The following is a 56,651-nucleotide window of genomic DNA, read 5'->3' on the forward strand; positions in this document are numbered from 1 at the left end:
CGGCACGACGGGCCTCGACCTCGACGACGTCACGTACTACATCAACCCCGCGGGCCCCTTCGTCACCGGCGGCCCCAAGGGCGACGCCGGGCTCACCGGCCGCAAGATCATCATCGACACGTACGGCGGTGCCGCACGGCACGGGGGCGGCGCCTTCAGCGGCAAGGACCCGTCGAAGGTCGACCGCTCCGGGGCGTACGCGACCCGCTGGGTCGCCAAGAACGCGGTCGCCGCGGGCCTCGCCGACCGCCTCGAGGTGCAGGTCGCCTACGCGATCGGCGTCGCGCGACCCGTCGGCCTGTACGTGGAGACGTTCGGCACCGGACGGGTGTCCGACGAGGTCATCACCCGGGCCATCGACGAGGTGTTCGACCTCCGACCGCAGGCCATCATCGAGCAGCTCGACCTCCTGCGTCCGATCTACGCGCAGACGGCGGCGTACGGGCATTTCGGCCGGGAGCTGCCGGACTTCACGTGGGAGCGGACGGACCGGGCCGAGGAGCTGCGGCGCGCTGCCGGGCTCTGACGGGTCCGCAGTGCTGATCTCTCCGGAGAGCCGGCGCATCGCCCGCGTACTCCTCGAGTCGCCGCTGCCGCAGCTCGACCGCCTGTTCGACTACGCGCTCCCGCCGGAGCTCGGTGACGTCGAGCCCGGGGTCCGGGTGCGTGTCCCCCTGCGGACCGCCGGCCGCGTGGTCGACGGGTTCGTGGTGGAACTGGACGTGGAGGACGACGCCGATCGGCCGCTCTCCGAGGTCGAGAGCATCGTGTCGAGCGTCCCTGTGCTGCCGGATCGTCTGTACCGGCTGGCGCGGCGCGTCGCGGATCGCGCGGCAGGGTCGGCGTCCGACGTGCTGCGGCTGGTGATCCCGAAGCGGCAGGTGCGGGTGGAGAAGGCCTGGACCGCCGACGCTCCGACGCCGCTCCTCGGACCCGAGGCGCGCGACGCGGCCGCGTCCGTGGTCGGTCTCTACGACGGATTGCAGGCGGTGCTCGATGAGAGCGGTCGTGCGGCCGTCGAGGCCATCCCGCAGCTCACCGACGACACGCCGGGCTGGGCACGGATGCTCGCCGCCGCCGCGGCGACGACGCTCGCGGCCGGGAAGTCGAGCATCCTCGTCGTGCCCGACCATCGCGACCTCGATCGGCTCCTGGCGGCTCTCGACGGGGTCGTCCCCGCGGAGGCGATCGCACGGCACGACTCGCGACAGACCAACCCGGATCGCTACCGCTCCTTCCTGCGCACGCTCGAGGACGCGCCGTGCATCGTCGTCGGGAACAGGTCCGCGGTGTACGCCCCCGTCGTCGCCGGTCTCGTGGCGGTGTGGGACGACGGCGACAGCCTGCTGGGCGAGCCGCTCGCGCCCTACGTCCACGCCCGGGATGCGGCGCTGCTGCGGCAGGAGGCGGAGGGGTCGGCGCTGCTCTTCGCCGGTCATACGCGGACGACCGAGGTGGAGCGGCTCGTGGCGCGCGGCTGGCTGCAGGACGTCCGTGCGACCCGGCGGGTGCTGCCGCGTGTGGTGCTCAGCACCCCCCAGGAGATGGAGCAGCCGACGCCGCAGCGCATGCCGTCGTCGGCCTTCCTCGCCGCCAGGAACGCGGCCGCGGAGGGGCCGGTGCTCATCCAGGTCTCGCGGCCCGGCTTCGCGCCGTCCCTCGTCTGCGCCGACTGCCGAGCCCCCGCCCGATGCCCGCACTGCGGCGGCCCCCTCGGCGCCCGCCATCGCGGCGCGGTCCCGGTCTGCGGGTGGTGCGGGCGGGGTGCCAGGGCATGGACGTGCCCGGCGTGTTCCTCGACCCGTCTCCGGCTCGCCTCGTCGGGAAGCGAACGGACGGCCGATGAGCTGGGCCGGGCCTTCCCCGGCGTCCGCGTCATCGTCGCGGACGGCAGCCATCCGGTGGAACGCGTCGATGCGCGTCCGGCCCTCGTGGTCGCCACCCGTGGCGCCGAGCCGCTCGCGGAGGGCGGCTACCGGGCGGTCGTCCTGCTCGACGGCCCGCGGATGCTGCAGGCGCCGGATCTGCGTATCGGCGAATCGTGTCTGCGGTGGTGGTCGAATGCCGCCGCCCTGGCCGCCCCGGGCGCTCCCGTCCACCTCGTCGGCGTCGACGCCGGCGTCGCCAGAGCGCTGGCCACCTGGAACCAGGCCGCCTACGCGCGCACGGAGCTGGAGCACCGCGCACCGCTGCACATGCCCCCGACCGCACGGGTCGCGCTCGTGGAGGGGTCAGCGGCCGCCGTCGCCCGGGCGCTGGAGGCGCTGTCCGCGCTCTCCCTGCCCGCCGACGCGGTGCTCGGCCCCGTCCCCGTCGAATCGGACGACGTCCCGCCGCGGGTCCGTGCGCTCGTGCGCTTCGACTACGGCGCGGGGAGCCGCGTCGCGACCACCCTCCGTGCTGCCGTCGTGGCCGAGGCGGTGAGCGGCCGCCGAGGCCGGACCAAGGCCGCCCGCAGCACGCTCTCGGTCCGCCTCGATATCCTCGATCCAGAACTCTGACCCTTCCGGAGAACCTTCATGCGCCTCGTCTTCGCCGGCACTCCCGCCGCCGCGGTCCCCACTCTGCGACGCCTCGCCGTCGAGCACGACATCGCCGCCGTCGTGACGCGGCCCGACGCCCCCCTCGGGCGCAAGCGCGTGCTGACGCCGTCGCCGGTGGCCCAGGCTGCGGAGGATCTCGGCCTGCCCGTCATCCACGCTGCCCGGCTGGACGAGGCGGTGACGACCGAGGTCGCTGCCCTGCGCCCGGAGCTCGGCGTGATCGTCGCGTACGGCGGGCTCGTCCGCGAGCCTCTGCTGTCCACGCCGGAGGCCGGGTGGATCAACCTGCACTTCTCGCTGCTGCCGGCGTGGCGCGGTGCCGCTCCGGTGCAGCGCGCCCTGATCGCCGGAGATCCGGTCCTCGGTGCGAGCGTCTTCCAGCTCGTCCCGGAGCTCGATGCCGGCGACGTGTTCGCGACGCGAGCCGTCGAACTCCCGGGCACCGCGACGGCGGGGGAGGCGCTGGAGGCCCTGGCCCTCGACGGCGCGGCTCTCACCGCGGACGTGGTCGCGGCGATCGCGGACGGGACTGCCCGCGCGGTGCCGCAGGAGGGCGAGCCGACGTTCGCCGCCAAGCTGACGCTCGAGGACGGTCTCCTCGACTTCCGCGAGCCGTTCGACGTGGTGTACGCCGGGTTCCGCGGGGTCACTCCGGAGCCGGGGGCGCACACGACGATCGACGGTCAGCGGCTCAAGATCCTCGAGGCACGACCCGCGGGCGCTGAGAGGGAGGATCTGCCACCGGGTGCCATGGCGGGCACGCGAGCGGAGGTCTTGATCGGGACGGCCACGTCTCCGCTGGCCGTCACACGTCTGCAGCCGGCGGGCAAGGGCCCCATGAATGCCGCCGACTGGTGGCGGGGCCTGCAGGGCGCGACCCCGGTGGCCGGCTCGTGAACGCGAACGACGGACGGCGCCCCGGCTCGGGTCGGCAGCACGAAGGCCGGGCGCGGAACAGCGGCGGCCGCGGCCCGAACCGGTCGGTCCAGCCGGCGCGCCGCGTGGCCTACGACGTGCTCAGGGCGGTGTCGGACTCCGACGCCTACGCCAACCTGCTCCTCCCGACGGCGATCGCCGAGGCGAGCCTGAATCCGCAGGACGCGGCTCTCGCGACCGAGCTGACCTACGGCACGCTCCGCCGCCGGGGCACGTACGACGCGATCATCGCCGCCGCCGCCGACCGCCCCGCCGACGCGATCGACCCCGCGGTGCTCGACGCCCTCCGGCTCGCGGTGCATCAGCTTCTCGCGACACGGGTGGCCTCGCATGCCGCCGTGAACGAGTCCGTGAACCTCGTGGCCCTCACGGCGGGGCGCGGCGCGTCGAGCTTCGCCAACGCGGTGCTCCGGCGGGTCGCCCGCGAGTCGCCGGGCGACTGGCTCGCGCGCATCGAGGCGGCGGCGCGATCGGACGACGAGCGCCTGGCCCTCCGTGCCGCGCACCCGGTGTGGATCATCCGGGCGCTGCGGCGCGCCCTCGCCGCCGAGGGGCGTGTCGAGGAGCTGGACGCCCTGCTGGAGGCCGACAACGTCTCGCCCGAGGTCACCCTGGTCGCCCTCCCCGGTCTCGCGGAGCCCCAGGAGCCGCGCCGGCCGTACGCCGTCACGGCTTTCGCGTCTCCGGGAGGCGATCCGCGCCTCGCGCTGTCCGCCTCCGACGGTGCGGTCCGGGTGCAGGACGAGGGGTCTCAGCTCGTCGCGCTCGCGCTGACCGCGGCGACACCGCTGCGCGCAGGGGAGCGGTGGCTCGATCTCTGCGCGGGCCCCGGCGGGAAGACCGCCCTGCTCGCTGCCGTCGCCCGGCAGAACGACGCCTTCCTGGAGGCCAACGAGGTGGTGCCCACCCGCGCCCGGCTCGTGCGCAACGCCCTGCGCGCCGTTCCGGGCGAGGTCACCGTGCACGAGCGCGACGGCAGGGAGCTGGCGGCCGAGCGGCCGGAGGCGTTCGACCGGATCCTCGTGGACGCGCCCTGCACCGGCCTCGGCGCCCTCCGTCGACGCCCGGAGGCCCGGTGGCGCAAGTCCCCGGCGGACGTCTCCGAGCTCGTACCGCTGCAGGTGGGCCTGCTCACCGCGGCCGTCGACGCTCTGGCTCCCGGAGGCGTCGTCGCGTACGTCACCTGTTCGCCCCACCTCGCGGAGACGACGGCGGTGGTCGAGGAGGTGCGACGGGTCCGTCCCGAGCTCGTCGAGCTCGACGCGCGTGCGGTGCTGCACGGCGTGGCGCAGTCGCCGATCGACCTCGCCGACGACGGGCGGGCGCAGACGGGCAGCGCGCAGCTCTGGCCGCATCGCCACGGCACCGATGCGATGTTCCTCGCACTCCTGCAGCGCCCGCTGGACACGACCGACGCCCCGAAGGAAGGTTGAGACCATGGATCTGCCCCGCGCCCCGCGCATCAACCCCAGCATCCTCGCCGCCGACTTCGTCAACATGCAGGCGGAGCTCGCCCGCATCGCGACGGCCGACTTCGCCCACGTCGACGTCATGGACAACCACTTCGTCCCGAACCTCACGTTCGGCCCGCAGATGGTCCAGCGCATCCAGGAGACCAGCCCGGTGCCGCTGGACGTGCATCTCATGATCACGGATCCGGATCGCTGGGCCCCGGGCTACGCCGAACTCGGCGCCGCAAGCGTGACCTTCCACCTGGAGGCGGCGGGGGAGCCGGTGGCTCTCGCGCGTCGGCTGCGCGACATCGGCGCCCGTGCCGGGGTCGCGGTCAAGCCGGCGACGCCCGTCGAGGGACTCTTCGAGCTCCTGGACGAGTTCGATCAGATCCTCGTGATGACCGTGGAGCCCGGGTTCGGGGGGCAGGGCTTCCTGCCCGAGACCATGCCGAAGCTGCGGGCGCTCTCCGCCGAGGCGCGGCGACGCGGCTCGTCCGTCTGGCTCCAGGTCGACGGGGGCATCTCCGACGCGACGATCGCCCAGGCGGCCGAAGCGGGAGCCGACACCTTCGTCGCCGGATCCGCGGTCTACGGGGCCGACGACGTGGAGGCGGCCGTCACCCGGCTCAGGGACCTCGCGCGAGCCGGTAGCCTGGAGGGGTGAAGACTTTCGACGAGCTGTTCGCCGAGCTCAGCGTCAAGGCCGAGACCCGACCCGAGGGATCGGGCACCGTGGCGGAGCTCGACGGCGGCGTGCATGCGATCGGCAAGAAGATCGTCGAAGAGGCCGCCGAGGTCTGGATGGCGGCGGAGTACGAGTCGGACGCCGCTGCCGCCGAGGAGATCTCCCAGCTCCTCTACCACCTGCAGGTGATGATGCTCGCGAAGGGCCTCACCCTGCAGGACGTCTACCGACATCTGTGATGCGCTCCGGTCCCACTCCTTCGAACTGAAAGCCGTTCATGCTGCGCATCGCCGTTCCCAACAAGGGCTCGCTCTCCGAGACCGCCGCCGAGATGCTCGCGGAGGCGGGCTACGCCGGCCGCCGCGACCCCAAGACCCTGCATGTCATCGACGCCGAGAACGACGTCGAGTTCTTCTTCCTCCGCCCGCGCGACATCGCCACCTACGTGGCCTCCGGCGCCCTCGACGTCGGCATCACCGGTCGTGATCTCCTCCTCGACGTGCAGCAGCCGGCGCGCGAGATCGAGCAGCTCGGTTTCGGGGCGTCCACGTTCCGCTTCGCCGGTCCTCCCGGACGCTTCAGCTCCGTCCAGGACCTCGACGGCGTCCGCGTCGCCTCCGCCTATCCGGGTCTGGTGGGGTCCTTCCTCCGCGACCAGGGCGTGAACGCCGAGCTCGTGCAGCTCGACGGTGCCGTGGAGTCCGCGGTGCGCCTCGGCGTCGCAGACGCGGTCGCCGATGTCGTGTCCACCGGGACCACGCTCCGGCAGGCCGGGCTGGAGATCTTCGGCCCCGTGATCCTGGAGTCCGAGGCCGTCCTGATCAGCCGTCCCGGCGAGGCCGACGGCGTGGACACGCTGCTGCGCCGGCTCCGCGGCGTGATGGTGGCGCGTCGCTATGTGCTCCTCGACTACGACCTCCCCACCGAGCTGGTCGATCAGGCCGTGGCCATCGCCCCCGGCCGCGAGTCCGCGACCATCTCGCCGCTCCGCGATCCGTCGTGGGTGGCGGTCCGCGTGATGATCCCGCGGCGGCGCGTCAACCAGGTGATGGACGACCTCTACGCCCTCGGCGCCCGGGCCATCCTTGTCACCGCGATCCACGCGGCGAGGCTCTGATGACCCTCGCGAGTCGCGTCATCCCGTGCCTGGACGTCGCGGACGGCCGCGTGGTCAAGGGCGTCAACTTCGAGAACCTCCGCGACATGGGCGATCCGGTCGAGCTCGCCCGCCACTACGCTGCCCAGGGCGCCGACGAGATCACGTTCCTGGACGTCACCGCGACGGTGGATGCGCGGGCCACGACCTACGACGTCGTGCAGCGCACCGCGGAGCAGGTCTTCGTGCCGCTGACGGTGGGCGGCGGGGTGCGCAGCGTCGACGACGTCGCGCGGCTCCTCGCGGTCGGCGCGGACAAGGTCGGCGTGAACTCCGCGGCGATCGCCCGTCCCGAGCTCATCGGCGAGATCGCGGATCGCTTCGGAGCCCAGGTGCTCGTGCTCTCGCTCGACGTCAAGCGCGCCGACACCACGCGGTCGGGCTTCGTCGTCACCACGCACGGCGGCCGTACGCAGACCACGCTGGATGCGCTCGACTGGGCGCGCGAGGCGTCCGAGCGCGGCGCGGGGGAGCTGCTCGTGAACTCGATCGACGCCGACGGCACCCGCGACGGCTTCGATCTCGAGCTCGTCCGCCTCATGCGCGAGGTGGCGCCGATCCCGGTGATCGCCTCCGGCGGTGCGGGGCGGGCGACCGACTTCGCACCGGCCATCAAGGCGGGAGCCGACGCGGTGCTCGCCGCGAGCGTGTTCCACACCGGGGCTCTGACCGTCGGCGACGTGAAGGACGCGCTGCGCGCGGAAGGAGTGCTCGTCCGATGACCGACACGCCGAAGCAGGACGAGGTCTCCGTCGACGACCGCATCGCGCAGGTCGCCTTCAACGCCGACGGGCTCGCCCCGATCATCGTGCAGCAGTGGGATTCGCGCGAGGTGCTCATGCTCGCGTGGGTGGACGCCGAGGCGCTGCGCCGCACGCTCACGTCGGGACGTGCGACGTACTGGTCCCGCTCCCGCCAGGAGTACTGGCGCAAGGGCGACACGTCCGGCCACATCCAGGTCGTGCGGGAGGCCCGGCTCGACTGCGACGGGGATGCGCTCCTGCTCCTCGTCGACCAGACCGGCCCCGCGTGCCACACCGGCACGCGGACATGCTTCGACACCACCGACCTGGACGCCGTCGACGGGGTGAGCGCCTCGTGAGCATCGCGCAGCGCGGCCGCTCCCTCTCCGTGACCGGGTTCCTGCTGGCCGGCGCAATCGGCATCATCTCCTCCACGCAGACCTGGTTCACGGTGCAGCGCGCCGATGCGGGGGAGGACATCCTCGTCCCCGGTGCCTCCGCCCTCGTGCTGCTCGCTCCGCTGAGCCTGGCCGTCCTCGCGCTGGGCGCGGCCCTCGCGATCGCCGGCCGGGCCGTGCGCCTCGTCTTCGGGGTGCTGGCCGCCGCGGCGGCGCTGTTCCTGGGGTGGTCCACGTTGCAGCTCCTCCTCGGCGACGCCTACGGTGCCGTCGCCGCGACGGTCACCGAGACGACGGGGCTCGCCGGGAGCGGAGCGGTCCACGAGGTCGCGGCGAGCATCGTGCCGTCGGCCTGGCCGTACCTCGCGCTCGGTGGCTGGGTGATCCTGCTCGCCGCCGCCGTCGTCGTGCTGACCACGTGGCGGCGCTGGAAGGTCGGCGGCCGCCGCTACCGCACCGACACGCCCGCCGACGCGCCGCACGACGGCCCCGTCGACGCGGTGGATTCCTGGGACGAGCTGTCCCGCGGGTCCGACCCCACGCGCTGACCCCGATAGACTGAATCCAGATCCCCACGTCGTCCCCGGAGGAGAACATGACCAACCCGATCGCTGACCCCGGCCACGGACACTCGCCTGCGGCCTGGACCGCCGTCGTGATCATGCTCGTCGGCTTCGCCGCCGCGACCGTCGCGTTCTGCTTCGAGCAGCCGACCCTGGTGTGGATCTCCGCCGCGCTGATCCCGATCGGGGCGATCGTCGGCTGGGTGCTCGCGAAGGCGGGATACGGCGTGAAGGGTCCCAAGTACGCTCCGAAGGCGCACTAGTGGTCCTCGCCGACCTGACGGCCGGCGCTGTCGCAGACGCCGAGCGTCGTTCCGAGTCCCGCCCGCTCGCCGTCGTCGAGCGTGACGCCCTCGCGCGCCCCGCGGCGAAGGACGCGCTGTCGTTCCTCGCTCCCGCGGACCGGGTGAAGATCATCGCCGAGGTGAAGCGGGCGAGTCCGTCCCGCGGTGCCCTCGCCGAGATCCCGGATCCCGCGCACCAGGCCGCGCTCTACGAGACCGGCGGTGCCTCCGCGATCAGCGTCCTCACGGAGGAGCGCCGCTTCGGCGGCAGTCTCGCCGACCTGGAGGCGGTCACCGCCCGGGTCTCGCTGCCGGTTCTCCGGAAGGACTTCATCGCCACCCGGTACCAGGTGCTGGAGGCTCGCGCCGCGGGTGCCGATCTCGTACTCCTGATCGTGGCGGGCCTGGAGCCCGACGTCCTCCGCGACCTGTACGGGTTCATCCTCGAACTCGGCATGACCCCGCTCGTGGAGACCCACTCCGCCGAGGAGCTGGACGCCGCGATCGATCTCGGCGCCGCCCTGATCGGCGTGAACGCCCGCAACCTCAAGACACTCGAGCTCGACCGCGATCTGTTCGGCCGGCTCGTGGACCGCATCCCGGACTCGGCGATCAAGATCGCGGAGTCCGCGGTGCTCACCCCTGCCGACGTCGCGCACTACCGTTCGGCCGGTGCCGATGTCGTGCTGATCGGCGAGGCCCTGGTGACCGGAGACCCGGTCGCTACTCTCGAGAGCTTCCTGGAGGCGAAGTGAGTCTGCGCGACCAGCATGGTCCGTTCTTCGGCGATTTCGGCGGGCGGTACATGCCGGAGTCCCTGGTCGCCGCGATCGACGAGCTCACCGTCGCGTACGAGGAGGCCGTCGCCGACCCGGAGTTCCGTGCCGAACTCGCCCATCTGCTGTCCTCCTATGCCGGGCGACCGTCCGCGCTCACCGAGGTGCCCCGGTTCGCCGAGCACGCAGGGGGCGCGCGGGTCTTCCTCAAGCGCGAGGACCTCAACCACACCGGTTCGCACAAGATCAACAACGTGCTGGGCCAGGCCCTGCTCACCAAGCGCCTCGGCAAGACACGCGTCATCGCCGAGACCGGCGCCGGCCAGCACGGCGTCGCCACGGCGACCGCCGCCGCGCTGTTCGGGCTGGACTGCACCATCTACATGGGCGAGGTCGACACCGAGCGTCAGGCGCTGAACGTCGCCCGGATGCGCCTGCTGGGCGCTGAGGTCGTCGCGGTGACCTCCGGATCGCGCACGTTGAAGGACGCGATCAACGACGCCTACCGCGACTGGGTGGCCTCGGTCGAGACCACCAACTACATCTTCGGCACCGCCGCGGGCCCGCACCCGTTCCCGGCGATGGTCCGCGACTTCCAGAAGATCATCGGGGAGGAGGCCCGCGCCCAGATCCTCGACGAGGTCGGTCGGCTCCCGGATGCGGTCGTCGCCTGTGTCGGTGGCGGGTCCAACGCGATCGGCATGTTCGACGCGTTCCTGGACGACGAGGGCGTGCGGCTGTACGGGGTGGAGGCGGCGGGCGACGGCGTCGACACCGACAAGCACGCGGCGTCCATCGAGCGCGGTCGGCCCGGTGTGCTGCACGGCGCGAAGACGTACGTGCTGCAGGACGAAGACGGCCAGACGGTCGAATCGCACTCGATCTCCGCGGGTCTCGACTACCCGGGCGTGGGTCCCGAGCACTCCTGGCTGGCCGACATCGGCCGCGCCGAGTACATCCCGGCCACCGACGACGAGGCGATGCAGGCCCTGCGGCTGCTCAGCCGGACCGAGGGGATCATCCCCGCCATCGAGTCGGCCCATGCCCTTGCCGGCGCGCTGCGGATCGGCCGCGAGCTCGGCCCCGACGGCCTGATCGCCATCTGCCTCTCCGGCCGCGGGGACAAGGACATGGACACCGCCGCCCGGTACTTCGAGCTCTACGACGAGGACGCCCTCGCGCACGACGTGTCCGAGGAGAGCGCCGCCGAGGACGCGGCATCGAAGGGAGAGCCGCAGCTGTGAGCCGCGTCGAACAGGCCATCCAGCGCGCGCACGACGCCGGCCGCAGCGCCTTCGTCGGCTACCTGCCCGTCGGCTTCCCCGACCTGGAGACGAGCATCGAGGCGGCGATCGCCCTCGCCGAGAACGGCGTGGACATCATCGAGCTCGGCCCGCCCTACAGCGATCCCGTCATGGACGGCGCCATCATCCAGGAGGCGACGACCAAGGCTCTCGCCGCGGGATTCCGGATGAAGGACCTCTTCACGGCGATCCGTGCGATCACCGCCGCGACCGACGTCCCCGTCCTCGTGATGACCTACTGGAATCCCGTGCTGCAGTACGGGGTGGACCGCTATGCCGAGGACCTGCTCGCCGCGGGCGGCGCGGGTCTCATCACCCCGGACATCACCCCGGAGGCCGCCGGCGAGTGGATCGCGGCCAGCGTGCGGCTCGGTCTCGATCGGGTCTTCCTCGCAGCTCCGACCTCGTCGGACGAGCGCCTCGACCTCGTGGTGCGGTCCTCGACGGGCTTCGTCTACACCGTCTCGACCATGGGCATCACGGGGGAGCGGGCCGAGCTCGACCGTGCGGCACGCACCCTCGTCTCGCGGCTCCGCGACCACGGTGCCCGCCGCGCCTGCGTGGGCATCGGCATCTCGACGCCGGAGCAGATCGCGGGCGTGTCCGAGTACGCCGACGGCGCCATCGTGGGCACCGCTCTCGTCCGCGCCCTCCGCGACGGCGGCGTGCCCGCCCTCGCCGAAGTCACCCGAACCCTGGCCGCCGGCACCGCGTCGGCGCGCTTCGCCTCAGAGAAGTAGGATCGCACTCATGTCCTCCGCGCTCCACAGCACCGCCGCCGGCGTGCTCGCCAGCATCCCGAGCCCGCCCGTGTCGTACTTCGACGTGTGGCCCGGCCTCCGTATCCACATCTACGCGCTGTGCATCATCGCCGGCATCATCGTCGCCGTGCTGATGACGAACCACCGTCTCACCAAGCGCGGCGCGGAGCCGTGGGTGGTCATCGACATCTCCATCCTCGCCGTCCCGCTCGCGATCGTGGGCGCCCGCATCTTCCACGTCGTCACCCACCCGAACTTCTACTTCGGGGAAGGGGCCAACCCCTGGGTCCTGGTCACGTTCGAGAACGGCGTCCAGTGGCACTCCGGAACGGTGTGGGCGATCTGGGAGGGCGGCATCGCGATCTTCGGTGCGCTCATCGGCGGTGCCGTCGGCGCCTACCTGGGCTGCCGGTGGACGGGCATCCGCTTCTGGACGTTCGCGGACGCGCTGGCTCCCGGACTGCTCCTCGCGCAGGCGATGGGCCGGTTCGGCAACTGGTTCAACAAGGAGCTCTACGGCCTGCCGACCGACCTGCCGTGGGGACTGGAGATCCCCTCCGACAACTCGGCCTTCCCTCCCGGGCTCCCCGAGGGCACCCTCTTCCACCCGACCTTCCTGTACGAGGTCATCTGGAACGGGCTCGGTGTCCTCGTGCTGCTGTGGCTCGGCCGGAAGCTGTTCTTCCAGTGGGGGCGCCTCTTCGCGATCTACCTCATCTGGTACAGCGCCGGACGCATCCTGTGGGAGTCGATCCGCATCGACCCGAGCGAGATCATCCTGGGACTGCGCAGCAACGTCTGGGCCGCCATCATCGGCGTCGTCCTAGGCCTCGTCATCCTCGTGGTGCAGACGCGCCGTCACCCGGGTCTCGAGCCCTCGCCGTACCAGCCGGGCCGCGGACGGAAGGACGTGGACGCTGATGTACAATCGCAGGACAATCCCTCTGATTTCGTGGACGTGAGCGAGCCTCCGGCCGAAGAAGTCGCCGCCGGAGCCACTGCCACAAGCGCTGCTCCCTCGAGCGGGGACGGCTCCCGATAACGCCGACTCGCGGCGGGAGAACCATTGCACTGAACGAGCGGGCCGACGACGTCCCCGGGTTTCACTGAAGATCTGAGGACGGTAACTGGTGTACTTCCAGCCCCCTTACGGCGCCTCCGGCGCATACCCCCCGAAGCAGGGCATGTACAACCCGGCGTTCGAGAAAGACGCCTGCGGCCTGGCCATGGTCGCAACGCTGCGCGGCGAAGCCGGGCACGACATCATCGCGCTGGCCCTCGAGGCCCTGCGCAACCTGGAGCACCGCGGGGCCATCGGGTCCGACGCGGGCACCGGGGACGGAGCCGGCATCCTCACCCAGATGCCGGACGAATTCCTCCGCGCGGTCACCGGCTTCGAACTGCCGCCCGTGGGGGAGTACGCGGCCGGGCTGGCCTTCCTGCCTCGCGATTCGAGCGAGCGCCGCCAGCAGAAGGCCGGGATCGAGAAGATCGCCCGCGCGGAGGGGCTCCGCGTCCTCGGATGGCGCGAGGTCCCCACGGCCAACGAGAACCTCGGCAAGCTCGCCGACGAGGCCCGTCCGGCCTTCGAGCAGCTCTTCGTGAGCGCCGGCGGTGCCACCCTGGCCGATGCGCCGCTGACCGACATCGCGCTCGACCGCGTCGCCTATCGTCTGCGCAAGCGCGCGGGCCACGAGCTCGGCGCCTATTTCGTCTCCCTGTCCAGCCGCACGCTCGGCTACAAGGGCATGGTCACCACGCTCCAGCTCGAGCCGTTCTACCCGGATCTGCAGGACGAGCGCTTCGCCTCCGAGCTCGCCGTCGTGCATTCGCGGTACTCGACGAACACGTTCCCCTCGTGGCCGCTCGCGCAGCCGCTGCGGATGCTGGCCCACAACGGCGAGATCAACACCGTCGGCGGCAACCGCAACTGGATGCGCGCCCGCCAGTCACAGCTCGAGTCCGAGCTCCTCGGCGACATCTCGCCCCTGCTGCCCATCTGCACCGACGGCGCCAGCGACTCCGCCTCGTTCGACGAGGTGCTGGAGCTGCTCACCCTCACCGGCCGCAGCCTGCCGCACGCGATCATGATGATGGTGCCGGAGGCCTACGAGAAGCAGGCCGACATCTCGCCGGAGCTGCGCGCGTTCTACGAGTACCACTCCAACCAGATGGAGCCGTGGGACGGCCCGGCCGCCCTCATCTTCACCGACGGCACGCTCGTCGGCGCGACCCTCGACCGCAACGGCCTGCGGCCCGGACGGTGGACGGAGACCACCGACGGCCTCGTCGTCATCGGCTCCGAGACCGGTGTCCTGCACTTCGAGCCCGAGCGCATCAAGCGCCGTGGCCGGCTGCAGCCCGGCAAGATGTTCCTCGTCGACACCGCCCAGCGTCGGATCGTCGAGGACGAGGAGATCAAGCGCGACCTCGCGACGATGCACCCGTGGCAGGAGTGGCTCGACGCCGGTTCCGTCCGCCTGGCCGACCTTCCCGAGCGCGAGCACATCGTGCACCCGCCGGCGTCGATCACCCGGCGTCAGCGCACCTTCGGCTACACCGAGGAGGAGGTCCGCATCCTCCTCACCCCGATGGGCCAGACGGGTGTCGAGCCTCTGGGGGCCATGGGATCGGACACCCCGATCGCCGTGCTCAGCAAGCGCCCGCGGCTGCTCTTCGACTACTTCACGCAGCAGTTCGCGCAGGTGACCAACCCGCCGCTCGACTCGATCCGCGAAGAGGTCGTCACGAGCCTCAAGCTCGGCCTGGGCCCTGAGGTCAACCTCCTGACCTGGGGTCCCGAGCACACCCGCACGGTGTCGCTCGACTTCCCGGTCATCGACAACGACGAGCTCGCGAAGATCCGGCACATCGACAAGGCCCTGCCCGGCCGGTCGAGCGCCACGATCCGCGGCCTCTACCACTTCGACGCGGGACCCCACACCCTCGCGGAGCGCCTCACCGAGATGTGCGCCGAGGTCGATCAGGCCATCGAGGACGGTGCGGAGTTCATCATCCTGTCCGACCGCGACTCGAACAAGGACCTCGTCCCGATCCCGTCGCTGCTCATGGTGTCGGCGATCCACCACCACCTCATCCGGCGCGAGAACCGGATGAAGGTCGGTCTGATCGTCGAGGCCGGCGACGTGCGCGAAGTGCACCATGTCGCGACCCTCATCGGCTACGGCGCCTCCGCGATCAACCCCTACCTGGCCATGGAGACGGTCGAGCACCTCGTGCGGACCGGCTACATCACGGGCATCTCCCCGGAGAAGGCGGTCAAGAACCTCATCTACGCGCTCGGCAAGGGCGTGCTGAAGATCATGTCGAAGATGGGCATCTCCACGGTGTCGTCCTATGCGGGCGCGCAGGTGTTCGAGGCCGTGGGCCTGAGCCCGGAGTTCATCGACGCCTACTTCACCCGTACCGAGTCGAAGCTGGGCGGCATCGGGATCGAGGAGATCTTCGCCGAGAACCAGGCCCGTCACGACTACGCCTACCCGGAGGACGCCGCGGCCCGTGCTCACGAGCGCCTGTGGACCGGCGGCGAGTACCAGTGGCGTCGCGACGGCTCCCCGCACCTCTTCAACCCGGAGACGGTGTTCAAGCTGCAGCACTCCACGCGGACCCGTCGCTACGACATCTTCCGCGAGTACACGAAGCTCGTCGACGACCAGGCGGCGGAGCTGAAGACGCTGCGCGGCCTGTTCTCGCTGCGGACCGGCACGCGCAAGCCGGTGCCGCTGGACGAGGTCGAGCCCGTCTCGGCGATCGTCAAGCGCTTCTCCACGGGGGCGATGAGCTACGGCTCCATCTCCAAGGAGGCGCACGAGACCCTCGCGATCGCGATGAACCGGATCGGCGGCAAGTCGAACACGGGGGAGGGCGGGGAGGACCCCGACCGTCTCGTCGACCCCGAGCGGCGCAGCGCCATCAAGCAGGTGGCTTCCGGCCGGTTCGGCGTCACCAGCCTCTACCTCACCGAGGCGGACGACATCCAGATCAAGCTCGCCCAGGGCGCGAAGCCCGGTGAGGGCGGTCAGCTCCCGCCGACCAAGGTGTACCCCTGGGTCGCGCGTACCCGTCACGCCACGGCCGGTGTGGGACTGATCTCCCCGCCGCCGCACCACGACATCTACTCGATCGAAGACCTCAAGCAGCTCATCTTCGACCTGAAGCGGGCGAACCCCGAGGCCCGCATCCACACGAAGCTCGTCAGCCAGTCCGGCATCGGCGCGGTCTCGGCCGGCGTCGCCAAGGCGCTCAGCGACGTGATCCTCGTGTCCGGTCACGACGGCGGTACGGGCGCCAGCCCGCTGAACTCGCTGAAGCACGCCGGGACGCCGTGGGAGCTCGGGCTCGCCGAGACGCAGCAGACGCTCATGCTCAACGGCATGCGCGACCGCGTCGTCGTGCAGGTCGACGGTCAGCTCAAGACCGGGCGCGACGTCATCATCGGCGCCCTGCTCGGTGCCGAGGAGTTCGGCTTCGCCACCGCGCCCCTCGTGGTCAGCGGCTGCATCATGATGCGCGTCTGCCACCTCGACACCTGCCCGGTGGGCGTCGCCACGCAGAACCCCGTCCTGCGCGACCGGTTCACCGGCAAGCCCGAGTTCGTCGTGAACTTCATGGAGTTCATCGCGGAGGAGGTGCGCGAGCTGCTCGCCGAGCTCGGCTACCGCTCGATCGACGAGATCGTCGGCCGCACCGAGCTGCTGGAGACCAACGAGGCGATCGCGCACTGGAAGGCCGAGGGGCTCGACCTCAGCCCGGTGCTGGAGGGACCGGCGTTCCCGGCCGGCGAGCCGCGTCGCAGCGGCCGCGCCCAGGACCACGAGCTCGACAAGCACTTCGACGTGCAGCTCATCGACATCGCGAAGGCGGCGTTGCTGAACGGGGAGCCCGTCATGGCGGAGCTCCCGATCGCCAACACGGAGCGCGCGGTCGGGACGATGCTCGGCCATCAGGTGACCTCGCGCCACGGCGCCACCGGACTGCCGAAGGAGACGATCGACGTCACCCTGACCGGCACCGCAGGCCAGTCGCTCGGCGCGTTCCTGCCGCCGGGCATCATCCTCCGGCTGGAGGGCGACGCGAACGACTACGTCGGCAAGGGCCTCTCCGGCGGCGACATCACGATCCGGCCGCCGCGCGGCTCCGCGATCGCCCCGCACGAGAACGTCATCGCGGGCAACGTGATCGGGTACGGCGCCACATCCGGCACCATGTTCATCTCCGGCGTGGTGGGCGAGCGCTTCCTCGTCCGGAACTCCGGTGCGACCGCCGTGGTCGAGGGCGTGGGCGACCACGCGCTCGAGTACATGACCGGCGGCCTGGCGGTGATCCTGGGTTCGACCGGGCGCAACTTCGGTGCCGGAATGTCCGGGGGAGTGGCGTACGTGCACGCCCTGGACACCGGCAAGGTCAACGCGCAGTCGCTCGGCAGCGGCGAGCTCCGGCTGGAGCCGCTGGACCGCGCCGATCTCGAAGTGCTGCGCGGGCTTCTCGTGGAGCACGTGGAGCGCACGGCATCGCCGCGCGCCGCCGCTCTGCTGGAGGACTTCGACGCGAGCGCTGCGGAGTTCGTGAAGGTGCTCCCGCGCGACTTCGCCGCCGTGCGCAGCATGCGCGAGGAGGCACTGGCCGAGGGGATCGACCCCGACGGCGACATCGTCTGGAACCGCATCCTGGAGGTGACCGGTGGCTGACCCCAAAGGCTTTCTGAAGGTGACCGAGCGGGAACTTCCCGCTCGCCGTCCGGTGCCCGTGCGCATCATGGACTGGAAAGAGGTGTACGAGCCCGGCGACAAGGCCGTGCTCCGCCGCCAGGCCGGCCGGTGCATGGACTGCGGCGTGCCGTTCTGCCACTCCGGGTGCCCGCTGGGCAACCTCATCCCCGAGTGGAACGATCTCACCTGGCGCGGGGAGGGGCGCGCGGCGATCGAGCGTCTGCACGCGACGAACAACTTCCCGGAGTTCACGGGACGCCTCTGCCCGGCGCCGTGCGAGAGCTCGTGCGTCCTCGGCATCAACCAGCCGGCCGTGACGATCAAGCAGATCGAGGTCTCGATCATCGACGAGGCCTTCGCCAAGGGCTGGGTCGAGCCGGAGCCGCCGGAGCGCCTGACGGGCAAGACCGTGGCCGTCGTGGGCTCGGGCCCCGCCGGTCTCGCGGCCGCCCAGCAGCTCACGCGCGCGGGGCACACCGTCGCCGTCTTCGAGCGCGACGACCGCATCGGCGGCCTGCTGCGCTACGGCATCCCGGACTTCAAGATGGAGAAGAGCCAGCTCGAAGCACGCCTGCGCCAGATGCAGGAGGAGGGCACGCGGTTCCGTGCCGGCGTCGAGATCGGCAAGGACATCTCGTGGGCCGACCTGCGCGCCCGGTACGACGCGGTCGTGATCGCCACCGGCGCCACGGTCCCGCGCGACCTGCCGATCCCTGGTCGCGACCTCGACGGTGTGCATTTCGCGATGGAGTACCTCGTCGAGTCGAACCACGCGGTCGCCGGCGACACCGTCCCGGACCAGATCACCGCCGAGGGCAAGCACGTGATCGTCATCGGCGGCGGCGACACGGGCGCCGACTGCATCGGGACCGCGCACCGCCAGGGAGCGCTCAGCGTCACCAACCTCGCCATCGGCAAGCAGCCGAGCGAGACGCGGCCGGATCACCAGCCGTGGCCGATGATGCCGACGATCTTCGAGGTGGCCTCGGCTCACGAGGAGGGCGGGGAGCGGGTCTTCCTCGCCTCGACCGTGGAGTTCCTGTCGAACGACGTCGGCGAGGTCCGCGCGCTGCGCGTGGCCGAGACCGAGTACATCGACGGTCGCCGCGTGCCCAAGAGCGGCACGGAGCGGGAGATCCCTGCCGACCTGGTGCTCATCGCGATGGGCTTCACCGGACCGGAGCAGGACGGCTACACCGAGGACACCCGGCCGGAGGTGACCGAGCGCGGCGCCTTCCGTCGTGCCGCGAGCTACGAGTCGTCGGTCCCCGGCGTGTTCGTCGCCGGCGACGCGGGGCGCGGACAGTCGCTCATCGTCTGGGCGATCGCGGAGGGCCGGGCGGCGGCGGCGAACGTCGACCGCTTCCTCATGGGCACCACCGTGCTGCCGGAGCCCGTGCGCCCCAGCGATGTCGCGATCGGCCTCCAGCCCGCGTAGGCTGAGGCCGGCAGTGTCGCCTGTTTGTAATCCCCCACTTCTACCCTGGAGACATGTTGAGACGCGCGAAAATCGTCGCCACCCTGGGCCCCGCCACTTCCACGTATGAGACGGTGCGCGCACTGATCGATGCGGGTGTGGACGTCGCCCGACTGAACCTCAGCCACGGTGACTACTCCGTGCACGAGAACAACTACGCGAACGTCCGCCGCGCCGCGGAGGACTCCGGTCGTGCCGTGGCGATCCTCGTCGACCTCCAGGGTCCGAAGATCCGTCTCGGCCGGTTCGAGGACGGCCCGTACGAGCTCGCCAAGGGCGACATCTTCAAGATCACCACCGGGGACATCATCGGCAACAAGGAGATCTGCGGCACCACGTTCAAGGGCCTTCCCCAGGACGTCAAGCCCGGGGACTTCCTGCTGATCGACGACGGCAAGGTCCGGGTCGAGGTCGTCGAGACCGACGGCGTCACGGTCACCACGCGCGTCGTCGTGGCCGGTGCCGTCTCGAACAACAAGGGCATCAACCTGCCCGGCGTCGCGGTCAACGTCCCCGCGCTCAGCGAGAAGGACGAGGACGACCTCCGCTGGGGGCTCCGGACGGGCGCCGACCTCATCGCGCTCTCGTTCGTGCGCAACGCCTCGGACGTGACCCGCGTGCACGAGATCATGGCGGAGGAGGGCGTCCGCGTCCCCGTGATCGCCAAGATCGAGAAGCCGCAGGCCGTGGACGCGCTCGAGGAGATCGTCGACGCGTTCGACGGCATCATGGTCGCCCGTGGTGACCTCGGCGTGGAGCTGCCCCTCGAGGCCGTCCCGATCGTGCAGAAGCGCGCGGTCGAGCTGGCTCGTCGCAACGCGAAGCCCGTCATCGTGGCGACGCAGATGCTCGAGTCGATGATCAACAGCCCGGTGCCGACCCGCGCCGAGACCTCCGACGTCGCCAACGCCGTCCTCGACGGCGCCGACGCGGTCATGCTCTCCGGCGAGACCAGCGTGGGCGACTACCCGGTCGTCGTCGTCGAGACGATGGCCCGCATCATCGAGTCGACCGAGGAGCACGGCCTGGAGCGCATCCTGCCGCTCACCACGAAGCCGCGCACGCAGGGCGGTGCCATCACGCTCGCCGCTCTCGAGGTCGGCGAGTTCGTCGACGCCAAGTTCCTCTGCGTCTTCACGCAGTCGGGCGACTCGGCGCGCCGTCTGTCCCGCCTGCGCTCCCGCATCCCGATGCTGGCCTTCACGCCGGAGCCCGGCATCCGTCGCCGTATGGCGCTCACCTGGGGCCTGCGCTCCACGCTCGTCGACATGGTGCAGCACACCGACCTCATGTACCACCAGGTGGACGAGTATCTCCTCGAGAACGGCCTCGCCGTCGAGGGGGACAAGGTCGTCGTCATCTCCGGTTCCCCTCCCGGGATCATCGGTTCGACGAACGACCTGCGCGTGCACAAGGTCGGCGACGCGCTCCGGGGCGCGGCGCCGATCTACAAGGCCGGCGTCTGACGCCAGGCGGTTCGAGAGAGGGGCGGGGCTTCGGCCTCGCCCCTCTGTCATCTCCGGACCGGGGCGTCAAGCCTCTCGGCTGCGTCGCCGACCTCGGTTAGCGTGCTCTCATGGTCCTCCGTCGCCTCCTCGTCACCTCCGGTCTGACGTTCCGCATCCTGGAGAGTCCGCGGCCCGAGGGCGGCACCGCACCGACCGTGGTGCTCGTGCACGGGATCGGGATGTCGCATCGGTACCTGTCGCGGCTGCATGCCGAGCTCGCCGCCACGACCCGGGTGGTCTCGGTCGATCTGCCGGGTTTCGGCGGTCTTCCCCAGCCGCGTTTCGACGTCTCCATCCCGCAGATGGCGGCAGGCCTGGCTCATGTGGTGGCGAGCCTCGACGACGACCGGATCGTGCTCGTGGGGCACTCGATGGGGGCGCAGTGGGCCGCCGAGACGGCGTTCCAGCACCCGGAGTACGTCCGAGCGGTCGTCGCCATCGGTCCCGTCGTCGACGACGCCCACCGCACCCTGGGAGCGCAGACCAGGGCGCTGGCCGCCGACACCCTGGGCGAGACGCCTGCGATCAACGCGATCGTCTTCACCGACTACCTGCGCTGCGGTGTGCGCTGGTACCTCCGCCAGGTCCGGCACATGCTCGCGTTCCCGCTGGAGGAGAGGATCGCCGCTCTCACCATGCCGGTGCTCGTCGTCCGAGGGAGCGACGATCCCATCGCCGGACGACGGTGGTGCCGGCGCCTGCGCGACGCGGCGGCCGTGTCGAGACTGGTGGAGATCCCCGGTCACCACCATGTCGCCCAGCAGTCCGCGCCGCGGGCGGTGGCGTCCGCGATCCTGGCTCATACGGCGGCTGCGTGGCCGACTGCGGCGCCGGCCGCAGCCCGCCGGCGGGGGAGGACGCCATCGACGTCCTGAGGATGCTGGGCTGGTGGGCCGCGGACTACGCCTACGCGGGGTTCTGGCAGGTCCGCTCGTTCTTCGGCCGTGACCAGGCCGACGACTTCGCGACCGGGGACCGCGTCCCGATCGTGGTGCTCGCCGGTGTCTACGAGACCTGGCGATTCCTGGAGCCCCTCATCGTCGCGCTGCACGAGCGGGGGCACCCGGTGCACGTCGTCGACGCGCTGCGCCGCAACCAGTTCCCGGTGCAGGATGAAGCCGATCAGGTGGCCGACTACCTGCGAACCCATGACCTCTCCGGCGTCATCCTCGTCGCGCACAGCAAGGGTGGCCTCGCCGGGAAGCTGGTGATGACCGGCCCCGAGGGTGCGCGGATCCGCGGGATGCTCGCCATCGCGACGCCGTTCGGAGGCTCCCGCTACGCGCGGCTGCTCCCCGGACGGGTGCTGCGGGCCTTCTCACCGGACGACCCCTCGATCGTGGCGCTGGGGCGGGAGGTCGACGTGAACGCCCGCATCGTCTCGGTCTACGCCGCGTTCGATCCGCACATCCCCGAGGGGAGCGAGCTGCCTGGTGCCAAGAACGTCGTGGTGGAGACGGGCGGGCACTTCCGCATCCTGGCCCATCCCCGTGTCATGGCCGAACTCGCCGCCCTCGCCGAGTGACGGGACGGACGGTTCGCGCTGCTGGTGCCGGCGGTGGGACTCGAACCCACACGCCCTTTCGGACAAAGCATTTTGAGTGCTCCGCGTCTGCCATTCCGCCACGCCGGCCCGTGTCTCGCGACTTCGACTGTAGCGCAGACGACGCGGGGTTCTCCGCGTGACCGCTGTCTTCAGCCGGTGGTGAGGACCTCTCCGTTAGGATGGAGGGGTGACCGAGCAAGAACAGGCTGAGCAGCCCACGGCATCCGCACCCCGACGCGTCGTCGTCGCCGAAGACGAATCGCTGATCCGTCTCGACATCGTCGAGATCCTCCGCGACAACGGCTTCGATGTCGTCGGCGAGGCCGGCGACGGCGAGACGGCGGTGGCCCTCGCGACCGAGCTGCGTCCCGACCTCGTCATCATGGACGTGAAGATGCCCCAGCTCGACGGCATCAGCGCTGCCGAGAAGCTCCACAAGGGCAACATCGCCCCCGTCGTGCTGCTGACCGCGTTCAGCCAGAAGGAGCTCGTGGAGCGGGCGAGCGAGGCCGGGGCCCTGGCCTACGTCGTGAAGCCCTTCACCCCGAACGACCTCCTCCCCGCGATCGAGATCGCCCTGGCCCGCCACGAGCAGATCATCACTCTCGAGGCCGAGGTCGCCGACATGGTCGAGCGGTTCGAGACCCGCAAGCTCGTCGATCGGGCCAAGGGCCTGCTCAACGAGAAGATGGGCCTGAGCGAGCCCGAGGCGTTCCGCTGGATCCAGAAGGCGTCGATGGACCGTCGCCTGACGATGCAGGACGTCGCCAAGGCGATCATCGAACAGCTCGCTCCCAAGAAGTAGGGCATCCGGTGCTCCGGCTCGACGCAGAACACGTTCTGCGGCCGGTCCGCGCCGGCGACGGGGCCGCGCTCGCGCGCGCGTACCGGGCCAACAGGGAGCATCTCGCCCCCTGGGAGCCGCTGCGCTCCGAGGCGTTCTTCACCGAGGAGTGGCAGGAGCAGAACGCACAGCAGTGCGTCGCCGAAGCGGCGCTCGGCCGGAGCTCCCGGTTCGTGATCCTCTCGGATGACGGCGAGATCCGCGGCCGGATGAACCTGAACACCATCGTGCGCGGCGCGTTCTGGAGCGCCGATCTCGGGTACTGGATCGATTCCACCCGACTGCGGCGCGGTCTCGCGGGGCGGGCGGTGGCCCTCATCGCGGAGCACGCGCGGGACGAGCTGCGGCTGCACCGCCTTCAGGCGTCGACGCTGCTGCACAACGTCGCCTCCCAGCGCGTCCTCACCGGCAACGGCTTCGAGCGCATCGGCATCGCCCCGAAGTACCTGCGGATCGCGGGGGAGTGGCAGGACCACATCCTCTTCCAGCTGCTGCTGGAAGAGCCGCTCAGCGCGCGGCGGGAGCGTCCTTGATCATGTTGGTGATGCGGATGGTCGAGCAGCGCCGGCCCTGATCGTCGGTCACGACGATCTCGTGCACCGTGATGCTCCGGCCCAGGTGCACGGGCGTGCAGACCCCGGTGACCACGCCCGAGGTGGCGGACCGGGTGTGCGTGGCGTTGATGTCGACGCCGACCGCCAGTCGGCCGGCTCCCGCATGCAGATTGGCCGCCATCGAGCCGAGCGATTCGCCGAGGACGACGTAGGCGCCGCCGTGCATGAGACCGACCGGCTGGGTGTTGCCCTCCACCGGCATCGTCGCCACGCACCGATCGACGCCGAACTCGACGAACTCCATGCCCATCTTCTCGGCCAGGGCTCCCATGCCGCGGGCGGCCGCCCACTCGAGTCCTTCGCTGGTGGCGACCTCGCTCATGCATCCTCCTCTGCGGGTGTCCGTGCTCCTCGTTAGGCTGACAGGGTGACGGACTCCGCAAAGCCTACCCTCATGGTCGTCGACGGCCACTCGCTCGCCTACCGGGCCTTCTTCGCCCTCCCGGTCGACAACTTCACCACCAAGGACAACCAGCACACGAACGCCATCTACGGGTTCCTGTCCATGCTGGTCAACCTGATCAAGGCCGAGCAGCCCACGCACCTCGCGATCGCGTTCGACACCTCCCGCCACTCGTTCCGCACCGACGAGTACCCGGAGTACAAGGCCACCCGATCCGAGACGCCGCAGGAGTTCAAGGGCCAGATCCCGCTGCTGCAGGACTGCCTCGCCGCCATGTCGATCCCGGTGCTGACGCAGGAGGGCATCGAGGCCGACGACATCCTGGCCACCCTCTCCACCCAGGGGGCGGCCCAGGGCTACGACGTGCTCGTGGTCTCCGGAGACCGCGATACCATCCAGCTCGTCACCGACGACGTCACGCTGCTGTACCCGTCCGTGCAGGGTGTCTCGCAGCTCAAGCGCTACGACCCGACGACGGTGCAGGAGCGCTACGGCGTCCGCCCCGAGCAGTACCCCGACATCGCCGCCCTCGTCGGCGAGACCAGCGACAACCTCCCCGGTGTGCCGAAGGTGGGGGAGAAGACGGCCGTCAAGTGGCTCACGCAGTTCGGCTCCCTCGACGAGCTGCTCGAGCGCGCCGGCGAGATCAAGGGTGTGGTCGGCGGCAACCTCCGCGACCACATCGACGACGTCCGCCGCAACCGCAAGCTCAACCGCCTGCTCACCGACGTGGAGCTGCCGGTCGCGCCGGCCGACCTCGCGGTCGCGCCGATCGACGCCGAGGCCGTCCGCGACATCTTCGCCCGGCTGGAGTTCCGCACGCTGCTGCCGCGGGTCTTCGAAGCCGTCGGTGCGGGCGAGGTGGCCGACGACCCGGCCTCCGTCGTTGAGATGCCCGCGCCGGCACAGGTGTCCGCCGCTGATCTGGCCACCTGGGCCGCGGCTCAGGACGGGGACATCGCTCTCCGGGTCGTGGTGCAGTCCGGGGCACCTGTGCGCGTCGGCGTCGCCACCGGGAGCGAGCTGCACGAGCTCGACTGGTCGGAGGAGGCGGCCGCGGCGCTGCGTCCGTGGCTGGAGTCCGACGCGCCCAAGGTGCTGCACGACGCCAAGCCGCAGGTGAAGGCGTTGCTCCGTCACGGCATCCGTCTGGGTGGGCTCGCCTACGACACGAGTCTCGCGGGCTGGCTGCTGCGCCCCAGCTTCCCGGACAAGACGCTGTCCGACCTCGTCCAGCGCTACCTGGGGGAGAAGCTCCCCGAGGCCGATCCGTCGCAGCTCGTGCCGGAGACCGAGGGCGCCACGCCGTCACAGGAGGCGTGGTTCATCCTCCGCGTGGCCGAGGCGCTGCGGAACGATCTGCCCGAGCCGGTGGATGCGGTGCTCCGCGACATCGAGCTGCCGACGCTCCGCACGCTCGCCGACATGGAGCTCGCGGGCGTCGCCGTGTCGCACGAGGTGCTGTCGACGTTCTCGGCGGAGCTCGCGACGCGGGCGGATGCCCTGGCCCAGGAGGCGTTCTCGGTCGTCGGTCGCGAGTTCAACCTCGGGTCGCCGAAGCAGCTCCAGGAGGTGCTGTTCGAAGACCTGCAGCTTCCGAAGACGCGCAAGACGAAGACCGGGTACTCGACCGATGCCGCGGTGCTCGCCGACCTCCAGGAGTCGCACCCGCACCCGTTCCTGAGCCTGCTGCTGCAGCACCGCGAGGCGACGAAGCTGCGGCAGATCATCGAGTCCCTCGACACCGCGATCCGCGAGGACCACCGGGTGCACACGACCTATGTGCAGACCGGCAGTCAGACCGGGCGCCTGTCCAGCACCGACCCGAACCTCCAGAACATCCCGGTCCGCACCGAGGAGTCGCGGCGCATCCGCAGCGCCTTCGAGGTCGGCGAGGGGTACGAGACCCTGCTCACCGCCGACTACTCGCAGATCGAGATGCGCATCATGGCGCACCTCTCGGGCGACGAGGGGCTGATCGAGGCCTTCAACAGCGGCGAAGACCTGCACCGCTTCGTCGGCGCCCGCGTGTTCGGCGTCGATCCCTCCGAGGTCACGCCGGCGATGCGCACCAAGGTCAAGGCGATGTCGTACGGCCTCGTCTACGGCCTCTCCGCGTTCGGGCTGTCCAAGCAGCTGCGCATCGAGCAGTCCGAGGCCAAGCAGCTCATGGTGGAGTACTTCGCACGGTTCGGCGCGGTCCGCGACTACCTGCGGGCCTCGGTGATGAAGGCCAAGGAGGTCGGCTACACCGAGACGATTTTCGGGCGTCGGCGGCCGTTCCCCGATCTCGCGAGCCCCAACCGTGTGCTGCGGGAGAACGCCGAGCGGGCGGCGCTGAACGCCCCGATCCAGGGGAGCGCGGCCGACATCATGAAGATCGCGCTGTTCCACATCCACGACGACCTCCACGCTGCGAAGCTGGAGTCGCGCGTGCTGCTGCAGATCCACGACGAACTCGTCGTCGAGGTCGCGGCCGGGGAGTGGGATGCGGTGGAGCAGATCGTCCGCACGCGGATGGGTGACGCCGCGCAGCTCTCCGTGCCGCTCGACGTGCAGGTGGGCCGCGGTCGGGACTGGAACGAAGCCGCGCATTGACCCCGGTGGCCGGAGGGGGCGGGGATTAGGCTGGAAGGTATGACTTCAGCACCCCGCACCCCCTCCGCCATCGACAGGGTCGCCGATGAATGGGTCGACACGATCGCCGTCCTGGCGCCGACTCTCGGCACCTACATCGGCCGCTCCGAGGTCAACGACCGGTTCGGCGATCTGAGCCCGGAAGGTCATGAGGAGATCGCCGCGGCGACGCGGGCCACGCTCGACAAGCTCTCGGCGCTGGAGCCCGTCGACGCGATCGACGAGGTCACCAAGACCGACCTCAGCGCCGAGCTGCGCCTCGACCTCGAGCTGCACGATGCGAAGTGGCACCTGCGCGATCTGAACGTCATCGCATCCGCCGCGCAGGAGGTCCGCTCCGCCTTCGACCTGATGCCCACCGCGACGGTCGAGGACTGGGAGGTCGTCTCCACCCGGCTCTCCGCCGTGCCCGCGGCGCTGCGCGGGTACATCGAGACGCTCCGTCTGGGCATCGCCGAGGGCGTCACCCCCGCCCGCCGCCAGGTCGCGGAGGTCGCCACCCAGATCGACCGCTACATCGCCGACGACGGGTTCTTCGCTGCCTTCGTCGCGCACGCCGACCCGGAGGAGGGCCAGCTTCCCGCCTCGCTCGCCCGCACGCTGGCGGACAACTCCGCGGCTGCCCGGGTCGCCTACGGCGAGCTGCGGCGCTTCCTGGCCGAGGAGCTCGCACCCGAGGCCGGTGAGACGGACGCCGTGGGGCGCGAACTGTACGCCCTCAACTCCCGCCGATTCCTCGGCGCCACCATCGACCTCGACGAGACCTACGAGTGGGGTCGCGAAGAACTCGCCCGCATGGTGGCCGAGCAGACGGCGATCGCGAACGAGATCCTCCCCGGCGCCTCCGTGGAGGAGGCCGTCGCGCACCTGGAATCCGACCCGGCGCGCAAGCTCGTCGGCACGGACGCGCTCCAGCGGTGGATGCAGGAGACCAGCGACCGCGCGGTCGCCGAGCTCGGCGCCTCGCACTTCGACATCCCCGAGGCCATCCGCACCCTGGAGTGCATGATCGCGCCGACGCAGGAGGGCGGGATCTACTACACCGGTCCCACCGACGACTTCTCCCGCCCCGGTCGCATGTGGTGGTCGGTCCCCGAGGGCGTCACCGAGTTCGACACGTGGCGCGAGCTCACCACCGTGTACCACGAGGGTGTGCCGGGGCATCACCTGCAGATCGCCCAGGCCGTCTACAACCGCGCCGAGCTCAACTCCTGGCGGCGGCTGCTCGCCGGCACGTCGGGGCACGCGGAGGGCTGGGCGCTGTATGCGGAGCGGCTGATGGAGCAGCTCGGTTACCTCGATGACCCGGCGGATCGCCTCGGCATGCTGGACGGGCAGCGGATGCGGGCGGCGCGCGTCGTGCTCGACATCGGCGTGCACCTCGGCAAGCCGCGCCTCGAGGGCGAGGGCATCTGGGACGCCGAGTACGCGCTCGACTTCCTCCGCCGCAACGTCAACATGTCGGACCAGTTCGTGCAGTTCGAGGTCAACCGGTACCTCGGCTGGCCGGGTCAGGCACCGTCGTACAAGGTCGGTCAGCGCATCTGGGAGCAGGTCCGCGACGCCGTCCAGCAGGCGGAGGGCGACGCGTTCAGCTTCAAGGGCTTCCACAAGCGCGCTCTCGATCTCGGCGGCGTCGGACTGGACACGCTGCGGAGCGCGCTGCTCCCTCGGTGAAGGGAATGCCGGCTCGAGTCCGCGCGTTCCATTCACCTGAATAGGAAGGTGTGACATGGACATCGAATTCGGGCTGGACACGTTCGGCGACATCACGCGGGATCAGGACGGCGAGCTGCTCAGCGGCGCGCAGACCATCCGGAACGTCGTCGCGCAGGCGGAGCTGGCCGACACCGTCGGCGTGGACTTCTTCGGCGTGGGGGAGCACCATCGGCGCGAGTTCGCGGTGTCCTCTCCGGAGATGGTGCTCGCGGCGATCGCCGCCCGTACCGAGCGGATCCGGCTGGGCACCGCCGTGACCGTGCTGTCCTCGGATGATCCGGTGCGCGTCTTCGAGCGCTTCTCGACCCTCGACGCCCTGTCCGGAGGCCGCGCAGAGGTCGTCCTCGGGCGCGGTTCGTTCATCGAGTCCTTCCCGCTGTTCGGCTACGACCTGCGCGACTACGACCGACTCTTCGAAGAGAAGCTCGAGCTGTTCGTCGAGCTCCTCAAGGAAGAGCCCGTGACGTGGTCCGGCTCGCTGCGGCCGTCTCTCGACAACGCGGACGTGTTCCCGAAGACCGAGAAGGGACTGCGCACGTGGGTCGGCGTCGGCGGCAGCCCCGAGTCGGTGGTCCGCGTCGCCCGCCACGGCCTCGGCCTCATGCTGGCGATCATCGGCGGGCCGGCCGGGCGATTCAAGCCGTTCGTCGACCTCTACCACCGCTCGGTCGCGTCCTTCGGCACGACCGCTCACCCGGTGGCCGTGCACTCGCCAGGGCACATCGCGCCCACCGACGCGGAGGCGTGGGACGAGGTCTACCCGGGCTTCGAGGCGATGCACAACACCATCGGTCGGGAGCGCGGCTGGCCGCCGTACAGCCGCGCGCGGTTCCAGAACGACATCGGTCCGGAGGGCTCCCTCTACGCCGGCTCGCCGGAGCGCGTGGCGGCGAAGATCGCCGACACGATCACGACCCTCGGGCTCGGCCGCTTCGACCTGAAGTACGCGACAGGCACCCTGTCGCACGAGTCGATGATGCGGAGCATCGAGCTGTACGGCACCGAGGTGATCCCTCGGGTGCGGAAGCTCCTCGCCGACCGCGACTGAGCGGGCGTCATCTCGCGGCTCGGTGGGACGGGCGGCCCTACGATGAGAATCATGGCCGATACCGCCCTGCCGAGCCGCACCTCGCTCGCCGAGCGCCTCGACGTCCTCCCGTTCACCCGCCGACACCTGCGCCTGCTCACCGGGTCCGGCGTGGGCTGGGCCCTGGACGCGATGGACGTGGGGCTCATCTCCTTCATCATCGCGGCGCTCACACAGCAGTGGGGCATCTCCAAGGGGGAGGCCGGCTGGATCGCCTCGCTCGGCTTCGTCGGCATGGCGGTCGGTGCGACCCTGGGCGGTCTTCTCGCCGACCGCTTCGGCCGCCGGCAGGTGTTCGCCCTCACCTTGCTCATCTACGGCGTGGCCACCGGAGCGAGTGCGCTGGTCGGATCAGTGGCGGCCCTGCTCGTGCTGCGGTTCTTCGTCGGCCTCGGGCTCGGCGCGGAGCTTCCGGTCGCCTCGACCTACGTGAGCGAGTTCGCACCCGCGCGCATCCGCGGGCGGCTGATCGTCATCCTCGAAGCGTTCTGGGCCGTCGGCTGGACGGCATCGGCCCTGATCGGATACTTCGTGATCCCCGCCTCCGAGGCAGGCTGGCGATGGGCCTTCGCGCTCGGCGCCATCCCCGCGGTCTACGCGCTCGTCGTGCGCTGGGGCCTGCCCGAGTCGCCGCGCTGGCTCGCGTCCCGCGGACGCATCGCGGAAGCCGATCGCATCGTGGCGGCCTTCGAGGCCGACGCGGGAGTCGAGTACACGCCACCCCTCCGGAAGGAACCGGCGTCGCGGGCCATCGCGAAGACGGCACGGGCCCGGCTCACGACCCTCTGGAATCCGGAGTTCCGCGTGCGGACGGCGTGCCTCTGGCTCGTGTGGCTCGGCGTCAACTTCGCCTACTACGGGGCCTTCATCTGGATCCCCAGCATCCTCGTCGACGCCGGATTCGACCTCGTCCGCTCGTTCGGGTTCACCCTCATCATCACGCTCGCGCAGCTCCCGGGCTACGCCGTGGCGGCCTGGCTCATCGAGGTGTGGGGACGACGCCTCACGCTGTCGGTCTTCCTGCTCGGCGCGACCGCCGCGGCCGTGGTCTTCGGCACCGCCACGACCGTGCCGATGATCATCGGCGCCGGTATGGCCCTGTCGTTCTTCACGCTCGGCGCGTGGGGCGCGCTGTACGCGGTGACGCCCGAGATCTACCCGACCTCGCTGCGCGGCACCGGGGCGGGCTGGGCCGCCGGGGTGGGGCGCATCGCCTCCATCGTGGCGCCCCTCGCCGTTCCCGTCCTCCTCGGCGTCGGTGGCGCCCCCCTGTTGTTCGTCGTGTTCGCGGCCTGCTTCCTCCTCGCGGCGGCCGCGGCGTGGGGTCTGGTCGACCGGAGCGGAGCGGCGCTGGACGACCGGTGACGTCCGGGACCGGGAATAGGCTGGGCGCGTGGCTGATGTACGTTTCGTCGCGATAGGCGACTCCTTCACCGAAGGCGTGGGCGATGTGCTCCCCGATGGGCGCGAGCGCGGCTGGGCCGACATCGCCGCGCAGGGATGGGCGGATGCCGCGGGCCACACCATCCAGTACGCGAACCTGGCGATCCGCGGGAAGCTGGCCTGGCCGATCGTCGAGGAGCAGCTCGAACCAGCGCTGGCCCTGCGTCCCACGCACCTGTCGTTCAACGGTGGCGGCAACGACATGCTGCGGCCGCGGACCGACGTGGAGCACATCGCCGATGCGTTCAGCCGGGTCCTGCGACGGTGCGACGAAGAGGGGGTGACGATGATCCTGCTCTCCGGCGCCAACCCCAGCGGGCAGCTGCCGATGGGCTCTCTCGTCCAGCGCCGGGGGGACCTGCTCTCCGAAGCGGTCCTGCGGCGCATCGAGGACCGCCCGGACGTCATCCGCGCCCTCAACTGGCCGGACACGGAGCTGTCGCAGCCCGCCTACTGGTCGGACGACCGGCTCCACATGAACGCGGCCGGGCACCATCGCGTCGCGGCCCGCGTGCTGCACGGGCTCGGCTTCGAGCCGCCGGCGGCCTGGTGGGCGCCGCTGGACCGCTGGGCCGCGGGGCCGGCGGGCCTGGCCTACTACCGGGAGTTCGTCGGGCCCTGGGTGCGTCGACGCGTGACGAGGACCTCGTCGGGAGACGGCCGGGCAGCGAAGTACCCGACCTGGGTCGAGCGGACTCCGGCGTGAGCGTCGTCGTGCGCCGCGCATGAGCGACATCGAACTCGTCCGTCTTCCCGCCGGGTCGGTCACGCTGCACGACGCCCGGCGCCGCACGCGCCGCACCGTCGAGCTCGAACCCTTCGCCCTCGGTGTCTTCCCGGTGACCGAAGAGCAGGTCACCGAGGTGCTGGGCACCCCGTCACGGCATCCTCGTCGCCCGGTCGCCGACGTGAGCTGGCTGCGGGCCATCCACTTCTGCAACGCCGCCTCGGAGTGGGAGGGTCTCGATCCCGTGTACCACTTCGAAGGTGAGGACGTGGCCTGGGACACCACGGCGGACGGCTACCGCCTTCCGACCGAGGCCGAGTGGGAGTACGCCTGCCGAGCCGGCTCCACCGGACCGCACTACGCCCCGCTTGCCGAGGCCGCCTGGACGGCGGCCGACGGCGTGGGAACGCCGCAAGACGTGGGCGGAAAGCTCCCGAATCTGCACGGGCTCTTCGACACGCTCGGGAACGTGTGGGAATGGTGCTGGGATCTCCTCGACCCCGCGCGGTACGACGACTACCGGGTCTTCCGCGGCGGGGGATTCGCCGATGACGCCTGGAGCGTGCGCGCCTCGGTCCGCCGCGGGGGAGCGCCGCGCATGCACCACGAGGACGTCGGCTTCCGCGTGGCTCGGGGTGCGTTCGACACCGAGGATGAGGCGCAGGGCTGGTCGGCCGCCGCGGATCGGGACCGCGCCTTCGTCGACGGCGGGGTGCCGTCGGGATGGACCCCGCGCCGGCGTTAGCGTGGGCGCGCGGCGGTTTTGGCCGTGGTCTGCGCCGGGTGGGAGACTGAACGGATGACCAGGCCCTTCGCGCTCATCCTCAACCAGGGTCGCGTCGCCGACCGCACGGACGGAGCCCTCGTGGGGGCGCGTCGTGTCGCCGACGCCCTGTCCTCGCTTCTGCGGCGGGAGCCCCTCGTCGTCGGCACCCCGGAGCCGGCCCGGCTCGACGACTGGTCGGTCGCGCTGCCCGAGGCGGCAGGCACGCTCGCGGGCCTCCGTGCCGCGGTGCAGGAGGCGATCGCGGGGGAGATGACGCCGCTCGTCGTGACGAACACGTGTGCGGCGAGCCTCGGAACGCTGCCGAGCGTCGCTGAGCACCATCCCGACGCGGTGGTGCTGTGGATCGATGCGCACGGGGACTTCAACACGCCGGACACCACCGACTCCGGCTACCTCGGCGGCATGGTCCTCGCCGCCGCCTGCGGGCTGTGGGACAGCGGCCACGGGGCCGGGATCGACCCGCGGCAGGTCATCGTCGTCGGCGGCCGCGACATCGACCCCGCCGAGGGAGAGCTCCTCGCCGGCGCGGGCGTGACCGTCCTCAACCCCGCGGAGAGCACGCCGGAGCGGCTCAGCGCTCTCATCGACGGGCGACCGGTGTGGATCCATGTCGACTGGGATGTGCTGGAGCCGGGCTACATCCCCGCGGCCTATCGCGTCGGCGACGGTCTGCTGCCGCACCAGGTGGCCGCGCTGTTCGCCGCGATCCCGGCCGCCGACGTCCGCGGCGTGGAGCTCGCCGAGTTCGAGGCGGGTGACGCGGAGGTGCCGGAGCGCGTCAGCGTCGAGTTGATCATGGAGACGGTCCAGCACCTGCTGCGCTGACGGCGCGGAGTGTCGTCACGGCGCGGCGGGTGCGGCCCCGAGGTGCCAGGCGGTGATCTCGACCTCGGAGCCCGACACGATGTCGAGCTCGACGGGCCACGAACCGCGGTCGTACCCGGGGAGCAGGGCGGCGTGCAGCGCACGCGCCACGAGGGCGCCGTCCGTCGCGTGGGCGTCCCATCCGATCACCGCGGTCGCCTCGCCCTGGGGTGGTACGGTGACGGGCGCGGAGCCGGGGTCGGTGGCCAGGAAGGACGAACCGGGCCGCACCTCGACGTCGAGCGCATGGCCGTTCTGGTCGGCGAAGGCGATGTCGGGATACCCCTCGACCACGCACGGCTCGTCGCTGACGTTCATCAGACGGATGCTCTGGGCACGGTGCCCCGTGGCCCCGTCGGCCGTTCCGAGCAGCAGGGTGGCCCGGTCGGGGGTGCAGGCGTCCGCGGAGAGCTGGGGTGTCGAGGCGCCCGGGGCCCGCTCCGGCACCGGATCGCCTACGGCCGCCGGATCGACGAAGGCTCCGGACTCGTCGGTGGTGCCCTGCAGCGCGGCGTTCTCCTCGACGATCTGGCGCTGCCACGCGGCATCGGCCAGGCTCCCGACGACGACGAGAGCGACCACGCTCGCGAGGGCGAGACCGAGGAGGCGCGGAGACCATCGCCGCGCAGGTTCCTCGCCGGCTCTGCGCGAGAAGGCCCAGGCGGGGATCCATCCCCAGGCGAGCCCCCAGTAGGCGGTGTCCGGCGCGGACTCGACGACCGCCGCGGTGAGACCGTGCAGGCCCGAGAGAGGGAGGAAGGACAGCACCCGCGTGACGTCGTCGCACAGCCCGACGGCCGTTGCGGCGAGGACGGCACCGAACCAGAGCACGAGGAACGCGGGAGCCCGGCCGGCACCCTGCGCACCGCGTCCCACGATCCAGACGACGCTGCACAGGACGGCGGCCGTCATCGCCAGTACGAGGACGCCCCACGCGCCGGGGAGAAGCCAGGCATGACTCTGCAGCGGACCGATACCCACGAAGCTCAGCAACCGCGTCAGCACGATGTCGGAACCGGTCAGTCGGGCGATGGCGCCGGAGACGATCCACAGTGCGCCGAGGAGCAGCCCGGCGAGCAGTCCTGCCGTCAACGGCGGCCTCATGCGTTCGTCTCGGGCGCTCGGGAGGGCGGCGGTCGACGGGGGAGCGGAGGCCATGCCTCATCCTATGGGCGCTCAGCGACGCCGCTCGGGATCCAGCCCCATGCGGATCCGCGTCCGCTTGCGTTCGATCAGGATGAACACGACTCCGAGGACCCAGAGCGGGATCAGGGTGAGGAACGCGATACGGAACGCGTCGAGCGTGTAGGTGTCCGGGGTGCCGGCGCCCTGGGCGTCGAGGAGGAGACCGATCACGAACACGGCGATCAGAGCCGCGATGAAGCCGCCCGCGTTCGTCACGCCGGTCGCCGTGCTGAGGCGGTGCACGGGATTGTGCGTGCGGGCGTGGTCGAAGGCGATCATCGACGCGGGGCCTCCGGTCGCCAGAGCGATCGCCAGGACCCAGAGCAGCCAGTCCGGGGCGGGGCCGGGGAGGGCGATGACCGCGATCCAGGCGGCCATCTGCACACCGACGGCGGGGAGGACGAGGGCGAGCGAGCGGTGGTTCGGCAGGCGGCGGGAGAGATCGCCGATGATCGGGCCGAGGATCATGCCCGCGACCACGTAGATCGAGATGATCCCCGCCGCGTGGGCGGTGGTCAGGCCCTCGCCGGCCGTGAGGAACGGCATGCCCCACAGCAGCACGAACACCGTGCCGGCGAACGGGGTGGTGAAGTGCGACCAGAACGCGAGCCGTGTGCCGGGATGCGCCCAGGCCGCCCGGATGCCGACGCCCGTGTCGATCGCCGACGTCACGACACGCACGACTCCGGTGTCCGTGTTCACCGACACGTCCGGACCGCTCTCGGCGGGGTTGTTGCGCACGATGAGCCACACGAGGATCGTGAAGAGCAGGCCGAGACCGGCGATGCTGCCGAACGTGATCGACCAGGTGGTGGCGTGCAGCAGGGCGGCGACCGGCACCAGCGCGATCAGCTGCCCGGCCTGCCCGATGATCCCGGTGAACTGGACCATGACGGGCCCGCGCTGCGCGGGGAACCACGTGGCCACCAGTCGCAGCACGGCGGGGAACACGGCGGCGTCGCCGGCTCCGAGGAGGACACGCGCGACGATCGCGATGCCGATGCTGGGGGAGAGGGCCATGGTGAGCTGTCCGGCCGCCATGAGCAGCATCCCCGCCGTGATGATCGGACGGGATCCGTAGCGATCGAGGAGGACTCCCACGGGGATCTGCATCCCCCCGTAGACGGCGAGCTGCACGACCGCGAAGAGCGCGAGCGTGGAGGCGTCCGCCTGGAACCGGTCGGCGGCCTCGACGCCGACGGCACCCAGAGACGTGCGGTTGGTGATGGCGAGCACGTAGGCCGCGACGCCGACGGACCAGATCGCCCAGGCCCGCCACCCCGGCGTGGAGACGGGGGAGTGGGAGACCTGAGGCACCCTTCCACGCTACTCCTGACAGGCGATGTCCGACGCCGTGGCTAGAGTGCCCGCATGACAGCCTCCTCGCAGCACCATGCCCTCGACTACGTCGAGCTCGTCGTCACCGACCTCGACGCGGCGAAACGCTTCTTCACCACCGCCTTCGGGTGGAGCTTCCAGGACTACGGGCCCGGCTATGCGAGCATCCTCTCGCCCCGCGGAGACGGGAGCGAGGTCGGCGGACTCCTGCTCGCGGACGCGCCGCGACCCGTCGGCGGTCCGCTCGTGCTGCTCTACTCCGACGATCTCGATGCGACGAGGGAGGCGATCCAGGATGCAGGCGGCCGGATCCTGCAGGAGCCGTATGCGTTCCCCGGTGGCCGGCGCCTTCACTTCGCCGACCCGAGCGGCAATGAGCTCGGCGTCTGGTCCTCCCAGGAGGCGCTGCAGATCACAGCGCGGGGGCGGATGAGTGCCAGACTGCGAGGATGAGTCACCTGCCCCGCATCCCGGAGATGGACACATCGCGCCTCCGCCTGCGCAGGCAGGCGATCGAGGACGCGCCCGTGTTCCGGCACCTGTGGACCGAACGCGACGAACGAGTCCCCGCGCACCGGCGGCTCGACCCGGATGGCCGCCCCGACCTGGACGACATCCGAGCGCATATCCGCGATGCCGAGGAGTCGTCGCTGCTCACGGTGGAACGCATCGACACCGGGGATCCGATCGGGTACTGCGGTCTCGTCTATGGCGGCGAGGGGGTGGGCACCGAACCGGAGCTCGCGTTCGAGTTGCTGCGCGCCGAGCACAACCGGGGGCATGCCACCGAAGCTGCCCAGGCCGTCCTGGCCTGGGCAGACGGGGCGGGCTTCGACCGCGTCTGGGCCGGCGTCTGGGAATGGAACCTCCCGTCCCGGCGGGTGCTCGAGAAGCTCGGCTTCGTCGAGTCCGGGCGGGAACGCCCGCCCTCCGTCCACGGTCGGAACATCCTGACCGTCAGGACGCACTCCGCGGGTGTGTACGACAGGCCCGGTGCGGGAGGATGAGCGCGGTCTTCAGGTAGTGGTGACCGACGCGACGCGCGGACGTTGCTCGCGGATGCCGAGGACGAGGGCAACGATGCCGAGGAAAGCGGTGCCGATTGCGGGCCCGTCCAGGACGAGATGACCGGCGATCCTCGATGTCGTTGTGCCCAAGGGCGCCGACGAAGAAACGGTGATGCCGACGACGAACGCGAGGGGCGTCCAGAGGACGACCCACAGCGGGGCCCAGCGCCAGGGCGACGGGAGGACCCCTGCGCGTCCGATTCCGACAGCGGCGATGATCGCGAACGCGGCCAGACTCCCGTAGTACAGCGCGGCAGCAAGCACCCAGGCGTCTTCGCGCGCATTCGGGTCGCCGGGCGACTCCGGGACGAGGCCGAACCAGAGGGACTGGGCGAACGGCGCGACAGCCAGCGCGAGGGTCGCGACGGTGCTCACGGGCCGCCGAGCAGTGACGCTACCCGCATGACCGACACCGATCACGAGCAGAACGGCCGCCGATGCGAACACGGCATCTTTCGCGATCGCAAAGTCGGCGAGCTCCCCGCGGGCTGTGAACCAGATGACGACCGAGAGGAGGAGCAGGACTCCGCCGGTGACCCATGTGAGCCGACGCGCTCGACTGTCAGCACTTGCGTTCTCGGCCCCATCGCTCACGCAATCACCCTAGTGGTCGTCAGATCTCCGAGCAGCCCGCACGGAGCACCCCCCTCGGGAAGCCGCACCTCGTAGGATCGCGATATGACCTCCCCTCGCCGCGTCCCTGCAGACCTACGGAAACGCGGGGGCTTCCGGGGAGCCGACGACTCGACCGCCTCGCTCATCCTCGGCCAGTTCTTCGTCGGTGGCTTTTTCCTGTTCATCGTGGCTTTCTTCCTCGCGCTCGGAGCTGCGGACGAGTACGACGGAGTGACGTCCTTCATCGGAGCGAGCATCATCGCCGTCGTCCTGTCCGTCGTGTCGATGGTCGCCGCCCTGGTGATCGGCCTGCCCCTTCGCCTCGTCTCGGCGCTGCGCGCACGGTGGCTCGCCCACGGCGAGATCACCGTCCTCGGCGTCATCGTCGGACTCGGTGCCTGCATCGTGTCGGTCGTGCTGGTGGGCGGAAGCGGGGGAGCGGCGCTCCCGTGGTGGGTGTTCATCGTCTCGTGGACGGTCCTCGCCTTCTCGGTCGCGCATTTCGTCTGGCCAGGACGACGCCGGCCGCGTGAGTTCCGCGCACCCCGAGACGGCGACCAGCCCGCGTGAGCACGCGCGGGGAGGGTCAGCATCCGGAGGGCCCGGGAGCACGGGACGCCGATGAGCACGTCCCGAGGCACACGCGGCGGGGATTCCTCATCGCTGCCGGAACCGGCGTCGCGGTGACCGGCGTCGGCATCTGGCTCTCCGCGAACGCCGGGGGAGAGGCAGACGACACCGGACGCAGCCCGGACAACCCCCGAGGGCTGCCAGAGTACGAGCCGGTCTACGGCCGCGCGGTCGCGGGTCTCGAGGTCCCGCTCGGCTTCGAGGACTGCGCCCACCCCACGGTGCGCGCTGAACGGAGCAGAGCGGGAAGCGAACGTCGAACCGTGTGCCCGGTCATCGACCGCTTCATCATCCACCACACCGGCACGACATCCGACCAGTTGGAGTTCTTCTCCCGCTGCAACAGGAGATCATCGGCTCCCACCTTCTATCTGCGACACGACGGCTCGGTCATCGAGACCATCCGCCCGGGAGCGAAGCCGTCATCCACCGGCGCGGACTGGAACTGGCGGTCCGTGGCGGTGGAGACGCTGGATTTCACCGGAGCCCCGGAGTACACGGTGACCACCGCGCAGGTGGAGGAGATCGCGCAGATGATCGCGTGGCTCGCAGGCTTCGACGGCCGGACCCTGGACGGCGTTCCGGTGCGCTTCCGGATCGACCGAGAGCACGTCATCACCCACCAGGAGACCTGGTCGGGAACGGAGTGTCCCGGTCCGTTCCTCCAATCGCGAGTGGATGACATCGTGGCGCGGGCGCAGGAGATCCGGAGGGAGTCGCGGTGACGGCAGGGGAGCGGGCTAGTTGTAGTTGAAGCACCGACTCGAATCCGGCGTCGACTCCGGCTCAGCCTTGTAGAGGATGAACCAGTTCTCCGCCGTCGCCTCGTCGACATGCACGTCCAGGAGCAGGCAGGTATAGAGGACGCTGTCCTCGCTTCGGAAACCGGCGTAGATCCAGGTGGTCCCGCATGGTGAATCCGGATCCGTCGCCAGCGTGATCTGATTCAGCGCACCGCCCGAACCCTCTTCCCAGGTCCCGGAGAAGTCAACGGCATCGGCCCCGCGCAGCTCCGCCGCGGTGCGTGGCGGGCTCCCGCCGCACCCCACATCTCGTGGCCACGCCGTCGCCTGGAAGGTACCGTCGTCAGCGAGCTCGAGTGTCGTCGGCAGGTCGCTTCCTGCCTGCCAGGTCCCGTATGCATCGGCCTCGGTCAGGCTGTAGTCCGACATCCCGCACGCCGCCAGCGAGAGCGCGAGGGCGCTCAAGGACGCGAGCACGCCGACGCGCCCGTGATTCCGAGGGGATGGACGGGTGGGCACAGGCCCATCATGCAGCATCCACCGGTGTCACCGCCGCGCCCGCGGGCTCAGGAGAGGGGTTATTTCCTCAAGCTGACATAATGTGCATTATCGGATAATCCATCATCCGCGTCCGTCAACCGCCCACGTAGGCCGCGAGATGCTCACCCGTCAGCGTCGACCCGTCTGCGACGAGTTCGGCGGGCGTTCCCTCGAACACGATGCGACCGCCGTCGTGGCCGGCACCCGGTCCGACGTCGATGATCCAGTCGGCGTGTGCCATGACGGCCTGATGATGCTCGATCACGACCACCGTCTTGCCCGCGTCGACAAGTCGATCCAGCAGACCGAGGATCGTGTCGACGTCGGCGAGATGCAGGCCCGTCGTCGGCTCGTCCAGCACGTAGACGTCGCCCTTCTCACCCATCTGGATCGCGAGCTTGATGCGCTGGCGCTCACCGCCGGACAGAGTCGACAACGGCTGTCCGAGCGACAGGTAGCCGAGCCCGACGTCTTCCAGGCGTCCGAGGATGGCGGCCGCAGCCGGGAGCTTCGCCGCACCCTCGCTGAAGAACACACGGGCCTCGGACACCGGAAGGTCGAGCACCTCGGTGATGTCCTTCCCGCCGAGCTTGTACTCCAGCACCGCCGCCTGGAAGCGCTTACCTCCGCAGTCCTCACAGGGGGTCTCGATCGTGTCCATGAATCCGAGTTCGGTGATGATGACACCGGCGCCCTTGCACGTGGGACACGCGCCCTCGGAGTTCGCGCTGAACAGGGCGGGCTTCACGCCGTTCGCCTTCGCGAAGGCCTTGCGGATGGGCTCGAGCAGCCCCGTGTACGTCGCCGGGTTGCTGCGACGCGAGCCCTTGATGGCGGACTGGTCGATCGCCACCACGCCCTCGCGTCCGGTCACCGAACCGTGGATGAGCGAGCTCTTCCCCGATCCGGCGACACCGGTGACCACGGTCAGGACACCGGTCGGGATGTCGACGTCCACGTTCTGGAGGTTGTTGGTGGATGCGCCGCGCACCTCGATCGCGCCGGTGCGGTCACGCACGGCGTCCTTGAGCTGTGCACGGTCGTCGAGGTGCTGCCCCGTCAGCGTTCCGCTGGTCGTGAGACCCTCGATGCTCCCCTGATAGCAGATCTCTCCCCCGGCGCTTCCGGCACCCGGACCCAGATCCACGACATGGTCGCCGATCATGATGGTCTCCGGCTTGTGCTCGACGACGAGCACAGTGTTCCCCTTGTCGCGAAGGCGGAGCAGCAGGCCGTTCATCCGCTCGATGTCGTGCGGGTGCAGCCCGATCGTCGGCTCGTCGAAGACATACGTGACGTCGGTCAGCGAGGAGCCGAGATGGCGCAGCATCTTGATCCGCTGCGCCTCTCCCCCGGACAGCGTGCCCGACGGCCGATCCAGGCTCAGGTACCCCAGGCCGAGGGTCACGAAGGCGTCGAGGTTGGCGCTCAGCGCCTGGAGCAGCGGCCCGGCACCCGGGAGATCCAGGCCGCGGACCCAGGCGGCGAGATCCGTCACCTGCATGCGGCACGCGTCGGCGATGCTCACGCCGTCGATCTTCGACGACCGTGCGCCCTCGGTGAGCCGGGTGCCGTCGCACTCCGGGCACACCGCGAAGGTGGCCACGCGCTCGACGAACGCACGGATGTGCGGCTGGAGCGCGTCGAGGTCCTTCGAGAGCATGGACTTCGTGATCTTCGGGATCAGACCCTCGTAGGTCATGTTGATGCCGGAGATCTTGACCTTGGTCACCTCTCCGTAGAGGAAGAGGTGACGCTGCTTGTCGGTGAACGACGAGATGGGCTTGTCCCCCGGGTAGAACCCGGACTGCGAGAAACCCTTCACCATCCAGCCGTCGGCGGTGTACCCGGGCACCATGATCGCGCCCTCGTCGAGGGACTTCGACTCATCCACGATCTGGGAGAGGTCGAGGTCGGACACCGCTCCCCTGCCCTCGCAGCGAGGACACATGCCACCGAGGTAGATCGCGTCCTTGACGATCTTCTTCTCGCCCCCGGGCCCGGTCATGACGCCGCTGGCCTTCTGCGTCGGGATGTTGAAGGAGAACGCGGTCGGCCCCCCGATATAGGGCTGGCCGAGCTTGCTGAACAGGATGCGGAGCATCGCATTCGCATCCGTCACCGTGCCGACGGTCGATCGCGGATTGGCGCCGAGACGCTCCTGGTCCACGATGATCGCCGTGGTGAGCCCCTCGAGCACGTCGACGTCGGGGCGCGGCACCGACGGCATGAAGCCCTGCACGAACGCGCTGTAGGTCTCGTCGATCATGCGCCGCGACTCGGCGGCGATCGTGTCGAAGACGAGAGAGCTCTTCCCCGATCCGGAGACCCCGGTGAAGACCGTCAGACGTCGTTTCGGGATGTCGACGCTGACGTCCTTGAGGTTGTTCTCTCGCGCGCCCTGGACGCGGATGAGGTCGTGGGTGTCCGCGGGGTGCTCGGCAGCGGTCATGCGGCGTCCTTCGTGGTGGTGGGGCCGTCAGGCGGCCTGATTGATACGGAGCAGGTTGCCCGCCGGATCGCGGAAGGCGCAGTCGCGCACGCCGTACGGCTGGTCCATCGGCTCCTGGACCACATCGGCACCGACGGCGACCAGCCGATCGAACAAGGCGTCAAGGTCGTCGCTCGCCAGAGTCAGCGCGCCGTAGCTGCCCTTCGCGATGAGCTCCAGGATGGTCTGCCGCTCCGCGTCGGTGATGCCGGGGTCGGTGGCCGGCGGATGGAGCACGATCGAGGTCTCGGGCTGACCGGCCGGACCGACGGTGAGCCATCGGAGTCCGTCGTAGCCGACGTCGTTGCGCACCTCGAAGCCGAGGGCGTCGCGATAGAAGCCGAGAGCGGCGTCGGCGTCGGTGTGCGGGAGGAAGGCGTAATGGATGCTGATCTTCATGATGCTCACGTTAGGTGCGCCTCGGGGCGCGGCGCTTCTCGATTCCTGATCGGTCGGGTGACCTGCTTGGCCTGGAACGACGGGATGCCCTCGACGTCGGCGGCGCGTTCACGGTACACGCGGGGTGAGACACCCACCAGTTCCGAGAACCGGGTGCTGAAGGTTCCCAACGAGGAGCAGCCCACGGCGAAGCAGACCTCGGTGACGCTGAGGTCGCCGCGACGCAGCAGGGCCATGGCGCGTTCGATGCGGCGGGTCATCAGGTAGGAGTACGGGGATTCGCCGTAGGCCTCGCGGAACCGCCGACTGAGATGCCCGGCGGACATGTGCACCCCGCGCGCCAGCGCCTCGACGTCCAACGGCTTCGCATACTCCCGGTCGATGCGGTCGCGCACCTTCCGCATCACGACCAGCTCCCGCAAGCGAGCCTCATCCACCGGTGTCACGTGACGATCCTGCCATGACGCCCGAAGACGCGGAATGACCATCCGCGACGCGCGGAGGCCCTCCTCCCCCGCTGTCGGGGTTCCGACGCTACCCTGGGGGCATCCTCACAGGATTCTCTCAGAAGGGGTTCCCCGCTATGTCTGAAGCACTCGCTGAAACGAAGTCGTTCTTCAAATCCATCCGCGTCGCACTCGCGGTCTCCGGCGTGCTCGCGCTGCTCGCGGGCATCGCGCTGCTCGTCTGGCCGGTGAAGTCCGCCGTCATCGTGACGGCGATCTTCGCTTCCTACCTGATCGTCGCGGGCGTCGTGTACATCGGCCTCGGGATCTTCTCCGGCGCCAAGGGCGGCTGGTCCCGCGTCGGGCACATCGTCCTCGGCCTGCTCTACATCGTCGCGGGCGTCATCGCGTTCTTCAACCTGAACGTCGCCGCCGCCGCCCTCGCCCTGGTCGTCGTGATCTTCATCGGCGTGAGCTGGATCGTCGACGGCGTGGTCGCGCTCTCGCTGCTCGGCAGCGACGGCTCCCGGGTGTGGACGGTGATCTACGCGATCCTCAGCATCATCGCCGGAATCATCGTGCTCTTCTCGCCGGCCATCGCCGGATTCGCGCTGTGGCTGCTCCTGGGCATCGCGCTCGTCGTGCTCGGCATCGTGCAGATCATCCGCGCGATCACGCTCGGCAAGGACGAGAAGGCGTTCACCACGGGCGCTGCCGGCATCTGACCCCGACACACGAGACGCCCCGGACCTGCACGGCGGGTCCGGGGCGTCTCGTCGTCGTCTGCCTACTCCGCGGCGAACGCGCTCACGTCGCCGACGAGGCGGGTGTTGTCGGCGGGCACGGGGTCGACGACGGCCCTGGCGACCTCCGCGGCGAACTCCGAGACGTTGTAGAGACGACCGGCGGACTCGCGACGCTCCGCGATGGCGCCCGGGTTCGCCCGCTCGAGCAGGGTCGCCGTGATCGTGCCCTCGATCATGTCTCCGGACACGACTGTGAAGCCGATCCCCTTCTCGGCGAGGCCGGGGATGAGCTCCCGCAGCGCGTCCTCACCGGCGCGCTTGGAGAGCGCGACGGGCTCGTACTCCGGCATCGTCGGCGTCGTGCGGATGAAGTGCGCCTGGTGGCTGGTGACGAACACCACGCGTGCGCCGTCCGACAGCAGCGGCGTCGCGGCGTTGAGGACGTTGAGCTGCGCGTCGCGGTTGAGCTTCAGGGCGTAGTCCTCGGCCATCCCCGACTCCATCCCGCCCGAGGCGTTCAGGACGAGCACGTCGAGGCGTCCGTACTCGGCACGGACGGCGTCGAACATCTCGGCGACCGATGCGGGGTCGGTGAGGTCCGCGCCGACCACGAGCGCCCGGCGGCCGAGCTCGCGCAGCTGCGCCGCGAGCTTCTCCGCGCGCGGGGCCTTGTTCCGGTAGTTGATGACGACGTCGGCACCGGCCTCGGCGAGGTATCGCACGGTGTCGGCGCCGATCCCCCGCGATGAGCCGGTGACGAGGGCCACCTTGCCGTCGAGGGATCCTGCGGGAAGAACGTCGGTCACGGGTGACTCCTCATGGTGCGTGGAACGCCGTGAGCGCACGGCTCTCACAGATTACCAAGGGGGCGCGGTGGCGGCCGGTCGGCTGTCGCCGCGCGTGGTACGTTGACGGCAAAGGAGGCCGCATGGACAACTTCTCGACGTTCGTCACGTTCATCGACCACTGGGCATGGATCGGATGGCTGGTCCTCATCGCGGTCTTCCTCGTCATCGAGATGCTCTCCCTCGACTTCACCTTCCTGATGCTGAGCTTCGGCAGCGTGATCGGACTCGTCACCGACTTCGTCGGGCTCCCGGTCTGGATCCAGATCCTGATCGCCGCCTTGGCATCCGCCCTCTTCATCCTCTTCCTTCGGCCGCCCCTCCTGCGGCGCCTGCACCGCGGTGCCGACCCCACACGCTCGAACGTGGAGGCGCTCGTCGACCTCCGCGGCATCGCGCTCAGCGAGATCACGCAGATCTCCGGTCAGGCCAAGCTCGCGAACGGCGACACCTGGACCGCCCGAACGACCACCCCGATGGCGATCCCCGCGGGGGCGCCCGTCGCCGTCAGCGCGATCAACGGCGCGACCGCCATCGTCCGACCCCTCAACGACTAGGAGCACGCGTGGACGACGCATCGATCATCCCGACCGTGATCATCTGGATCCTGGTGATCGCGGTCATCATCTTCGTGATCGTCACGATCGCGCGGGCGATCCGCATCATCCCGCAGGCGACCGCGGGCGTGGTCGAGCGGCTCGGCCGCTATCACAAGACCCTCTCCCCCGGCCTCAACATCCTCGTGCCGTTCATCGACCGCCTGCGGCCGCTGATCGACATGCGTGAGCAGGTGGTGTCGTTCCCGCCGCAGCCCGTGATCACCGAGGATAACCTCGTCGTGTCCATCGACACGGTCGTCTACTTCCAGGTCACCGACGCGCGCGCGGCCACCTACGAGATCGCGAACTACCTCGGCGCCGTGGAACAGCTCACCACGACGACTCTCCGCAACGTCGTGGGCGGCCTGAACCTCGAAGAGGCGCTGACGAGCCGCGACAACATCAACGGACAGCTCCGCGTCGTCCTGGACGAGGCGACCGGCAAGTGGGGCATCCGCGTGGGCCGCGTCGAGCTCAAGGCGATCGACCCGCCCGTCTCCATCCAGGACTCGATGGAGAAGCAGATGCGCGCCGAGCGGGATCGCCGTGCCGCGATCCTGACCGCCGAGGGCACGAAGCAGTCCGCGATCCTCGAAGCGGAAGGCCTCCGTCAGGCGGAGATCCTCCGCGCCGAGGGTGACAAGCAGGCCGCCGTCCTCCGCGCCCAGGGCGAGGCCGAGGCGATCCAGAGCGTCTTCTCCGCGATCCACCAGGGCGCGCCGGACGACAAGCTCCTCGCGTATCAGTATCTGCAGATGCTCCCGAAGATCAGCGAGAGCCCGTCCAGCAAGCTCTGGATCATCCCGAGCGAGCTGACCGAGGCGCTCAAGGGCATCGGCACGGCCTTCACCCCCAAGACGGGCCCGGGTTCGACCACTCCCCCTGCCGGCGCGTGACGCACCCCTACTTCGTCAAGGCCGAGCAGCCCCGCATCCTGGCCCATCGGGGTCTCGTGACCGTCGAGGGGCGGGAATCCGGCGTCTGGGAGAACACCGCGGCCGCCTTCGCCGCGGCGCATGCCGCCGGGGCCGAGTACATCGAGACGGACTGCCAGGTCACCGCGGACGGCGACGTCGTGCTCTTCCACGACCACGACCTCCGCCGTCTGGTGGACGATCCGCGCGCCGTCCACGAGGTCAGGACGAGGGAGCTGAGCGCGCTGTTCGCCGAGCACGGCGGTCTGCTCACGGTGGCCGAGGCGCTCTCCGCCTTCCCGGAGACCCGGTTCAACATCGATGTGAAGACGCCGGCTGCCGCGGCGCCGCTGGGCCCCGTCCTCGCCGCGCACACGGATCGCGTCCTGGTGACCAGCTTCTCGGATGCCAACCGGCGGGCGACGGTGGAGGCCGTGCGGCAGACAGGCACCGCGCTCCGGCCCGCCACCTCCGGCGGCAGTCGGACCATCGCGGCGCTGCGTGCGCTCTCCGCCGTGGGCCTCTCCCCCGGCAGACTGCTGCGGGAGATCGATGCCTTGCAGATCCCCGAGCGTCACGGGGCGCTCAGAGTGCTGACGCCGGCACTCCTGCGCGCCGCCCACCGTGCCGGCACCGAGGTGCACGTGTGGACGGTGAACGATGCGGACGACATGCGCCGCCTCGTGGACGCCGGTGTGGACGGCATCGTGACCGACCGCGCCGACCTCGCCGTCGCCACGCTCCGGAAGCCCTGAGCGCCCATTATCCTCCGGCGCTGGGATTCCCCTGTGAATACCGCGGAGAACGCCCCGACGTGGATGAAGCGCACAGGCTCGAACGTTATACCTGACAGCGACGAGAGGACCACACAATGGCAGATCGCAGCCTGCGCGGCATCCGACTCGGCGCCCAGAGCCTACAGAGCGAAGAGGGCGTCGTTTTCATGGAGCGCCGTGAGACCACCTACACCTGTGACACCTGCGGACACGACACCACGCTCATGTTCGCGGCCGATGCCGAACCGCCTCAGACCTGGGAGTGCCGTTCCTGCGGCGCGGAAGCCCGACTGAAGGTCGACGGCGAGGCCGTCACCCTCGAGGCCACCGACGAGAAGGCCGCTCGCACGCACTGGGACATGCTCATGGAGCGTCGCACCCGTGCGGAGCTGGAGGAGCTTCTCGAAGAGCGTCTCGCCTACATCCGAGCCCGGCGCGGTGCCGGTGAGGACCCCACCCGAGAGAAGATCGGCGCCTAACGCCGACGGGCGCGCCACCACCCGAGACCGAGCGCGCCCAGCCCGCCCCACAGCAGCACCTGCTGCAGCCAGGGGCCCAGGACGATTCCCGCCGTGAGGCCGGAGCGCAGTTCGACATCCTCGAGCATCGCTCCGGCCTCATCTGCGTCCAGGCTCGTGACCGTCCGCCCGTCCGGGAGGATGATCTGACTCGTGCCGACCGTGGAGATGTTGACGACGCTCCGGCCCGTCTCGATCGCGCGCATCCGCGCGAACGCGAGCTGCTGGAGGTTCTCATCCGTGCCGCGGAAGTCGGCGTTGTTCGTCTGGAAGACCAGCACCTCGGCGCCGCCGTGGAGACCCTCGGTGATGACGTCGTCGTAGATGACGTCGAAGCAGATCGCCAGGCCGACGCGCACATCGTCCACCTCGACGATCGGAGGGTTGGTCCCCGGGGTGTACTCGCGCTGGATCAACCCGATGAGGTCGGGGACGAGAGCGTTGAAGAAGGCGCGATCCGGCACGTACTCCCCGAACGGGACGGGATGACGCTTGTCGTGCTTCTGCGGCGCCGTCCCGTCCGGCATCCAGAGCATGGAGGTGTTGTAATACAGGTTCCCGCGGCCGGTGGCGGCGTTGGCGAGCAGCGGCGCATCGATGCGGTTCGCCACCAGGGTCATCCGCCGCGCGATCGCGGAGTTCGCGAAGGGATCCGTGTCGAGGCCGCCTTCCGGCCACACGAGCAGATCCACGTCCTCGCCGTACAACGGTTCGGTCGCCTCGGTCTGCGCCTGCACGACGGCGAAGGGCTCCCGCTCGTCGAAGTATCCGGTCGGACCGTTCCCCTGCACCGCGGCGATGCGCATCGATCCGGACGGCGTGGTCGGGAAGAGCGGCGTGAAGAAGAGGATCAGGACGAGGGCGGCCGGCGCGAGCAGGGTGACCGGTCTCCGCCACAGTCCCAGGCGCACGATCTCGATCACCATCGCGACGAGGAACACCATCAGGAAGCTCAGTCCGCTCACACCGATCCAGGAGGACAGCGCGGCGAGGGGACTCTCGGCCTGGCTCATCCCGAGGCGGGCCCAAGGGAAGCCGCCGTACGGCCACCAGCCGAGAAACAACTCCCGCCCGACCCACAGCGCCGCGATGACCGCAGGGAGGGTCAGCAGACGTCCTGCGGTGCCCGGCCAGGCCCGGGGCAGCCATCGGTACGCCAGGGTCAGGGGGATCAGCGCGACGGCCGTGAGGGCACCCTCGACGACGCTCAGGGCGGCCCACGGCAGCGGCCCGAGGTATCGAGAGGTCCAGGACACGAGCAGAGCGAAGAACACGATGCCGTAGACGAGCCCCACGAGCAGTGCTCCCCCGGCCCGCCGCCCGATCAGCGCGAGGAGCAGCAGGCCCGTGGCCGGGAAGGCCAGGATCCAGATCGCGGCCTCGGGAAACGTGAGGTCCATGAGCAGCGCGGCCAGGGCGGCGACGGGTACGGCCAGCCAGAGGGGCAGGAGGGCGCGTCGGCGGACAGGGGTTTCGGTCATGCGGGCGGATCTCACATCGAGGAGTAGGCGACGATGCCACGGCGCACACCGTCGAGCGCGGCCCGGGCGGTCCGCGCGAGCGTGGCGTCCTCGGCCACGATGGACAGCTGATCGAGGAGGTCGATGGTCTGCTTCGCCCACCGTACGAAGTCGCCGGCCGCCATGTCCGCGTCGATGAGCACGCGATCCAACATGCCGCCGCGCGCCCAGGTGTGCATCGCCCCGGCCAGTCCGGCCGCCAGCGGCTCGCTTCCCGGCAACTGGTGGTCCTGCTCCAGGTCGTCGAGCTCGGCCCACAGCGCTGTCGTCTTCTCGTAGGCCGCCCGGAAGGCCCCGCGTGGCAGCCCCCGCTCCCCCGCGTTGGCTTCGTCGCGGCGCGGCTCGTACACCAGGCAGCACGCCATCGCGGCGAGCGACGGTGCGTCCAGTCCCTTCCAGAGCCCCTGACGCAGCGACTCGGCCACGAGGAGATCGCGCTCACCGTAGATCCGGCGCATGGTGCGCCCGGCGTCGGTCAGGTGCATCCCGTCCTCGGCGCGACGCACGTAGTCCAGCGTCTCCAGCACCTCGACGACGCGGTCGAAGACGCGGGCCACCGTGCCGGTCCTGGTCTCGATCTGACGGCGCGTGCGATCGGTCTGGCGCTTGAGCTTCCAGTAGCGCTCGGCCCAGCGGGCGTGCTTCTCGCGGTCGGGGCACCGGTGACAGGGGTGGCGCTGCATGCGCGTGCGGAGCGTCTGGATCCGTTTCATCCGCTTGTCCCGAGCAGCGCGCGGGGCCTGGGTGTCCTGCCGGTTCTTCTTCTCGAGGTCGCTCAGCTCGCGGCGGATGGCGGCGTACTCCGGGAAGTCGCCGTGCTCGCACGCCATCGCCGACTGGTAGCCGGCCAGCGACTCCTCGGCCTCCCGCACCTGACGAGCCAGCCCGACGACCGCCCGGTCCGCCTGGAACTGCGCGAACGACGACTCCAGGATCTGCCGTGCCCTGGCCTGGCCGAACAGGTCGATCAGGTTGACCGCCATGTTGTACGTCGGGCGGAAGCTCGAGTTCAGCGGGTACGTGCGCCGGGACGCGAGGGCCGCGACCGCCTGCGGGTCCATGCCCTCGCTCCACTGCACGACCGCGTGCCCCTCGACGTCGATGCCGCGGCGGCCGGCACGACCGGTGAGCTGCGTGTACTCGCCGGAGGTGATCGCGACACGGGCCTCGCCGTTGAACTTCTCCATCTTCTCGAGCACGACGGTGCGCGCGGGCATGTTGATACCGAGCGCGAGCGTCTCGGTGGCGAAGACGACCTTGAGCAGCTTCCTCTGGAAGAGGTCTTCGACGACCTCCTTGAAGGCGGGCAGGAGGCCGGCGTGATGGGCGGCCACGCCGCGTTCGAGGTTGTCCAGCCACTCCCAGTAGCCCAGCACCCCGAGGTCCTCGTCCTGAAGCGTGCGGGTGCGCTCCTCGACGATGGCCCGGATCTCGGCTCGCTCCTCCGACGAGGTCAGACGGAGACCGGAGCGGCGTACCTGCTGCACCGCCGCGTCGCAGCCCACGCGGCTGAAGATGAAGAAGATGGCCGGAAGGAGGTTCGATCGCTCCAGCAGCTCGACCACATCGGGACGGTCCATGCGCTCGATCCGGCGGGCGTTCGCGGCCCGCACCGGCCGGCGTCCGCCCCGAGGCGGACGAGGGGCCTGACGCCCGGCGTGGCGGTTGCTGCGGTAGGACTGGGCCTGCCGATTGCTCTCGTAGGTGGAACCGGTGAAGGACCGGATCCGCATGAGCTCCTGATTCACCTGCGCCGTGGCGATGCCGGCGCGGTCGTCGAAGAGCGGCAGCAGGTCGTCGCGGACGAGCACGTGCTGCTCCAACGGCACCGGACGGATCTCGGAGACGATGACCTCGGTGTCGCCGCGCACGGTGTCGAGCCAGTCGCCGAACTCCTCGGCGTTCGACACGGTCGCGCTCAGCGAGACCAGCCGCACGCGGGGCGGGAGGTGGATGATGACCTCTTCCCACACGGCGCCCCGGAAGCGGTCGGCCAGATAGTGGACCTCGTCCATCACGACGTAGCGCAGGTCGCGCAGCGCCGCGGAGTCGGCGTAGATCATGTTCCGCAGCACCTCGGTCGTCATGACCACGATGCGGGCGTTGCCGTTGATGTTCGTGTCGCCCGTCAGCAGACCGACGTCGTCCGCGCCGTAGACGTCGACGAGCTCACGGAACTTCTGATTCGAGAGCGCCTTCATCGGGGTGGTGTAGAAGGCTTTGTCCGTCGCCGTCTGCATCGCGAGGTGGATCGCGAACTCCCCCACGATGGTCTTCCCGGCGCCCGTGGGAGCGGCCACGAGGACGCTGCGTCCGTTCTCCAGGGCGTGGCAACCCGCCACCTGGAACGGGTCGAGGTGAAAGCGCTGGCGCGCGGCGAAGGCCGCTGTCTCGGGGTGCGCCACGCTCTCCTGCGCCTGGGCGTACCGTTCGGAGGGCGAACTCATGTGGCGTCCGGCACGAGTCCCGCAGCGGAGTCGCGCTTGCGCCTGCGCCGGTCGAAGAGGAGGGAGAGCCCTGCCGCTGCGAAGAAGAGGACGATGAGGATGCCGGCCAGCATCAGCATGCTCACGACGTCCGCCGCGGGCGTGGCCAGTGCGGCGAAGATCGTCGCGATGAGGATGGCCACCCGCCACCCCTTCAGGATCGCTCGGCCCGACATCACCCCGGCGAGGTTGAGCGCGACGAGGAAGACGGGGAGGACGAACGAGATGCCGATGACGATCATCAGCTTGAACACGAAGTCGTAGTACTCCTGTGCCGAGTAGAAGTTGGTGCCGCCCTCCGGGGTGAAGCTCCACATGAGCTCGATGACGTGCGGCATGATCTGCACCCCGAGATAGCACCCCGCGAAGAACAGGGGCACCGCGGCGACGACGAAGCCGACGGTGTAGCGGATCTCCTTGCGAGTGAGACCGGGCATGATGAACGCCCAGATCTGCCACAGCCAGACGGGTGCGGAGAGGAACAGGCCGATCGTGAGGGCGATGCGCATGCGCATGTCGAACGCGGACGTCACTGTCCCGAAGTTCAAGGCGCTGAAGTCATCACCGCGCTGTTCCGAGATGATGCGGATCGGACCGGTGATGAAGTGGATGACCGGGTCCGCGATGAGGAACGCCACCACCATGCCGACGACGAGAGCGATCGCCGCGTACATGAGGCGCTTCCGCAGTTCGACGAGATGGGCTCCCAGCGACATCCGTCGATCCCGCTCCGCCGTCGGCGTCACGGCCGGTTCGATGGCTGCCACGGCCGTCAGGCGCGAGGGGGAGTCTCAGGGTCGGTGCCCGAGTCCTTCACCGTCGTCGGCTCCGCGGGTGCCGACTCGGCACGACTCGCGTCCTCTTCCTTCATGGCCTTCATCTCACCCTTGAAGACGCGGGCCGACTGGCCCATGCTCTTCGCGAGCGCCGGCAGCTTGGCAGCGCCGAAGAGAAGGAGGATAACGGCCAGCACGATGAGCAGGTGCCAGCCTTGCATTCCAGCGAACATATCGACAATCCCGTCGTAGGGGGGCTTTCCGCCCCAGTCTACAGATCAAACCTCGGCATCAGGCCGGTGGTAGAGCGCGAGTCCGGCGGCGGCCCACTCCCGGGTGGCGGTCCGCGCGATCCCCGGATCGGTGACCTCCATCGCGCCACCGAAACGGGCGGCGAGCCGCTTGATGCCGCGGGGGTCGGCGAGGTGGAGCTGCGTCGTCACCATGCCGTCGCCGGCACGCAGCGTCTCGGTGGGCACGAATCCGCTGAGCAGCGGAGCGAGGCGCTCCGGGACGCGAACGGTGACCTCCCGCTCCTCCTCCAGACCCGCGAACGCCTCCGGCACCCGGTCGCCACCGTGTGTGCTGGGGATGTCGGTGAGGGTGGGTGCGCTGACGCGATCGAGATGGAACGTGCGCATCGCCTCGCGCATGTGGCACCAGCCCTGCAGATACCACTGCCCGTTCGTGATGAGGATCTGCACGGGATCCACCGTGCGCGTGGTGGGCGCGGCATCAGGGGCCTGGTACGTGAACGACACGGCCACCCCGTTCTGCAGGCCGCGGGCGACGACCTCGCGCACCTCGTCCACCGCCGTCGGGGCGACCACGACGTCGGCCGGGGCATCGGCTGCTCCCCGCGAGAGCTTGGAGATGAGGCCGGCGACGAGACCGGAGTCGGACACGGCCGGCACAGCGGCGACCATCTGCAGGCCCGCGAGCAGGGCCGCGGCCTCCCGCGCCGTGAAACGCGGCACCCGACGCAGGGCCACGTCGTTCGTGATCTCGATGACGTCCTCGAGGTCGAGGAGATCCCAGTTGATGTCGAACATCTCCTGCGGCTGCTGCCAGTAGCCTGCCTCGCCGGGAAGGCCGATGACGGTCAGCTTCTCGACCATCGCCCGCATCTCCCTCGGGGTCACGCCGAACTCCTCGGCGGCCTCGGCGAGCGAGACCTGCCCGTGCTCGAGCAGATACGGGACGAGCGTGAGGTAGAGACGGACGCGCTCCGCGGCGAGGAGAGGCTTGGGCGCGGCGCTCATGCCGGCACCCCCGTATCGGTGTGGGCCTCGACCACCGCGCGCAGACGGCTGATCACCGCGTCCCTGAGCGGCGCGGGCTCCACCACGCGGACCTCGGGACCGTACGACGCGAGCTCGTCCGCCAGGATGTGCAGATCGACGAAGGGCACGTGGATGCCCTGGGCGGCCGGAGTCGCCCGCCGCCCCAGGCGCAACGCGGCTTCCGTGCCGGGCGTGACCTCCAGCAGCGCCGAATTCTCCGCCGCGACGCGCTCCAGTCCGCTCAAGGCCCGCTCCCCCGCACCCTCGCGCAACGCGGGGTCGAACGTACTCGCGCTGATGACGACATCGCCGACGATGCGGCTCAGCAGGAACGTCCGGTCCTCATCGATGTCGACGTCGACGCCGTACACATGCCAGCGCGCTTCGTAGTCGACGAGGGCCAGCGGCCGGATCCGACGGCGACGAGGCGCATCCTCGCCCGGCTTCAAGTAGTCGAAGGAGACCACCCTGCTGCGCTCGATCGCGTCCTGCAGCGGCGCGAACGCGGGGTCGCGGGCAGTGATCCGCGGCGCGAAGCCGATGATGGGCTCGTCGCCGTCGATGCCCAGGGCCCGGATCTTCCTGACCCCGGACTGTGCGTCTCCGGAGACCGATTCCGCGCTCCAGACGCTGCCGGCGAGGCGGAGCACGGCCAGCTCCGCCGGGGAGAACTCGATGTCCCCCGGCAGATCGTATTCTGCCTGCGGAATGCGATACCGGGCCTCACGGAGGTCGTTCGGATCGGCCGCATCGCCGATGGTCTCGATCGGGACACCGAGCGAACGGAGCTCGTCCTTGTCCCGCTCGAACATCTTCTCGAGAGCGTCCGACCGCGTCCCCGCGTCGGCGCGCTGGCGATAGCCGGAGACGTTGTCGAGGATCTGCTGCTTGGTGAGCCCGATCTCCGTGGCCATCAGCGCCACGACGAGGTTCGTCAGGCGCTCTTCGGCAGGGATCCGGGCGGCCATCAGGGTGCGGCGACCGGGGACACGCCGAGGATGTCGACCACGACGGCCATGGCCGCGGAGCTCTCGGTCTGGGGAAGCACGACGAGGACCTGGGAACCCACCGGCTCACCGACCAGCGCGTCGGCGACCGGCGCGGCGATCTGCCGGATGCCGTCGGTGGCGGACTGCCCCCAGGTGCTCTGCAGGACGGTCTTGTCGTCCCAGCTCACCGCGGTGAAGTGGACGAGCGGCGTCTGCTCCTCCGTCAGCTCGTCGCCGTTTCCACGGATCAGCGTCTGGACGACCTGCTCCTCCGGGGCGGCACTGTCGGGGATGATGATGCCCGGGGTGCCGTCGTCGGCGCGCACGACGGTCGGCATGCCCTGCGCGTCGTTGAACTGCAGAGTGCCCTCCGCCTTCGGGAGGAACGCGTCGACGACGTCGATCACGAACACCGCGATGTCGTCCTCGCCCATGCCGAAGCCGCCGAGGTTCGCCTCTCCGAAGTCCTCCGGGGTCAGACCCGCCACGATGCGCGTCCCGCCGGTCGCGCACTCCAGGACATCGGCGAGGCCCGGGGACTGCGCGGCCCAGGCCCCGATGGTCGAGGCGCGCGTGGTGTCCTCGTCGTACGTGGTCGCGAAGACCTGCTCACCGGTCGCGCCGTCGTAGATGGAGATCTGAGCGACGAGCGGCTGTGCGTCGTCGACGAGTGCACGGCCGTCCCCCGTGACGACGTCCGCGTAGGACGTCTCCGTGAGGCGCACGGGGGCGAAGATCTCGACATCCGGCGTGGAGCCGACCTCGCCGCTGACCGTGACGGCGCTGTCGATGCCGTTGGCGTGTCCGCCGCGATCGCACGAGGCGTCGGCGGACGAGGAGGTCACGCTGCACCCCGTCAGGGCGAGGGCGGCGAGGCTGAGGGAGGCCAGAACGGCGGACGTTTTACGCACGCGCTCCAGTCTATTCCGTCGTGTGCTCGGATTCGCGCGACGCCGCCGCCAACCGCGCGCCCTCGGCTGCCTTCCCGGCCTCACGGGCGCGCTTGCGGAGGTTCTTGTCGGTGATCTCGCGATCGCCCACCGCGCCCGGCGTCCACAGCTCGACGTCGTCGTCGCTGTAGCTGCTCTTCGAGGCGCGACGCTTCACCGACGGAGCCACCGCGCCGGGGGCGAGCCGGCGAGCCGTGAGGAGGAAGCCGGTGTGGGCGACCATACGGTGGTCCGGACGGACGGCCAGTCCCTCGACGTGCCAGCCGCGCACCATCGTCTCGGACGCCTCGGGATCGGTGAAGAGACCGGTACCCCGGATGAACTCCGCGACGCGCGAGAGCTGCGTGGCGGTGGCGATGTAGCAGAGCACGACACCGCCGGGGGTCAAGGCGTCCGCGACCGCGTCGATGCACTCCCACGGCGCGAGCATGTCGAGCACCACCCGGTCGACGGTGCCCGGCTCCACCTCCGCGGGCAGGGCGGCGACGAGATCCCCCACGACGACGTGCCACGAGTCGGGGCGCTCCCCGAAGAAGGTCTCGACGTTGGCCTGGGCGACCTCGGCGAAGTCCTCACGACGCTCGAAGGAGAGCAGACGCCCCGTGGCGCCCACGGCTCTGAGGAGCGAGAGCGACAGGGCACCGGACCCGACACCGGCCTCGACGACGGTGGCGCCGGGGAAGATGTCGGCCTGCATGACGATCTGGGCCGCGTCCTTCGGGTAGACGATGGCGGCGCCACGGGGCATCGACATCGCGAAGTCGCGCAGCAGCGGCCGCAGCGCCAGGTACTCGTGTCCCGAGCTGTTCGCCACGACCGAGCCGTCGGGAAGGCCGATGAGGTCGCGGTGGCGGAGGACGCCGTGATGGGTGTGCAGCTCGCCGTCTTCGCGGAGGGTCACGGTGTGCAGGCGGCCCTTCGGCCCGGTGAGCTGCACGCGATCGCCCTCGCGGAAGGGCCCGCTGGGGCGCGGAGCGGACGTGGTCGTCATCGGGTGGCCTCCGTGATCGCGGCGCGGGAACCGAACAGGTCCACGAGGTCGGCCGCACCCCGGCCGTCGAGGGTGGGCCACAGCTCGTGGGCTCCGAAGCCGTCGAGCGGGACGATGTGGGGCACGCCGAGCGTCAGCGCACCGGATGCGAGGCCCGCGCGGAGACCGGTCGGGGAATCCTCGATGACCACGACCTCGGCGATGTCCACGTCGAGGAGCGCGGCGGCCTGGAGGTAGGGCTCCGGGTGCGGCTTGGGGTTTTCGACGTCGTCGCCGGCGACGACGATGTCGAAGGCCTCGAAGTCGATCAGACCGACGACGTCGAGCGCCATCCGACGCAGCGACATCGTCACCAGACCGGTCGGGATCCCGGCGCTGCGGAGGTCACGGAGAAGCTCCCGGGCGCCGGGGCGGAAAGGCACGCCCTGCGTGCGCAGCGACTCCTGCACGGCACTCGTGAGGTGGGAGACGATCGCCTCCGGCGCCATGTCGACGCCCGCGCCTTGCAGGATGATCGCGCTGTCGATCAGGCCGCTGCCGACCAGCTGCAGAGCGTCCTCATGGGTCCAGGTGCCGCCGAAGGACTCCACCAGTGCGGTCTCGGCCGCCATCCAGTACGGCTCGGTGTCGACGAGTGTTCCATCCATGTCCCAGAGGACCGCGCGGGGCTTGTTGCTCACTGAACCCATGCTAGCCGGGCCCGCCCACATCCCCTCGTCGCGGGCTAGCCTGGGGGGATCGAATCCTCGACCTCGAAGGGAGCACGGCATGGACGTTCTCGGTTCACGCATCATCATCGCCGCCTTCGACGGCTGG

57 protein-coding genes and 1 tRNA gene (2 of these 58 cut by a window edge) are annotated in these 56,651 nt (G+C 70.3%); 39 read left to right on the forward strand and 19 right to left on the reverse strand.

All coding sequences use genetic code 11. The annotated features are described in order from the left end of the window. The 20 genes from metK to ACIQID_RS02685 all read left to right on the forward strand — a co-directional run. A protein-coding gene (gene metK / locus ACIQID_RS02590) for a methionine adenosyltransferase (RefSeq protein WP_136052764.1) crosses the window boundary here: on the forward strand, positions 1–526 show its 3' end. 668 nt of this gene lie to the left of the window's left edge; the window shows 526 of its 1,194 coding nt (coding positions 669–1,194); the start codon falls outside the window, past its left edge; it ends in the stop codon at positions 524–526. Positions 527–542: 16 nt separating this feature from the next. After that, a complete protein-coding gene (locus ACIQID_RS02595; protein WP_400285614.1) occupies positions 543–2,501 on the forward strand; it encodes a primosomal protein N' in 1,959 nt (652 codons plus the stop codon). An 18-nt stretch (positions 2,502–2,519) separates the two neighbouring features. Then, positions 2,520–3,440, forward strand: a complete 921-nt coding sequence (locus ACIQID_RS02600; RefSeq protein ID WP_400281755.1) for a methionyl-tRNA formyltransferase — start codon at positions 2,520–2,522, stop codon at positions 3,438–3,440. A gap of 104 nt (positions 3,441–3,544) precedes the next feature. Beyond that, entirely contained in the window at positions 3,545–4,912 is a 1,368-nt protein-coding gene (locus ACIQID_RS02605) for an RsmB/NOP family class I SAM-dependent RNA methyltransferase (RefSeq protein WP_400285617.1), read from the forward strand. Positions 4,913–4,916: 4 nt separating this feature from the next. Continuing rightward, positions 4,917–5,597, forward strand: coding sequence for a ribulose-phosphate 3-epimerase (gene rpe / locus ACIQID_RS02610; protein WP_312672484.1), 681 nt, complete (start codon positions 4,917–4,919; stop codon positions 5,595–5,597). Further along, entirely contained in the window at positions 5,594–5,857 is a 264-nt protein-coding gene (locus tag ACIQID_RS02615) for a phosphoribosyl-ATP diphosphatase (RefSeq protein WP_025103484.1), read from the forward strand. Before rpe ends, ACIQID_RS02615 begins: the two co-directional genes overlap by 4 nt. 38 nt (positions 5,858–5,895) lie before the next feature. Further along, on the forward strand, positions 5,896–6,735 hold the full coding sequence (gene hisG, locus ACIQID_RS02620; RefSeq protein ID WP_400281759.1) for an ATP phosphoribosyltransferase: 840 nt from the start codon (positions 5,896–5,898) through the stop codon (positions 6,733–6,735). Next, positions 6,735–7,496 (forward strand): imidazole glycerol phosphate synthase subunit HisF, encoded by a 762-nt coding sequence (gene hisF / locus ACIQID_RS02625; RefSeq protein ID WP_071328622.1) that lies wholly within the window; start codon positions 6,735–6,737, stop codon positions 7,494–7,496. Before hisG ends, hisF begins: the two co-directional genes overlap by 1 nt. After that, positions 7,493–7,876: a phosphoribosyl-AMP cyclohydrolase gene (gene hisI / locus ACIQID_RS02630; protein ID WP_062634521.1), complete on the forward strand. Its 384-nt coding sequence runs from the start codon at positions 7,493–7,495 to the stop codon at positions 7,874–7,876. The genes hisF and hisI overlap by 4 nt, the downstream gene beginning before the upstream one ends. Further along, on the forward strand, positions 7,873–8,463 hold the full coding sequence (locus tag ACIQID_RS02635; protein WP_400281763.1) for a Trp biosynthesis-associated membrane protein: 591 nt from the start codon (positions 7,873–7,875) through the stop codon (positions 8,461–8,463). Before hisI ends, ACIQID_RS02635 begins: the two co-directional genes overlap by 4 nt. A 47-nt stretch (positions 8,464–8,510) precedes the next feature. Then, a complete protein-coding gene (locus ACIQID_RS02640; RefSeq protein ID WP_071328620.1) occupies positions 8,511–8,741 on the forward strand; it encodes an HGxxPAAW family protein in 231 nt (76 codons plus the stop codon). Further along, the gene (trpC, locus tag ACIQID_RS02645; protein WP_136052770.1) at positions 8,741–9,517 is read left to right on the forward strand and encodes an indole-3-glycerol phosphate synthase TrpC; all 777 of its coding nucleotides are present in this window, start codon (positions 8,741–8,743) and stop codon (positions 9,515–9,517) included. Before ACIQID_RS02640 ends, trpC begins: the two co-directional genes overlap by 1 nt. Further along, complete coding sequence (gene trpB, locus ACIQID_RS02650) at positions 9,514–10,782, forward strand: tryptophan synthase subunit beta (protein ID WP_312672490.1); 1,269 nt, start codon at positions 9,514–9,516, stop codon at positions 10,780–10,782. Before trpC ends, trpB begins: the two co-directional genes overlap by 4 nt. Next, positions 10,779–11,582: a tryptophan synthase subunit alpha gene (trpA, locus tag ACIQID_RS02655; RefSeq protein WP_400281768.1), complete on the forward strand. Its 804-nt coding sequence runs from the start codon at positions 10,779–10,781 to the stop codon at positions 11,580–11,582. The genes trpB and trpA overlap by 4 nt, the downstream gene beginning before the upstream one ends. A 10-nt stretch (positions 11,583–11,592) precedes the next feature. After that, positions 11,593–12,645, forward strand: a complete 1,053-nt coding sequence (lgt, locus tag ACIQID_RS02660) for a prolipoprotein diacylglyceryl transferase (protein ID WP_312672494.1) — start codon at positions 11,593–11,595, stop codon at positions 12,643–12,645. Between the two features lie 142 nt (positions 12,646–12,787). Further along, a complete protein-coding gene (gene gltB, locus ACIQID_RS02665) occupies positions 12,788–17,311 on the forward strand; it encodes a glutamate synthase large subunit (protein WP_400285620.1) in 4,524 nt (1,507 codons plus the stop codon). Continuing rightward, positions 17,304–18,770, forward strand: coding sequence for a glutamate synthase subunit beta (locus ACIQID_RS02670; RefSeq protein WP_312672496.1), 1,467 nt, complete (start codon positions 17,304–17,306; stop codon positions 18,768–18,770). The genes gltB and ACIQID_RS02670 overlap by 8 nt, the downstream gene beginning before the upstream one ends. A 56-nt stretch (positions 18,771–18,826) precedes the next feature. Further along, positions 18,827–20,275, forward strand: coding sequence for a pyruvate kinase (pyk, locus tag ACIQID_RS02675; RefSeq protein WP_400285623.1), 1,449 nt, complete (start codon positions 18,827–18,829; stop codon positions 20,273–20,275). Positions 20,276–20,385: 110 nt separating this feature from the next. Next, entirely contained in the window at positions 20,386–21,192 is an 807-nt protein-coding gene (locus tag ACIQID_RS02680; protein ID WP_312672497.1) for an alpha/beta hydrolase, read from the forward strand. A gap of 2 nt (positions 21,193–21,194) precedes the next feature. Further along, positions 21,195–21,842 carry an alpha/beta hydrolase gene (locus ACIQID_RS02685; RefSeq protein WP_312672498.1) on the forward strand — a complete coding sequence of 216 codons (648 nt, stop codon included), beginning with the start codon at positions 21,195–21,197 and terminating at the stop codon, positions 21,840–21,842. Between the two features lie 22 nt (positions 21,843–21,864). On the opposite strand, the gene ACIQID_RS02690 is transcribed toward ACIQID_RS02685, so the two are convergent. After that, a tRNA-Leu gene (locus ACIQID_RS02690) sits at positions 21,865–21,950 on the reverse strand. Positions 21,951–22,050: 100 nt separating this feature from the next. On the opposite strand from ACIQID_RS02690, the gene ACIQID_RS02695 reads away from it, so the two are divergent. Beyond that, entirely contained in the window at positions 22,051–22,668 is a 618-nt protein-coding gene (locus tag ACIQID_RS02695) for an ANTAR domain-containing response regulator (protein ID WP_025103469.1), read from the forward strand. 8 nt (positions 22,669–22,676) lie between these two features. Further along, on the forward strand, positions 22,677–23,240 hold the full coding sequence (locus ACIQID_RS02700) for a GNAT family protein (protein ID WP_312672499.1): 564 nt from the start codon (positions 22,677–22,679) through the stop codon (positions 23,238–23,240). Here ACIQID_RS02700 and ACIQID_RS02705 read toward each other — a convergent pair. After that, the gene (locus ACIQID_RS02705; protein ID WP_312672501.1) at positions 23,215–23,643 is read right to left on the reverse strand and encodes a hotdog fold thioesterase; all 429 of its coding nucleotides are present in this window, start codon (positions 23,641–23,643) and stop codon (positions 23,215–23,217) included. The genes ACIQID_RS02700 and ACIQID_RS02705 overlap by 26 nt on opposite strands. 45 nt (positions 23,644–23,688) lie before the next feature. Here ACIQID_RS02705 and polA point away from each other — a divergent pair, with 45 nt between their 5' ends. From polA to ACIQID_RS02740, 7 genes are read left to right on the forward strand one after another with little or no spacing between them, the layout of a single operon-like run. After that, complete coding sequence (polA, locus tag ACIQID_RS02710) at positions 23,689–26,322, forward strand: DNA polymerase I (protein WP_400281775.1); 2,634 nt, start codon at positions 23,689–23,691, stop codon at positions 26,320–26,322. Positions 26,323–26,361: 39 nt separating this feature from the next. Then, positions 26,362–28,038: a DUF885 domain-containing protein gene (locus ACIQID_RS02715; RefSeq protein WP_400281778.1), complete on the forward strand. Its 1,677-nt coding sequence runs from the start codon at positions 26,362–26,364 to the stop codon at positions 28,036–28,038. 55 nt (positions 28,039–28,093) lie between these two features. After that, complete coding sequence (locus tag ACIQID_RS02720; RefSeq protein ID WP_400281781.1) at positions 28,094–29,128, forward strand: LLM class flavin-dependent oxidoreductase; 1,035 nt, start codon at positions 28,094–28,096, stop codon at positions 29,126–29,128. A gap of 51 nt (positions 29,129–29,179) precedes the next feature. Continuing rightward, on the forward strand, positions 29,180–30,532 hold the full coding sequence (locus ACIQID_RS02725) for an MFS transporter (protein ID WP_331202856.1): 1,353 nt from the start codon (positions 29,180–29,182) through the stop codon (positions 30,530–30,532). Between the two features lie 28 nt (positions 30,533–30,560). After that, positions 30,561–31,316 carry an SGNH/GDSL hydrolase family protein gene (locus ACIQID_RS02730; protein WP_331202855.1) on the forward strand — a complete coding sequence of 252 codons (756 nt, stop codon included), beginning with the start codon at positions 30,561–30,563 and terminating at the stop codon, positions 31,314–31,316. A 19-nt stretch (positions 31,317–31,335) separates the two neighbouring features. Then, on the forward strand, positions 31,336–32,082 hold the full coding sequence (locus ACIQID_RS02735) for a formylglycine-generating enzyme family protein (RefSeq protein ID WP_400281785.1): 747 nt from the start codon (positions 31,336–31,338) through the stop codon (positions 32,080–32,082). A 54-nt stretch (positions 32,083–32,136) separates the two neighbouring features. Continuing rightward, on the forward strand, positions 32,137–32,949 hold the full coding sequence (locus ACIQID_RS02740) for an arginase family protein (protein ID WP_400281788.1): 813 nt from the start codon (positions 32,137–32,139) through the stop codon (positions 32,947–32,949). A gap of 15 nt (positions 32,950–32,964) precedes the next feature. Here the strand turns inward: ACIQID_RS02740 and ACIQID_RS02745 are convergent, their stop codons facing one another. Both ACIQID_RS02745 and ACIQID_RS02750 read right to left on the reverse strand, forming a co-directional pair. After that, on the reverse strand, positions 32,965–34,146 hold the full coding sequence (locus ACIQID_RS02745) for a DUF4232 domain-containing protein (protein ID WP_400281791.1): 1,182 nt from the start codon (positions 34,144–34,146) through the stop codon (positions 32,965–32,967). An 18-nt stretch (positions 34,147–34,164) separates the two neighbouring features. Beyond that, positions 34,165–35,490 (reverse strand): MFS transporter, encoded by a 1,326-nt coding sequence (locus ACIQID_RS02750; RefSeq protein ID WP_312672516.1) that lies wholly within the window; start codon positions 35,488–35,490, stop codon positions 34,165–34,167. Positions 35,491–35,544: 54 nt separating this feature from the next. On the opposite strand from ACIQID_RS02750, the gene ACIQID_RS02755 reads away from it, so the two are divergent. Together ACIQID_RS02755 and ACIQID_RS02760 are read left to right on the forward strand one after the other, a co-directional pair. Further along, complete coding sequence (locus ACIQID_RS02755) at positions 35,545–35,964, forward strand: VOC family protein (RefSeq protein WP_400281795.1); 420 nt, start codon at positions 35,545–35,547, stop codon at positions 35,962–35,964. After that, on the forward strand, positions 35,961–36,518 hold the full coding sequence (locus ACIQID_RS02760; protein ID WP_400281799.1) for a GNAT family N-acetyltransferase: 558 nt from the start codon (positions 35,961–35,963) through the stop codon (positions 36,516–36,518). Before ACIQID_RS02755 ends, ACIQID_RS02760 begins: the two co-directional genes overlap by 4 nt. Positions 36,519–36,527: 9 nt before the next feature. On the opposite strand, the gene ACIQID_RS02765 is transcribed toward ACIQID_RS02760, so the two are convergent. Then, positions 36,528–37,172, reverse strand: a complete 645-nt coding sequence (locus ACIQID_RS02765; protein ID WP_400281802.1) for a hypothetical protein — start codon at positions 37,170–37,172, stop codon at positions 36,528–36,530. Between the two features lie 84 nt (positions 37,173–37,256). On the opposite strand from ACIQID_RS02765, the gene ACIQID_RS02770 reads away from it, so the two are divergent. Together ACIQID_RS02770 and ACIQID_RS02775 are read left to right on the forward strand one after the other, a co-directional pair. Continuing rightward, the gene (locus tag ACIQID_RS02770) at positions 37,257–37,763 is read left to right on the forward strand and encodes a hypothetical protein (protein ID WP_331202849.1); all 507 of its coding nucleotides are present in this window, start codon (positions 37,257–37,259) and stop codon (positions 37,761–37,763) included. After that, positions 37,760–38,548, forward strand: a complete 789-nt coding sequence (locus ACIQID_RS02775) for an N-acetylmuramoyl-L-alanine amidase (protein ID WP_400281805.1) — start codon at positions 37,760–37,762, stop codon at positions 38,546–38,548. Before ACIQID_RS02770 ends, ACIQID_RS02775 begins: the two co-directional genes overlap by 4 nt. Before the next feature lie 15 nt (positions 38,549–38,563). Here the strand turns inward: ACIQID_RS02775 and ACIQID_RS02780 are convergent, their stop codons facing one another. The 4 genes from ACIQID_RS02780 to ACIQID_RS02795 all read right to left on the reverse strand — a co-directional run bounded on the left by ACIQID_RS02780 (position 38,564) and on the right by ACIQID_RS02795 (position 42,400). Continuing rightward, positions 38,564–39,031, reverse strand: coding sequence for a hypothetical protein (locus tag ACIQID_RS02780; protein ID WP_400281808.1), 468 nt, complete (start codon positions 39,029–39,031; stop codon positions 38,564–38,566). A 169-nt stretch (positions 39,032–39,200) separates the two neighbouring features. Then, entirely contained in the window at positions 39,201–41,558 is a 2,358-nt protein-coding gene (locus ACIQID_RS02785; RefSeq protein ID WP_400281811.1) for an ATP-binding cassette domain-containing protein, read from the reverse strand. A 27-nt stretch (positions 41,559–41,585) separates the two neighbouring features. Continuing rightward, on the reverse strand, positions 41,586–41,996 hold the full coding sequence (locus ACIQID_RS02790) for a VOC family protein (RefSeq protein ID WP_400281814.1): 411 nt from the start codon (positions 41,994–41,996) through the stop codon (positions 41,586–41,588). 5 nt (positions 41,997–42,001) lie between these two features. Further along, positions 42,002–42,400 carry a helix-turn-helix transcriptional regulator gene (locus tag ACIQID_RS02795; RefSeq protein WP_400285626.1) on the reverse strand — a complete coding sequence of 133 codons (399 nt, stop codon included), beginning with the start codon at positions 42,398–42,400 and terminating at the stop codon, positions 42,002–42,004. Between the two features lie 179 nt (positions 42,401–42,579). Between ACIQID_RS02795 and ACIQID_RS02800 the strand changes: the two genes are divergently transcribed. Then, a complete protein-coding gene (locus tag ACIQID_RS02800; protein ID WP_312672531.1) occupies positions 42,580–43,167 on the forward strand; it encodes a DUF308 domain-containing protein in 588 nt (195 codons plus the stop codon). Between the two features lie 62 nt (positions 43,168–43,229). Here the strand turns inward: ACIQID_RS02800 and ACIQID_RS02805 are convergent, their stop codons facing one another. Beyond that, a complete protein-coding gene (locus ACIQID_RS02805; protein WP_331202846.1) occupies positions 43,230–43,994 on the reverse strand; it encodes an SDR family oxidoreductase in 765 nt (254 codons plus the stop codon). Positions 43,995–44,116: 122 nt separating this feature from the next. Here ACIQID_RS02805 and ACIQID_RS02810 point away from each other — a divergent pair, with 122 nt between their 5' ends. The 4 genes from ACIQID_RS02810 (at position 44,117) to ACIQID_RS02825 (ending at position 46,801) form a co-directional block, all read left to right on the forward strand. Continuing rightward, positions 44,117–44,590, forward strand: coding sequence for an NfeD family protein (locus ACIQID_RS02810; protein ID WP_025103445.1), 474 nt, complete (start codon positions 44,117–44,119; stop codon positions 44,588–44,590). 8 nt (positions 44,591–44,598) lie between these two features. Continuing rightward, positions 44,599–45,528 (forward strand): SPFH domain-containing protein, encoded by a 930-nt coding sequence (locus tag ACIQID_RS02815; protein WP_312672534.1) that lies wholly within the window; start codon positions 44,599–44,601, stop codon positions 45,526–45,528. Further along, the gene (locus ACIQID_RS02820; protein ID WP_400281820.1) at positions 45,525–46,301 is read left to right on the forward strand and encodes a glycerophosphodiester phosphodiesterase family protein; all 777 of its coding nucleotides are present in this window, start codon (positions 45,525–45,527) and stop codon (positions 46,299–46,301) included. The genes ACIQID_RS02815 and ACIQID_RS02820 overlap by 4 nt, the downstream gene beginning before the upstream one ends. Before the next feature lie 116 nt (positions 46,302–46,417). Beyond that, positions 46,418–46,801 carry an RNA polymerase-binding protein RbpA gene (locus tag ACIQID_RS02825; protein ID WP_060921636.1) on the forward strand — a complete coding sequence of 128 codons (384 nt, stop codon included), beginning with the start codon at positions 46,418–46,420 and terminating at the stop codon, positions 46,799–46,801. On the opposite strand, the gene lnt is transcribed toward ACIQID_RS02825, so the two are convergent. Genes lnt through ACIQID_RS02870 form a run of 9 tightly spaced genes read right to left on the reverse strand, consistent with a single transcriptional unit; the run spans position 46,798 to position 56,524 of the window. Next, positions 46,798–48,321, reverse strand: coding sequence for an apolipoprotein N-acyltransferase (gene lnt, locus ACIQID_RS02830; RefSeq protein ID WP_400281825.1), 1,524 nt, complete (start codon positions 48,319–48,321; stop codon positions 46,798–46,800). The genes ACIQID_RS02825 and lnt overlap by 4 nt on opposite strands. Before the next feature lie 11 nt (positions 48,322–48,332). Next, positions 48,333–50,807, reverse strand: a complete 2,475-nt coding sequence (locus tag ACIQID_RS02835) for a DEAD/DEAH box helicase (RefSeq protein WP_312672538.1) — start codon at positions 50,805–50,807, stop codon at positions 48,333–48,335. Further along, positions 50,804–51,562, reverse strand: a complete 759-nt coding sequence (gene tatC / locus ACIQID_RS02840) for a twin-arginine translocase subunit TatC (protein ID WP_312675012.1) — start codon at positions 51,560–51,562, stop codon at positions 50,804–50,806. The genes ACIQID_RS02835 and tatC overlap by 4 nt, the downstream gene beginning before the upstream one ends. A gap of 56 nt (positions 51,563–51,618) precedes the next feature. Continuing rightward, positions 51,619–51,855 carry a Sec-independent protein translocase subunit TatA gene (tatA, locus tag ACIQID_RS02845; RefSeq protein WP_101845779.1) on the reverse strand — a complete coding sequence of 79 codons (237 nt, stop codon included), beginning with the start codon at positions 51,853–51,855 and terminating at the stop codon, positions 51,619–51,621. Between the two features lie 45 nt (positions 51,856–51,900). After that, a complete protein-coding gene (locus ACIQID_RS02850) occupies positions 51,901–52,884 on the reverse strand; it encodes a helix-turn-helix transcriptional regulator (RefSeq protein ID WP_400281830.1) in 984 nt (327 codons plus the stop codon). Next, positions 52,881–53,873, reverse strand: coding sequence for a helix-turn-helix transcriptional regulator (locus ACIQID_RS02855; RefSeq protein ID WP_400281833.1), 993 nt, complete (start codon positions 53,871–53,873; stop codon positions 52,881–52,883). The genes ACIQID_RS02850 and ACIQID_RS02855 overlap by 4 nt, the downstream gene beginning before the upstream one ends. Then, entirely contained in the window at positions 53,873–54,805 is a 933-nt protein-coding gene (locus ACIQID_RS02860) for a hypothetical protein (RefSeq protein WP_400281836.1), read from the reverse strand. Before ACIQID_RS02860 ends, ACIQID_RS02855 begins: the two co-directional genes overlap by 1 nt. Before the next feature lie 10 nt (positions 54,806–54,815). Beyond that, complete coding sequence (locus tag ACIQID_RS02865) at positions 54,816–55,835, reverse strand: tRNA (adenine-N1)-methyltransferase (protein ID WP_331202839.1); 1,020 nt, start codon at positions 55,833–55,835, stop codon at positions 54,816–54,818. Next, positions 55,832–56,524: an HAD family hydrolase gene (locus tag ACIQID_RS02870; protein WP_400281839.1), complete on the reverse strand. Its 693-nt coding sequence runs from the start codon at positions 56,522–56,524 to the stop codon at positions 55,832–55,834. Before ACIQID_RS02870 ends, ACIQID_RS02865 begins: the two co-directional genes overlap by 4 nt. A 79-nt stretch (positions 56,525–56,603) precedes the next feature. Here ACIQID_RS02870 and ACIQID_RS02875 point away from each other — a divergent pair, with 79 nt between their 5' ends. Next, positions 56,604–56,651 carry the start of a PAC2 family protein gene (locus tag ACIQID_RS02875; RefSeq protein WP_312672548.1) on the forward strand. 801 nt of this gene lie beyond the right edge of the window, so the window shows 48 of its 849 coding nt (coding positions 1–48); its start codon is at positions 56,604–56,606; its stop codon lies beyond the right edge, outside the window.

The organism is Microbacterium sp. NPDC091676, from assembly GCF_044756645.1.
Classification (GTDB): domain Bacteria; phylum Actinomycetota; class Actinomycetes; order Actinomycetales; family Microbacteriaceae; genus Microbacterium; species Microbacterium paraoxydans_D.

Coding starts and splice junctions, on each gene's coding strand:
- ACIQID_RS02865 (WP_331202839.1), bottom strand. CDS start 55,835: ATGACGACCACGTCCGCTCCGCGCCCCAGCGGGCCCTTCCGCGAGGGC.
- ACIQID_RS02705 (WP_312672501.1), bottom strand. CDS start 23,643: ATGAGCGAGGTCGCCACCAGCGAAGGACTCGAGTGGGCGGCCGCCCGC.
- ACIQID_RS02835 (WP_312672538.1), bottom strand. CDS start 50,807: ATGAGTTCGCCCTCCGAACGGTACGCCCAGGCGCAGGAGAGCGTGGCG.
- ACIQID_RS02755 (WP_400281795.1), top strand. CDS start 35,545: ATGACAGCCTCCTCGCAGCACCATGCCCTCGACTACGTCGAGCTCGTC.
- ACIQID_RS02825 (WP_060921636.1), top strand. CDS start 46,418: ATGGCAGATCGCAGCCTGCGCGGCATCCGACTCGGCGCCCAGAGCCTA.
- ACIQID_RS02850 (WP_400281830.1), bottom strand. CDS start 52,884: ATGAGCGCCGCGCCCAAGCCTCTCCTCGCCGCGGAGCGCGTCCGTCTC.
- ACIQID_RS02870 (WP_400281839.1), bottom strand. CDS start 56,524: ATGGGTTCAGTGAGCAACAAGCCCCGCGCGGTCCTCTGGGACATGGAT.
- ACIQID_RS02640 (WP_071328620.1), top strand. CDS start 8,511: ATGACCAACCCGATCGCTGACCCCGGCCACGGACACTCGCCTGCGGCC.
- ACIQID_RS02685 (WP_312672498.1), top strand. CDS start 21,195: ATGCTGGGCTGGTGGGCCGCGGACTACGCCTACGCGGGGTTCTGGCAG.
- ACIQID_RS02810 (WP_025103445.1), top strand. CDS start 44,117: ATGGACAACTTCTCGACGTTCGTCACGTTCATCGACCACTGGGCATGG.
- gltB (WP_400285620.1), top strand. CDS start 12,788: ATGTACAACCCGGCGTTCGAGAAAGACGCCTGCGGCCTGGCCATGGTC.
- ACIQID_RS02770 (WP_331202849.1), top strand. CDS start 37,257: ATGACCTCCCCTCGCCGCGTCCCTGCAGACCTACGGAAACGCGGGGGC.
- ACIQID_RS02735 (WP_400281785.1), top strand. CDS start 31,336: ATGAGCGACATCGAACTCGTCCGTCTTCCCGCCGGGTCGGTCACGCTG.
- ACIQID_RS02600 (WP_400281755.1), top strand. CDS start 2,520: ATGCGCCTCGTCTTCGCCGGCACTCCCGCCGCCGCGGTCCCCACTCTG.
- ACIQID_RS02725 (WP_331202856.1), top strand. CDS start 29,180: ATGGCCGATACCGCCCTGCCGAGCCGCACCTCGCTCGCCGAGCGCCTC.
- tatC (WP_312675012.1), bottom strand. CDS start 51,562: ATGTCGCTGGGAGCCCATCTCGTCGAACTGCGGAAGCGCCTCATGTAC.
- ACIQID_RS02760 (WP_400281799.1), top strand. CDS start 35,961: ATGAGTCACCTGCCCCGCATCCCGGAGATGGACACATCGCGCCTCCGC.
- ACIQID_RS02715 (WP_400281778.1), top strand. CDS start 26,362: ATGACTTCAGCACCCCGCACCCCCTCCGCCATCGACAGGGTCGCCGAT.
- ACIQID_RS02785 (WP_400281811.1), bottom strand. CDS start 41,558: ATGACCGCTGCCGAGCACCCCGCGGACACCCACGACCTCATCCGCGTC.
- ACIQID_RS02720 (WP_400281781.1), top strand. CDS start 28,094: ATGGACATCGAATTCGGGCTGGACACGTTCGGCGACATCACGCGGGAT.
- lgt (WP_312672494.1), top strand. CDS start 11,593: ATGTCCTCCGCGCTCCACAGCACCGCCGCCGGCGTGCTCGCCAGCATC.
- rpe (WP_312672484.1), top strand. CDS start 4,917: ATGGATCTGCCCCGCGCCCCGCGCATCAACCCCAGCATCCTCGCCGCC.
- hisG (WP_400281759.1), top strand. CDS start 5,896: ATGCTGCGCATCGCCGTTCCCAACAAGGGCTCGCTCTCCGAGACCGCC.
- ACIQID_RS02800 (WP_312672531.1), top strand. CDS start 42,580: ATGTCTGAAGCACTCGCTGAAACGAAGTCGTTCTTCAAATCCATCCGC.
- ACIQID_RS02745 (WP_400281791.1), bottom strand. CDS start 34,146: ATGGCCTCCGCTCCCCCGTCGACCGCCGCCCTCCCGAGCGCCCGAGAC.
- ACIQID_RS02790 (WP_400281814.1), bottom strand. CDS start 41,996: ATGAAGATCAGCATCCATTACGCCTTCCTCCCGCACACCGACGCCGAC.
- tatA (WP_101845779.1), bottom strand. CDS start 51,855: ATGTTCGCTGGAATGCAAGGCTGGCACCTGCTCATCGTGCTGGCCGTT.
- hisF (WP_071328622.1), top strand. CDS start 6,735: ATGACCCTCGCGAGTCGCGTCATCCCGTGCCTGGACGTCGCGGACGGC.
- lnt (WP_400281825.1), bottom strand. CDS start 48,321: ATGACCGAAACCCCTGTCCGCCGACGCGCCCTCCTGCCCCTCTGGCTG.
- ACIQID_RS02680 (WP_312672497.1), top strand. CDS start 20,386: ATGGTCCTCCGTCGCCTCCTCGTCACCTCCGGTCTGACGTTCCGCATC.
- ACIQID_RS02740 (WP_400281788.1), top strand. CDS start 32,137: ATGACCAGGCCCTTCGCGCTCATCCTCAACCAGGGTCGCGTCGCCGAC.
- ACIQID_RS02795 (WP_400285626.1), bottom strand. CDS start 42,400: ATGCGGAAGGTGCGCGACCGCATCGACCGGGAGTATGCGAAGCCGTTG.
- hisI (WP_062634521.1), top strand. CDS start 7,493: ATGACCGACACGCCGAAGCAGGACGAGGTCTCCGTCGACGACCGCATC.
- ACIQID_RS02855 (WP_400281833.1), bottom strand. CDS start 53,873: ATGGCCGCCCGGATCCCTGCCGAAGAGCGCCTGACGAACCTCGTCGTG.